Source organism: Bacillus sp. SRL337, from assembly GCF_984799155.1.
The window spans coordinates 3,623,661-3,681,331 of the sequence record NZ_OZ481793.1; the positions used below are offsets into that span (position 1 = coordinate 3,623,661).

At 43.4% G+C, this 57,671-nt stretch carries 49 protein-coding genes, 1 riboswitch and 1 other annotated feature; of the genes, 14 read left to right on the plus strand and 35 right to left on the minus strand.

From position 1 onward, the window contains the following. Positions 1 to 954: 954 nt before the first annotated feature. Together AC4E8A_RS18305 and AC4E8A_RS18310 are read right to left on the minus strand one after the other, a co-directional pair. Complete coding sequence (locus AC4E8A_RS18305; protein WP_490195117.1) at positions 955 to 1,281, minus strand: ArsR/SmtB family transcription factor; 327 nt, start codon at positions 1,279 to 1,281, stop codon at positions 955 to 957. Then, entirely contained in the window at positions 1,282 to 1,701 is a 420-nt protein-coding gene (locus tag AC4E8A_RS18310; protein ID WP_490195119.1) for an SRPBCC family protein, read from the minus strand. A 581-nt stretch (positions 1,702 to 2,282) separates the two neighbouring features. Here AC4E8A_RS18310 and AC4E8A_RS18315 point away from each other — a divergent pair. After that, the gene (locus AC4E8A_RS18315) at positions 2,283 to 2,465 is read left to right on the plus strand and encodes a hypothetical protein (protein WP_490195121.1); all 183 of its coding nucleotides are present in this window, start codon (positions 2,283 to 2,285) and stop codon (positions 2,463 to 2,465) included. A gap of 116 nt (positions 2,466 to 2,581) precedes the next feature. Here AC4E8A_RS18315 and AC4E8A_RS18320 read toward each other — a convergent pair whose 3' ends face one another. Both AC4E8A_RS18320 and AC4E8A_RS18325 read right to left on the minus strand, forming a co-directional pair. Then, a complete protein-coding gene (locus tag AC4E8A_RS18320; RefSeq protein WP_490198931.1) occupies positions 2,582 to 3,322 on the minus strand; it encodes an ABC transporter permease in 741 nt (246 codons plus the stop codon). Beyond that, positions 3,322 to 4,230 carry an ABC transporter ATP-binding protein gene (locus tag AC4E8A_RS18325; RefSeq protein ID WP_490195123.1) on the minus strand — a complete coding sequence of 303 codons (909 nt, stop codon included), beginning with the start codon at positions 4,228 to 4,230 and terminating at the stop codon, positions 3,322 to 3,324. The genes AC4E8A_RS18320 and AC4E8A_RS18325 overlap by 1 nt, the downstream gene beginning before the upstream one ends. 316 nt (positions 4,231 to 4,546) lie before the next feature. On the opposite strand from AC4E8A_RS18325, the gene AC4E8A_RS18330 reads away from it, so the two are divergent. Both AC4E8A_RS18330 and AC4E8A_RS18335 read left to right on the plus strand, forming a co-directional pair. Further along, the gene (locus AC4E8A_RS18330) at positions 4,547 to 5,533 is read left to right on the plus strand and encodes a glycoside hydrolase family 43 protein (RefSeq protein WP_490198932.1); all 987 of its coding nucleotides are present in this window, start codon (positions 4,547 to 4,549) and stop codon (positions 5,531 to 5,533) included. 830 nt (positions 5,534 to 6,363) lie between these two features. After that, a complete protein-coding gene (locus tag AC4E8A_RS18335) occupies positions 6,364 to 7,842 on the plus strand; it encodes an esterase/lipase family protein (RefSeq protein ID WP_490195124.1) in 1,479 nt (492 codons plus the stop codon). 278 nt (positions 7,843 to 8,120) lie between these two features. On the opposite strand, the gene AC4E8A_RS18340 is transcribed toward AC4E8A_RS18335, so the two are convergent. Beyond that, positions 8,121 to 8,294 carry a Spo0E family sporulation regulatory protein-aspartic acid phosphatase gene (locus AC4E8A_RS18340; RefSeq protein WP_490195126.1) on the minus strand — a complete coding sequence of 58 codons (174 nt, stop codon included), beginning with the start codon at positions 8,292 to 8,294 and terminating at the stop codon, positions 8,121 to 8,123. Between the two features lie 146 nt (positions 8,295 to 8,440). Between AC4E8A_RS18340 and AC4E8A_RS18345 the strand changes: the two genes are divergently transcribed. Continuing rightward, complete coding sequence (locus tag AC4E8A_RS18345) at positions 8,441 to 9,334, plus strand: LysR family transcriptional regulator (protein ID WP_490195128.1); 894 nt, start codon at positions 8,441 to 8,443, stop codon at positions 9,332 to 9,334. Positions 9,335 to 9,414: 80 nt separating this feature from the next. Here the strand turns inward: AC4E8A_RS18345 and AC4E8A_RS18350 are convergent, their stop codons facing one another. From AC4E8A_RS18350 to AC4E8A_RS18390, 9 genes are all read right to left on the minus strand, one after another. Next, complete coding sequence (locus AC4E8A_RS18350) at positions 9,415 to 10,725, minus strand: GntP family permease (RefSeq protein WP_490195130.1); 1,311 nt, start codon at positions 10,723 to 10,725, stop codon at positions 9,415 to 9,417. A gap of 22 nt (positions 10,726 to 10,747) precedes the next feature. After that, positions 10,748 to 11,767 (minus strand): LacI family DNA-binding transcriptional regulator, encoded by a 1,020-nt coding sequence (locus AC4E8A_RS18355; protein WP_490195132.1) that lies wholly within the window; start codon positions 11,765 to 11,767, stop codon positions 10,748 to 10,750. Positions 11,768 to 11,827: 60 nt separating this feature from the next. Next, positions 11,828 to 13,102, minus strand: a complete 1,275-nt coding sequence (hisD, locus tag AC4E8A_RS18360) for a histidinol dehydrogenase (RefSeq protein ID WP_490195134.1) — start codon at positions 13,100 to 13,102, stop codon at positions 11,828 to 11,830. A 45-nt stretch (positions 13,103 to 13,147) separates the two neighbouring features. Further along, positions 13,148 to 13,909, minus strand: coding sequence for an SDR family NAD(P)-dependent oxidoreductase (locus tag AC4E8A_RS18365; RefSeq protein ID WP_490195136.1), 762 nt, complete (start codon positions 13,907 to 13,909; stop codon positions 13,148 to 13,150). Then, a complete protein-coding gene (locus tag AC4E8A_RS18370; RefSeq protein ID WP_490195138.1) occupies positions 13,893 to 14,858 on the minus strand; it encodes a 3-hydroxyacyl-CoA dehydrogenase family protein in 966 nt (321 codons plus the stop codon). Before AC4E8A_RS18370 ends, AC4E8A_RS18365 begins: the two co-directional genes overlap by 17 nt. A gap of 401 nt (positions 14,859 to 15,259) precedes the next feature. Further along, positions 15,260 to 16,108, minus strand: a complete 849-nt coding sequence (gene dat, locus AC4E8A_RS18375; protein WP_490195140.1) for a D-amino-acid transaminase — start codon at positions 16,106 to 16,108, stop codon at positions 15,260 to 15,262. 22 nt (positions 16,109 to 16,130) lie between these two features. After that, positions 16,131 to 17,543, minus strand: coding sequence for a dipeptidase PepV (gene pepV / locus AC4E8A_RS18380; RefSeq protein ID WP_490195142.1), 1,413 nt, complete (start codon positions 17,541 to 17,543; stop codon positions 16,131 to 16,133). 158 nt (positions 17,544 to 17,701) lie between these two features. Next, positions 17,702 to 18,859 (minus strand): ABC transporter permease, encoded by a 1,158-nt coding sequence (locus AC4E8A_RS18385; protein ID WP_490195144.1) that lies wholly within the window; start codon positions 18,857 to 18,859, stop codon positions 17,702 to 17,704. Then, positions 18,852 to 19,562 carry an ABC transporter ATP-binding protein gene (locus AC4E8A_RS18390; protein ID WP_490195146.1) on the minus strand — a complete coding sequence of 237 codons (711 nt, stop codon included), beginning with the start codon at positions 19,560 to 19,562 and terminating at the stop codon, positions 18,852 to 18,854. Before AC4E8A_RS18390 ends, AC4E8A_RS18385 begins: the two co-directional genes overlap by 8 nt. Before the next feature lie 300 nt (positions 19,563 to 19,862). On the opposite strand from AC4E8A_RS18390, the gene AC4E8A_RS18395 reads away from it, so the two are divergent. Next, complete coding sequence (locus AC4E8A_RS18395) at positions 19,863 to 20,084, plus strand: DeoR family transcriptional regulator (RefSeq protein ID WP_119546235.1); 222 nt, start codon at positions 19,863 to 19,865, stop codon at positions 20,082 to 20,084. A gap of 159 nt (positions 20,085 to 20,243) precedes the next feature. Here AC4E8A_RS18395 and AC4E8A_RS18400 read toward each other — a convergent pair whose 3' ends face one another. Both AC4E8A_RS18400 and AC4E8A_RS18405 read right to left on the minus strand, forming a co-directional pair. Further along, positions 20,244 to 20,963: a pseudouridine synthase gene (locus AC4E8A_RS18400; RefSeq protein ID WP_490195148.1), complete on the minus strand. Its 720-nt coding sequence runs from the start codon at positions 20,961 to 20,963 to the stop codon at positions 20,244 to 20,246. A 402-nt stretch (positions 20,964 to 21,365) separates the two neighbouring features. Beyond that, positions 21,366 to 22,988, minus strand: coding sequence for a putative polysaccharide biosynthesis protein (locus AC4E8A_RS18405; RefSeq protein WP_490195150.1), 1,623 nt, complete (start codon positions 22,986 to 22,988; stop codon positions 21,366 to 21,368). Between the two features lie 200 nt (positions 22,989 to 23,188). On the opposite strand from AC4E8A_RS18405, the gene AC4E8A_RS18410 reads away from it, so the two are divergent. Further along, positions 23,189 to 24,418, plus strand: a complete 1,230-nt coding sequence (locus AC4E8A_RS18410) for a BaiN/RdsA family NAD(P)/FAD-dependent oxidoreductase (RefSeq protein ID WP_490198933.1) — start codon at positions 23,189 to 23,191, stop codon at positions 24,416 to 24,418. Between the two features lie 119 nt (positions 24,419 to 24,537). Here the strand turns inward: AC4E8A_RS18410 and AC4E8A_RS18415 are convergent, their stop codons facing one another. Continuing rightward, positions 24,538 to 24,723 (minus strand): sporulation protein Cse60, encoded by a 186-nt coding sequence (locus AC4E8A_RS18415; RefSeq protein WP_490195151.1) that lies wholly within the window; start codon positions 24,721 to 24,723, stop codon positions 24,538 to 24,540. A 611-nt stretch (positions 24,724 to 25,334) separates the two neighbouring features. Between AC4E8A_RS18415 and proS the strand changes: the two genes are divergently transcribed. Next, complete coding sequence (gene proS / locus AC4E8A_RS18420) at positions 25,335 to 26,765, plus strand: proline--tRNA ligase (RefSeq protein ID WP_490195153.1); 1,431 nt, start codon at positions 25,335 to 25,337, stop codon at positions 26,763 to 26,765. A gap of 1,113 nt (positions 26,766 to 27,878) precedes the next feature. On the opposite strand, the gene AC4E8A_RS18425 is transcribed toward proS, so the two are convergent. Both AC4E8A_RS18425 and AC4E8A_RS18430 read right to left on the minus strand, forming a co-directional pair. Next, entirely contained in the window at positions 27,879 to 29,069 is a 1,191-nt protein-coding gene (locus AC4E8A_RS18425; protein ID WP_490195155.1) for an iron-containing alcohol dehydrogenase family protein, read from the minus strand. A 29-nt stretch (positions 29,070 to 29,098) separates the two neighbouring features. Further along, a complete protein-coding gene (locus AC4E8A_RS18430; protein WP_490195157.1) occupies positions 29,099 to 30,436 on the minus strand; it encodes an aldehyde dehydrogenase family protein in 1,338 nt (445 codons plus the stop codon). A 177-nt stretch (positions 30,437 to 30,613) separates the two neighbouring features. Between AC4E8A_RS18430 and AC4E8A_RS18435 the strand changes: the two genes are divergently transcribed. Both AC4E8A_RS18435 and AC4E8A_RS18440 read left to right on the plus strand, forming a co-directional pair. Further along, complete coding sequence (locus tag AC4E8A_RS18435) at positions 30,614 to 31,795, plus strand: TetR/AcrR family transcriptional regulator (protein WP_490195160.1); 1,182 nt, start codon at positions 30,614 to 30,616, stop codon at positions 31,793 to 31,795. A 144-nt stretch (positions 31,796 to 31,939) separates the two neighbouring features. After that, positions 31,940 to 32,089, plus strand: a complete 150-nt coding sequence (locus AC4E8A_RS18440) for a hypothetical protein (protein WP_490195162.1) — start codon at positions 31,940 to 31,942, stop codon at positions 32,087 to 32,089. A 141-nt stretch (positions 32,090 to 32,230) separates the two neighbouring features. Here AC4E8A_RS18440 and AC4E8A_RS18445 read toward each other — a convergent pair whose 3' ends face one another. The 6 genes from AC4E8A_RS18445 to AC4E8A_RS18470 form a co-directional block, all read right to left on the minus strand. Further along, the gene (locus AC4E8A_RS18445) at positions 32,231 to 32,515 is read right to left on the minus strand and encodes a hypothetical protein (RefSeq protein ID WP_490195164.1); all 285 of its coding nucleotides are present in this window, start codon (positions 32,513 to 32,515) and stop codon (positions 32,231 to 32,233) included. A gap of 116 nt (positions 32,516 to 32,631) precedes the next feature. Continuing rightward, the gene (locus AC4E8A_RS18450; RefSeq protein ID WP_490195166.1) at positions 32,632 to 32,955 is read right to left on the minus strand and encodes a rhodanese-like domain-containing protein; all 324 of its coding nucleotides are present in this window, start codon (positions 32,953 to 32,955) and stop codon (positions 32,632 to 32,634) included. A gap of 102 nt (positions 32,956 to 33,057) precedes the next feature. Beyond that, positions 33,058 to 35,472 (minus strand): leucine--tRNA ligase, encoded by a 2,415-nt coding sequence (leuS, locus tag AC4E8A_RS18455; protein WP_490195168.1) that lies wholly within the window; start codon positions 35,470 to 35,472, stop codon positions 33,058 to 33,060. A 313-nt stretch (positions 35,473 to 35,785) separates the two neighbouring features. Next, positions 35,786 to 36,005: a binding site (T-box leader), on the minus strand. A 162-nt stretch (positions 36,006 to 36,167) separates the two neighbouring features. Then, complete coding sequence (locus AC4E8A_RS18460) at positions 36,168 to 37,355, minus strand: MDR family MFS transporter (RefSeq protein ID WP_490195170.1); 1,188 nt, start codon at positions 37,353 to 37,355, stop codon at positions 36,168 to 36,170. Between the two features lie 118 nt (positions 37,356 to 37,473). Further along, a complete protein-coding gene (locus tag AC4E8A_RS18465; protein WP_490195171.1) occupies positions 37,474 to 37,698 on the minus strand; it encodes a hypothetical protein in 225 nt (74 codons plus the stop codon). A gap of 152 nt (positions 37,699 to 37,850) precedes the next feature. After that, positions 37,851 to 38,912, minus strand: coding sequence for a M20 family metallopeptidase (locus AC4E8A_RS18470; protein WP_490195173.1), 1,062 nt, complete (start codon positions 38,910 to 38,912; stop codon positions 37,851 to 37,853). Positions 38,913 to 39,189: 277 nt separating this feature from the next. Here AC4E8A_RS18470 and AC4E8A_RS18475 point away from each other — a divergent pair, with 277 nt between their 5' ends. After that, positions 39,190 to 41,148: a bifunctional 2',3'-cyclic-nucleotide 2'-phosphodiesterase/3'-nucleotidase gene (locus AC4E8A_RS18475; RefSeq protein WP_490198934.1), complete on the plus strand. Its 1,959-nt coding sequence runs from the start codon at positions 39,190 to 39,192 to the stop codon at positions 41,146 to 41,148. Between the two features lie 356 nt (positions 41,149 to 41,504). Here AC4E8A_RS18475 and AC4E8A_RS18480 read toward each other — a convergent pair whose 3' ends face one another. Both AC4E8A_RS18480 and AC4E8A_RS18485 read right to left on the minus strand, forming a co-directional pair. Then, complete coding sequence (locus tag AC4E8A_RS18480) at positions 41,505 to 41,675, minus strand: glycogen biosynthesis protein GlgD (RefSeq protein WP_490195175.1); 171 nt, start codon at positions 41,673 to 41,675, stop codon at positions 41,505 to 41,507. Further along, positions 41,672 to 41,965: a YtzC family protein gene (locus AC4E8A_RS18485; protein WP_490195177.1), complete on the minus strand. Its 294-nt coding sequence runs from the start codon at positions 41,963 to 41,965 to the stop codon at positions 41,672 to 41,674. Before AC4E8A_RS18485 ends, AC4E8A_RS18480 begins: the two co-directional genes overlap by 4 nt. Before the next feature lie 186 nt (positions 41,966 to 42,151). On the opposite strand from AC4E8A_RS18485, the gene mnmL reads away from it, so the two are divergent. Both mnmL and mnmM read left to right on the plus strand, forming a co-directional pair. Then, the gene (gene mnmL / locus AC4E8A_RS18490) at positions 42,152 to 43,111 is read left to right on the plus strand and encodes a tRNA modification radical SAM protein MnmL/YtqA (protein WP_490198935.1); all 960 of its coding nucleotides are present in this window, start codon (positions 42,152 to 42,154) and stop codon (positions 43,109 to 43,111) included. Beyond that, positions 43,108 to 43,680: a tRNA 5-(aminomethyl)-2-thiouridylate-methyltransferase MnmM gene (mnmM, locus tag AC4E8A_RS18495; protein ID WP_490195179.1), complete on the plus strand. Its 573-nt coding sequence runs from the start codon at positions 43,108 to 43,110 to the stop codon at positions 43,678 to 43,680. Before mnmL ends, mnmM begins: the two co-directional genes overlap by 4 nt. A gap of 47 nt (positions 43,681 to 43,727) precedes the next feature. Here the strand turns inward: mnmM and AC4E8A_RS18500 are convergent, their stop codons facing one another. The 4 genes from AC4E8A_RS18500 to AC4E8A_RS18515 all read right to left on the minus strand — a co-directional run bounded on the left by AC4E8A_RS18500 (position 43,728) and on the right by AC4E8A_RS18515 (position 49,458). After that, a complete protein-coding gene (locus AC4E8A_RS18500; protein WP_490195181.1) occupies positions 43,728 to 44,729 on the minus strand; it encodes an LLM class flavin-dependent oxidoreductase in 1,002 nt (333 codons plus the stop codon). A 126-nt stretch (positions 44,730 to 44,855) separates the two neighbouring features. After that, a complete protein-coding gene (locus AC4E8A_RS18505; protein ID WP_490195183.1) occupies positions 44,856 to 47,264 on the minus strand; it encodes an immune inhibitor A domain-containing protein in 2,409 nt (802 codons plus the stop codon). Positions 47,265 to 47,541: 277 nt separating this feature from the next. Beyond that, on the minus strand, positions 47,542 to 48,615 hold the full coding sequence (locus tag AC4E8A_RS18510; protein WP_490195185.1) for a tetraprenyl-beta-curcumene synthase family protein: 1,074 nt from the start codon (positions 48,613 to 48,615) through the stop codon (positions 47,542 to 47,544). 33 nt (positions 48,616 to 48,648) lie between these two features. Next, entirely contained in the window at positions 48,649 to 49,458 is an 810-nt protein-coding gene (locus AC4E8A_RS18515; protein WP_490195186.1) for an alpha/beta hydrolase, read from the minus strand. 89 nt (positions 49,459 to 49,547) lie between these two features. Between AC4E8A_RS18515 and AC4E8A_RS18520 the strand changes: the two genes are divergently transcribed. Beyond that, positions 49,548 to 50,066 (plus strand): gamma carbonic anhydrase, encoded by a 519-nt coding sequence (locus tag AC4E8A_RS18520; protein ID WP_490195188.1) that lies wholly within the window; start codon positions 49,548 to 49,550, stop codon positions 50,064 to 50,066. Positions 50,067 to 50,677: 611 nt separating this feature from the next. Here AC4E8A_RS18520 and metK read toward each other — a convergent pair. Next, on the minus strand, positions 50,678 to 51,877 hold the full coding sequence (gene metK, locus AC4E8A_RS18525; protein ID WP_490195189.1) for a methionine adenosyltransferase: 1,200 nt from the start codon (positions 51,875 to 51,877) through the stop codon (positions 50,678 to 50,680). A gap of 202 nt (positions 51,878 to 52,079) precedes the next feature. Next, positions 52,080 to 52,201: riboswitch (SAM riboswitch) on the minus strand. Between the two features lie 505 nt (positions 52,202 to 52,706). On the opposite strand from metK, the gene pckA reads away from it, so the two are divergent. Continuing rightward, a complete protein-coding gene (gene pckA / locus AC4E8A_RS18530; RefSeq protein WP_490195191.1) occupies positions 52,707 to 54,296 on the plus strand; it encodes a phosphoenolpyruvate carboxykinase (ATP) in 1,590 nt (529 codons plus the stop codon). Between the two features lie 48 nt (positions 54,297 to 54,344). Here pckA and AC4E8A_RS18535 read toward each other — a convergent pair whose 3' ends face one another. The 3 genes from AC4E8A_RS18535 to AC4E8A_RS18545 all read right to left on the minus strand — a co-directional run bounded on the left by AC4E8A_RS18535 (position 54,345) and on the right by AC4E8A_RS18545 (position 57,255). Continuing rightward, on the minus strand, positions 54,345 to 55,490 hold the full coding sequence (locus AC4E8A_RS18535; protein WP_490195193.1) for an IS4 family transposase: 1,146 nt from the start codon (positions 55,488 to 55,490) through the stop codon (positions 54,345 to 54,347). 723 nt (positions 55,491 to 56,213) lie between these two features. Beyond that, positions 56,214 to 56,456, minus strand: a complete 243-nt coding sequence (locus AC4E8A_RS18540) for a DUF2584 domain-containing protein (RefSeq protein ID WP_490195195.1) — start codon at positions 56,454 to 56,456, stop codon at positions 56,214 to 56,216. Between the two features lie 13 nt (positions 56,457 to 56,469). Continuing rightward, entirely contained in the window at positions 56,470 to 57,255 is a 786-nt protein-coding gene (locus tag AC4E8A_RS18545) for an alpha/beta hydrolase family protein (protein WP_490195197.1), read from the minus strand. Positions 57,256 to 57,671: the final 416 nt, after the last annotated feature.

Genomic DNA, 57,671 nt, shown 5'->3' on the forward strand with positions numbered 1-57,671 from the left:
CGGACTGGACTGGCTCCGTATGAGATATAGGAATCACGAAGAGCGACAGCGATTCGATGATGACTAATCGCAAGGAGGAGTCGGGAAGTCCGCTAGCAGCTGGGCCTTGGAGCTGGATGATACTAAAGCGGAAGCGCCTTGTTCAGCCCCGACAGGCATAAGACGAGCCGGCGGGAAGGCTGCTCTTTGCCTTCCTGACGGATTGGCTTATGACCCCGAGGGGCTAGGCGCTGGAGCTGGATGTTACTAAAGCGCAAGCGCCTTGTTCAGCCCCGACAGGCATAAGACGAGCCGGCGGGAAGGCTGCCCTTTGCCTTCCTGACGGATTGGCTTATGACCCCGAGGGGCTAGGCGCTGGAGCTGGATGATACTAAAGCGGAAGCGCCTTGTTCAGCCCCGACAGGCATAAGACGAGCCGGCGGGAAGGCTGCTCTTTGCCTTCCTGACGGATTGGCTTATGACCCCGAGGGGCTAGGCGCTGGAGCTGGATGATACTAAAGCGCAAGTGCCCCGATCAGCGGCGTACGAACTGGAAGGCTTCCGCATGAGATATAGGAATCACGAAGAGCGACAGCGATTCGATGATGACTAATCGCAAGGAGGAATCGGGAAGTCCGCTAGCAGCTGGGCTTTGGAGCTGGATGATACTAAAGCGGAAGCGCCTTGTTCAGACCCGACAGGCATAAGACGAGCCGGCGGGAAGGCTGCTCTTTGCCTTCCTGACGGATTGGCTTATGACCCCGAGGGGCTAGGCGCTGGAGCTGGATGATACTAAAGAGCAAGTGCCCCGATCAGCGGCGTACGAACTGGAAGGCTTCCGCATGAGATATAGGAAACACAACGAACGTCAGTGAGTTGATGTTGACTAATCGCAAGGAGGAGTCGGGAAGTACGATATGAACTAATAAAGGAAAGGCCCAGGAATACCGATTCCCGGGCCTTTCCTTTTATTTATTATGTTTTCTCATCATCATTCTCCACAACATGCTTCAGCATGGACAATTTGTTGGACCAGAACTGTTCATAGTATGCCAGCCATTCTTTCACTTCTCCAAGGGGTTCCGGATGCAGATGATAAACCTTTTCCCTTCCTGCTTTTTCAGACTTGACCAGTTCTGCCTCCGACAAGATCTTCAGGTGCTTGGCTATAGCTGTGCGGCTTACCGGAAAAAAGGAAGCAATATCTGCAATGGATAATTGGCCATTAGCAAGCAATCTCAGGATTTCCCGGCGGGTCGGTTCGGCTATCGCCTGAAAAACATCATGCTTTGCTGCTCCCATTTATCCTTCAAGCACCTTTCGAAGTTTCTCCTGAACGATGGCAACCCATCCTCCATTCATTCGCTCACGTACCACAGAACTTTTTTCACGTGCTTTCGGAAGTACAGTATCGGCTTCTTTCCAGCCGCTGTGGATAAGCGTGAATTCTGTTTCATCCCCCATTTCTTTTAACAGAAAGGTAACAATCCACCCATCTGTATCCCAGGAAAAAGAAACTTTATGTGGTTTTTCCACTTCCAGCACTTTACAAGGCGATGGCCCGAATGGAGATTGAACGTGAAATTCATGTCCCACCTCAGGTATAAAGTCATTCGGCATAAACCAAGACGAGATCCCCTCCGCTGTTGAAACGGTTTTCCATACTTTTTCAATTGGCGCTTTGAATATAGCTGTTTGTTGGATATCCTGTACTATTTCCATGGTTATACTCCTTTATATATCATTTTAATAACACCTTTTGGTTTCACTTCTGATTATATAACACCACATGGTTTCATGTCTACTATCCATGAAAAACACATTAATCTTTTTACTAATCCTTTCTTGATAAAATGGTCATTATCCAGTGAACCTAATTACTTGGCAATACAAGAATAGAACTAAATATTGCAGATGGCAGAACTTTTTGATCTGCAATTGTAATGGTCTATTTAACCCTTTTCAGTCACTCATTGCAAAGAAATGAAAAGCAGTATGGATCGTGAAATACAAACAACCGAATCTGTTTCGAAGAATCGGAAACTTAATTAGTGTGGTATTCGTCTAACTACCGGAACGTACAATATACGATTGAACTGCATAATAAAAGGCGGTGTATGTTACTAAACAACCATTGAGGAAATGAATGAATGCATTCGGAAATTTGACCTGGGCAATAACCCTGAAGCAGATACTATCCTGTTCTTAGAAGGCTATTTTAAATCACGATAAAATGGTACAAGCTGTTCAAAGGTGAAAGCTTTTTTAAATCATTAATGACTTACGTGAAAGGACAAAACGATATGAATGATATTATTGAAAAATTATATGTTGTTGAATTGAAATATAAATGCATTAAGTTACTATATAACCTGGAGGAGGATGAAGTTTACTCAAAAAAACATGCAGCCAAAGAACTGAGAACCATGATAACATTACTGGAACACATGGATACCGATAGAAAATGGATTTATTCAGAGAGTTGAATCTTCAAATGATTCCAGAGGGAAAAGCAGTCCAATCAGGGATACAAATCGCACATTTGTACTCCAAGATTGAACTGCTTTTTGTCCTGAGTATGAAATTTACAAGTCCCATTAAGTTACTTATCACTCCAGCGGAAAAAGCGTGAAGCCAAAATAGTGGAGATTACACCAATCCCCAAAAGGACAGTTACTTCAAGGCCATATTCGGTAATCGGTGCCTCGTTCCATGTACCACGGAGCATTTGAATGACATAGTATAGAGGCAGAATCTTGGCGACATACTGCAGGATGGTCGGCATCATTTCCAACGGGAAGGTTGCTCCAGACAAAAACAGCATCAAGTTCAAGAACAAGGAGCTGATTGCGGCCGCACTCTGTGTGTTCTTGGCAAGCGAAGTCATAAACAGCGCAAAAGGGAAAAATGCCAGGATACTGATTAATAATGCCACTAAAGTACTGCCGATATAAGCTGGCAGCGTTAAATCATACATGAGCATTCCGAATACCATCAACAGGACAGCTGATATCGCAAAAATGACAGTCCCTTGGAAAGTATGTGCGGCCAGAATCTTCCACGGCTGCAACGGTGTTGATTGATAGCGTCGCAGCACACCCGTTTCACGATACCCTGTCAACACTGTTCCCAAAGTAAAAAACGATGTAGTGACAATATTGACCCCAATCCAAGAAGGGACAAACATTTCGGCAAACATCTGAGCATTCATTTCCTGTCCGACAAACATGGAACCAAACAGCCAGATCATGGCCACTGGGAAAAGAAAGGTCCAAAACACACTGAGACGGTCCCGGAAGAACATCTTCGTCTCTATCGTTGCAAGCTTAGTGATCGCTGTCATCATACTGTCTCCTTTTCTAGATAATGAACAAATAAATCATCAAGGGAACCTTTTTCAAATCTAAAATCGGATAGTGGAATGTCATTATTATGGCAATATGTAAAAATGTGATAGGCCGTCTCCTGCTGATTTTCACTGAATACCTTAAACAACTTTTCCTCCTTTTCAACCCTTATCACTTCCGGAAGCGCCTCTACAAACCCTTCCTCAACCTGATCGCTTTCAAAAGCGATGAAGTGGCCAGCCGGATTATTCAACAGTTCAGCCGGCGTATTGAGGGCTTTCAGTTCACCGCTGTATATCATGGCAACACGGTCACAGAGCTTTTCTGCTTCCTCCATATAATGCGTTGTTACGACAATCGTACATCCCTCGTCCCTTAACATTCTGATCATCGACCACATTTCTCTTCTCGCATGGGGATCCAATCCCATACTCGGCTCATCCAGAAACACAATTTCAGGACTATGCAGTGTAGCCAGCGCAAGGGTCACTCTTTGCTTCCAGCCTCCCGAGAGATCTTCAAAATGGACGTTCAGCTTCTCATCGAGATTCAATCGTTCAATCAAGTAATCTTTCTTTGCAGATTCATTATAGAATGATGAAAAAAGTTCAAGCGCTTCCTTCACTTTCATCTTCCTTTGAATCGAAGTGGCTTGAAATTGGACGCCAATCCGCTTATTTAATTCCCGCAGCTGCTGAACTGGCACAAGGCCCAGAACATCTATTGTCCCATCTGTAGGTTTGCTGATCCCCTCCAGCATTTCAAGTGTGGTCGTTTTTCCGGCACCATTTGGACCGATAATGCCAAAGATTTCTCCTCTTCTTACTGTAAAAGAAATATTTTTCACAGCTTGGACAGAACCGAAGCTTTTGGACAAATTCTCTACTGCTATCACATTTTCCAACCCTGTTTCCCCCTTGATATATTTAAGTCTCCTATAAGTCTATGTTCAAAGTGGTAAGACTTTTAACCAAAAGTTTGAATTCCCTTCCCATTCCCCTCTCCTTGCTGTCTTACCTTTGATTATATCGAATATTCAAAATTGTCCTTGTGTTTTACTACGTTTCAACAAGGAAAAAGTTTCAATTCTACTTTTTTTATTAAAAATTCCATTATTATTGGATTTCAATGCTCCCTTTGTTTTCTCAATATACAAAGTATCCAGACTCCGCTATACTACTCATGTAAGCGGTTAATTTTTTAAAAAAGGGGAGATTATGATGGGAACAAACACTAAACAAAACGAACCTTTAGTTACTCATATTTTCACGGCTGATCCTTCTGCGCATGTATTTGAAGGCAAGCTGTATATCTATCCTTCTCATGACCTTGACCATAATGGACCTTCCAATGATAATGGAGACCAATATGCAATGGAGGATTATCATGTATTATCAATGGAGGATGAAAATGCCCCGTGTGTTGATCACGGACAGGTTCTTCACTTAAATGATATCCCGTGGGCAAGCAAACAGCTTTGGGCACCAGATGCTGCTTATAAAAACAATACCTACTATCTTTACTTTCCGGCAAGGGATAAAGATGGCATATTCAGAATCGGTGTCGCAACAAGCTCTACCCCTGCAGGTCCATTTACACCGGAAGAGGATTACATACCGGGCAGTTACAGTATCGACCCGGCTGTATTGGTTGAAGACGAGAAAGCGTATGTTTATTTCGGAGGGCTTTGGGGTGGCCAGCTGGAAAAATGGCAGACAGGCACATTCCTTCCTGATGTAACTGAAGGGCCGGCTCCCACAGAACCAGCCATCGGTCCAAGAGTAGCTGAATTAAGCGACGATATGCTTACTTTTAAAAGCGACCCGATCGAAATCTCCATTATAGATGAAGATGGAAATCCGATCGTGGCGGGGGATGAAGACAGAAGATATTTTGAAGGCCCTTGGGTCCATACGTATAATGATTTGTACTATCTATCGTATTCAACCGGCACCACTCATAAGATTGTTTACGCGGTAAGCGAAAACCCTCAGGGGCCATTCACATTCAAAGGAACGATCTTAAAGCCGGTAAGCGGCTGGACCACACATCATTCAATCGTTGAATTCAACGACAAGTGGTATTTGTTCTACCATGACTGCTCATTGTCCGGCGGAATCGATCACAAACGATCGGTGAAATTCGTTGAATTAAAATACAATGAAGACGGAACGATCCAAACGATTGATCCCCAAGAAGAGAAATAATTTATAGAGCCGGCCATCCTCTTAGTAACGGTTTCGATTATCGAATATAAAATTGAATACTACACATCAAAAGGAGTGACCAAATCGCATCGATCTGGTCACTCTTTTTTCTTGAAGGTACGGTATTTTTGCCGGTAAAACTCTTCAATTGGTATTGCAAAATACCATTAAACATCAGATGACAGAACCTTTCTTTTCTTCAAAATTTGTGGTGCACCGTCCTATACACTTTCATGCCCAATATTCATATAAAGAAGTGTAGTTATTTATATGAATATTGGGCATGATTTGATTGGAACGGAAGGTGCGTGACCTCCTGCGGGATTAGCGTGACTCGTCTATCTCCAGCGGCCAGCAACTAGCAGATTCGGCGTCTCTTCTTGCGAATTCAGCTTTAAAGCACAGCTGCTAGCGTACTTACCGGCTCTTCCATGCGATAATTCATCATCGAATCGCTCCACTGTTCGTGATTCCTTTATCTCACGCGAGAGTCCTCCAATCTATACGCCTCTTAACGCAACTTCCACCTTTTAGTTCATCGCACGCCACGCGGAGTCACGCACCTGGAGTGAAAATCATTAGACATTGATTTTGGCTCAAATAACCAACCATTTATTTCACTCATTAGAAGTTTACACTTCAAAACTGAACCCGTTACCTTCACCTGCCGGCTTTTTCATTTCTCCTAATAGGATGAATAGCTCATACACGGCATTGCAAATCCCATGTCGTTCTTCTCATTTTCCAAAAAATGCTTCTGAACACGTACTCTTTTCAGATAGGATAAATGGGGAGAACTTCCCCTATTTCAGATGAAATGGAGTGGGAAAATGAAAAGGTTGGGATTGATTTTGTTACTACTGTTTTTGGTTCTTCCAGTCAGTGCCCATGCAGGGAAAATTGGAGGCAAGGATGACCCGGGCGGTGTGCCGGGACAATGGTATGCCGGGGATCCCCCTGGTTATGTCGACCCTGCTAAACCGGTACTTGTCTTTATACACGGAATCAACAGCTCATCCAAGACTTGGTGGGAAGATAATAATATGTATCAAACGGCACTCAATAGCGGCTATGAAACTGCATTCATAGATGTTCATCCTGATAAGGATATGAGGGAAAACGGTGCTATCATTAATAACCGGATCCGCGATATCTATACCTATTTCGGACGGAAAAAGATCGTCATCATCGCTCATAGCAAAGGGGGAATTGATGCTCAAAGTGCATTGGTCCAGTATGGGGCCCACCCTTATGTCTCAAACCTCATCACTCTATCATCCCCGCATTACGGCTCCCAGCTTGCCGATCTTGCCTACAGCGGCTGGGCTGGATGGCTGGCTGCTATATTAGGAAGTAAAAATGATGCGACGTATTCACTCCAGACAGGTTACATGAATAATTACCGGTCACAGATTGATTCAAATACCAATCATACAAAGAATCCGGTTTATACACTAGCCGGTACAAGCTGGGGAGGTTTTGGCTCTTCCCTTTATTGGGGCGGACTCTATTTAAGCTCCTATGGTTCAAATGACGGTGCTGTTACGGTGGCCAACTCCCGCCTCCCTTACAGCAGGGAAGTGCGTGTCAGCAATTGGAACCATACGACCGTCCGCGAAGGCGGTACCTTCCAATACTTCCGCCCGTATTTAACGACATATGCACAGCCGTTTGCCAGCATGGCATCACCTGAAGCGGCCGTTTCTCTTGAGAAGGAGCCGACAGCGATTACAGCCTTACACCGGGGCGGTGAATTTGAAAAAGAAGGCAGAGAGACCTTCCATGTTGAAGAAAATGTAGCAAAGCTTGACCTGGACTTGCTGAGTGACAAGCAAATGAAGGATATCCAGCTAATCAGTCCTTCAGGAACTGTGTTCAATACCTTCGTTGAATCAACAGATCAAGGAATCTTTAAAGGCGGACACCATCACAGCTTTCAGATACAAAACCCGGAAACAGGAAAGTGGACGATCGTCGCGAAAAAGAATAAAGCAGCTTATTTGATGACTGCTGGCTTTCATTCCGAACTCAACACCGAAATCGTCCTTGGGGATAAGACCCTTGAGTTGAAAAACAAAGGGAATAAAGTTAAAGATTTCCACGTGAACGTGAATATCAACAAAGACGGCAAACAGAAGCAACACCCGTCCATATTGATGACCAATCAAGGAAAAGTACCGTTCACTTACAAGGAAGAGGGCGTCTATACCCTTACTCTTGATGTTAACGGCACCACAAAAGCCGGAAATAAATTTGAAAGAACAATCGTAAAATCCATTTACGTAGATCAAAACGGGGATATACATTAAGCAGAATTCTATGGGATGAAGAACACGGCCTGGGGCAAAACTGGGTCGTGTTAGTATTCTAGTTTATTTAATTCACCATTTCTTATTTACATTTTCAGACTGGTTCACATATCAAATATGCCTTTATTTTCTGGTAGATTTCATATTTTTAAAGATATACATACAAAGTGAGTGGTTGGAGGCGTTTAAAACAATACATATACATCACCGCCGATAATTCCTGAATTTGCAGGTATTATGAGCACATTGTCATCCTGTTCATAGGAATCGTACGTCCTTTAATACTCCCACTGTTCTTTTTTCATCTTTTTTCTTTGTACATGATTAATAAGCACATCCAGCTCCTGGCTTATCTTAATAGTTGTCTCACTATCCAGGCCGTGCCGGGCAGCAGACGTGAATAACCTTGTCCTTGTTTCTTCAATCTCTCTATAAATATCATACTCTCCCAAAAGGAATCCCTCCAGAGTAAAATAAACAGAATTTGGTATTTTATACTCCTAAAAAATTATAAAACGTGATAGTATTAATGTAAATTTAATGATGTTAAACATACGTTAAGTTCTGCTTAAATAAACTAAGTGAGGCGTTAGTAACATTGAATCTGGAACAAATTAAGTATGTGCTGGAAATCAGCAAAGCAGGATCTTTTACAAGAGCAGCCGGGCGACTGCACCTATCTCCCTCAGCTTTAAGCCAGTCCATTTCCCAATTAGAAAAGGAGTTAGGTGTGACCATATTTCTACGTTCCAGAAAAGGGACGGTACCGACATCAGAAGGAAAAAAAATTATCAAAAGAGGAAATGAAATTATTTCCAGCCTCGAGAATTTGTTTGAGGAACTTTCTCTGAATAAAGAAGAAAAATACCTTAAGATAGGATGCTCACCTTCCATAACCTACGTTGTGTATGATGCGTTTTTGCTTTTTAACAAGGATCTTAGCCATGTGAAAGTAGAAATCATTGAGTTGGACCAAGATGAAATTCTACAAAAACTTATTCATGGAGAAATCGACCTTGCCTTCTCCCCTTTCAGTGAAGAAGAACTAAACGGCATCCATATCAGTGACTTTATTGACTATAAGTTAATCTATACAGGATACGCCTGCGTTTGTGCAGGAAAGGACTCCCCCCTTTATTTGAAGGAGTTTGTAACGTTAGAGGATTTGAAAGAAGAAAAGATGGTCATGTACAGCTCCAAACGTTCCAATGAATTTAACAATCAATACCTGCCCAACGCTTCCCTTCTTTTCACCACCAATAATATTGAAGTATTAAAAAGTGCTCTTTTGGATGGTCATGCCTCATCACTGGTATACAACTTCACATTTAAAAACCACCCTGATGTAAAAAAAGGGAATCTGGCAATTATTCCTTTCATGAATCCCGGGAAAATCCTCAACTATTTTTGGATCATCTCCAATAAAAATAAAGGGCTGTCATTTGAAGGAGAAGAATTCCTGAAGAAGATTATCCGTCTTCTGAATGAATAACATACGTTCGTTGTCTACAAACCAAAAAAGGCTGCCCCTAATCAGTTAGAGGCAGCCTTCTACTATGTTCAGCTTTTTAATTAAAATAGGGAGAAGAGTACAACAGCTAAAATGACTCCCAGTATAGGAACGATAACAGTCAAAGCACCAAATGCTGGATAGGCATCCTTATGTTCTTCACCTGCAATGGCACGAATGGTCGTCACCACATATCCCCCATGAGGAAGTGAATCAATCGACCCTGAAGAGATAGCAACGACACGATGCAATTCTTCAGGTACTACACCCATATCAATATAGTGAGGTGCCAGAAGCGGCAGGGCAATAGATTGACCTCCAGAGGCAGAACCTGTTAAGCCGGCAATAACTGATACAGCAAGCGCTCCTCCAATTAGGGGGCTCCCAGGAATATTCGTCATGAAATCGACAGCTGAAGCGAATGCCGGGGTTGCTTTTGCCACTCCACCAAAACCCACAACCGCCGACGTGTTGGCAATCGCTATCAGGGCACCCACAGTTCCCTCTGTAGCAGCTTCCCAAACATTTTTAAAATATTGGCGGTTCAGTACATAGGTCATAATACATCCACCCAACAATGCGACAATCAAAGCTGATTGTGCTAATGAATCATGAAACAGAAAGGAAATGACAAGTACAACAAGCAATGGTACCATACTTAGAAATGGATTGGGCAGGTCGGTCCGCACGAATGCCGGATCATTTTCTCGTGCATCAAACTTTTCTCCATTTCTTACAGCTTTGTTGATCATTTTCTTTAACCACCAGTACCCAAACACAATCATAAAGACGGCAACGATAAAACTTACTTCCCAGCCCGCGTAGGGAGAGGTTCCCAAGAATTGGATCGGAATCCAGTTTTGGATTTCAGGCGACCCGGCAGATGTCATGGTAAATGTCGTAGATCCGAACGCTAGAGCAGCTGGTATAAACCGCCTTGGCAGATTAGCTTCCTTAAAAAGACTTAACGCCATCGGATAGACAGAGAAGGCAACGACAAATAAACTGACTCCTCCATACGTTAATACCGCACATGCTATGACTACTGCCAAAGCAGCCTGTTTCATACCAATCTTTTGAATAATCCATTTTGACACACTGTCCGCTGCCCCGCTATCTTCCATTAACTTGCCGAATATGGCTCCAAACAGGAACATCAGATACCAGGAGGTAATAAAGCCTGCAAACCCTTCCATATAGTTTGACAGAAAACTGGCTTCTCCTTCATCAGCCAGTTGAGGGAAAATCGGTAAATTACTGAATAGTGCAACAACCAAAGCTGAAAGGGGGGCAGATAATAGCAAATTCATTCCTTTCATTGTCAAAATGATTAAAAGTGCTATCCCCCCAAGTAGTCCGATCATACTTAACATACGTTCCCCCTGTTCCCAAAAATCAACTTCTCTTCTTTAGGCTTCGATCCAATACAGAGCCCCTTTCGACGAGACAGCCTTCTATTTTCTGAATCTCCGGGACATCTTTTATCTTGTTGATGTTATCCATTAAGAGATTGACAGTGTAATCAACCATCTCATCAACAGGCTGATGCCAGGTAGTTAATGAATAGGATGACCAGTCTGACATTGAGACATTATCGAAACCGATGACCGATATATCCTCCGGTATCCTATAGCCGGATTTTTTCAGGAAGTCAATTGCCCCGAATGCTGAAATATCATTGGCACAGAATATGGCATCAAGATTTTTGTCTTGATTCATTAACCTTTCGGCTGCTTGATAGCCTCCATCATAGGTATAGTGGCCATTCTCAATCAAGAATCTTGAGATTCCATGACTTGCTAATGCCTGCCGAAATCCATGCTGACGCTCAACAGTAGTGGAGGTATTGATCGGTCCAGAGATAAATGCTGGATTTTTGTGTCCTTTGTTTAGTAAGTACTCCCCGATCTTTCTGCCTGCAGTGTTGTTATCACATACAACTGCATTGCTTAAGGAGTCATGAGCATATCGATTGAAAAGCACTACGGATATGCCATTTTTAGTGAATTTCTCCACAGTTGAAGAGGTAAGGAGGGCATCTGTGATGATGACGCCTTCCACACTATATTCAAACAACTGATAAATCTCATTTTCAGATATTTCATTGTTCTGAGAGTTAATGAACATCACTTGATATCCTTCTTTTGCAAGTTGATGATGAAATTTTTTCAAGACCTCAGGATAGAAAGGATTTTGGATATCCCTCATAACAATTCCGATGATCCTTGACTGATTTGTGATCAGTCCCCTTGCAATCGCATTTGGCTGGTACCCAAGCTGTTCGGCAGTATCAAGGATGAGTTTCTTCTTTTTTGGTGAAATACTGGAATTTTTACTAAAAGCCCTGGAAACGCTCGATTGGGAAACACCGGCCAAGCGAGCGACATCCATTGCTGTTACTTTTTTATTTTTCAATACTGTTTCCTCCTGCCTATTGTCTAGACAGATTATATCAAATATCCTGCTGTTTTCGTCTTACTTCTTGTAACGTCTTACACGCAGGTCAGCTTGGGCCTGGTGCCCTTTAAACCCTTCCAAGTCACATAAACGGGAAGCATATTCTCCGATTTTCACGCTTGCTTCAGGGGAAACACGCTGATAAGTGCAGGTTTTCAAAAATTTCCCTACCCAAAGTCCACCTGTATAACGGGCTGCTTTCTTTGTCGGCAGAGTATGATTGGTGCCGATGACTTTATCACCGTACGCTACATTTGTTTCTGGCCCAAGGAAAAGAGCTCCATAATTCGTCATGTTTTCCAGGAAGTACTTTGGATCTTCAGTCAATACTTCCACATGCTCGTATGCCAGCTTATCTGCCTCAGAAAGGGCTTCTTCAATGTTCTCTACAAGGATGATAGATCCATAGTCATTCCAGGAAACACTTGCTACATCTGCTGTTGGAAGCGTCTGCAGCTGACGTTCAATTTCTGTTTCTGTCTCCCTTGCTAATTTTTCCGAAGTGGTAATAAGAGCTGACGGTGAGTTTGGACCATGCTCAGCTTGGCCAAGAAGATCGGTAGCAATCATTTCTGCATCAGCTGTTTCATCGGCGATCACAAGCGTTTCAGTTGGACCAGCAAATAAGTCAATGCCAACTCGTCCATACAATTGGCGCTTCGCTTCAGCAACAAATGCATTCCCCGGTCCTACAAGCATATCTACAGGCTCAATTGTTTCAGTCCCGATTGCCATCGCACCCATCGCTTGAATACCGCCAAGAATATAGATTTCATCTGCTCCCGCTAAGTACATAGCAGTAACGGTTGCTGCAGGGATTTCCCCTTTGATCGGCGGTGTGCAGGCAACCACCCTTTTCACTCCGGCAACCTTTGCTGTCAGGACACTCATATGAGAGGAAGCAACCATTGGGTAACGGCCTCCAGGAATATAGCAGCCAACACTGTTCACCGGAATATTCTTATGCCCCAGAAATACTCCTGGCATCGTTTCTACTTCAATATCACGGATGGACTCTTTTTGATGCTGAGCAAAATTTCGGATCTGCTCCTGCGCAAACTTGATGTCATGAACGACTTGTTCAGGAACAGATTGTACAATCTCCTGGATTTGTTCGTCAGTCAATCGGAAGCTTTCCGGGGACCACTTATCGAATTTTTCTGAATGGGCACGAACTTCTTTATCCCCGTTTTCTTCTATGGATGTAAGAACATTGCTTACTGCTTCTCTTACTTTTACATCTGCTTCTTGAACCTCTTGGTCGTTCTTTCCTTTTTTAATATAGATCGCCATGTTATTAATTCACTCCATTAAAGTTTTTTGAATACGTATGCAAAATTAAATAGCCGTCCAGCCGCCATCTACTTTAATTGTTTCACCTGTAATAAATTTGGCCATATGGGAAGAAAGAAAAAGAGTGGCTGCCGTTACATCCTCTGGGTCAGACAATGTTCCTAAGGGAATCCTGCTGTACACGTCCTTCTCAAATTCCTTATCTTCAAACATTTTTTCAGTAAGGCCGGTTTTTATAAAAGTGGGAGCGACTGCATTCACATTGATTTTATGTGCTGCCCACTCTACCGCCAGCGCCTTCGTCAACTGGACCATTCCGCCTTTGCTTGCACAATAGGCAGCACGTTTCCAGTACCCGACAAAAGCCATCTGGGAAGCAATATTGATGATTCTTCCTGATTTCTTCGGAATCATGTATTCAGCAGCTTTTTGGCTGCAGAAAAATGCCGACTTTAAATTTGTATCCAATGTCAGGTTCCAATCTTCTTCTGTAACTTCCATAGCTGGCTTCGGCCGGTTCACTCCGGCATTGTTTACTAAAATATCAAGGGTCCCCATATGCCCGACTGCTGTCTCAATCAACCTCTGAATCTCAGATACTTGCAATAGGTCAGCGGAAACATAAGAACAGTTTGGGTTATATTGCTGGAGTTCTTCAGTTGTTTGTTGTAAATCTTTCTCTTGTCTCCCGGCAACCACCACTTTGGAGCCCTGCTTGGCATAAGCCAATGCAATATCCTTTCCGATTCCTTTGCTCCCCCCTGTGACCAGGACCGATTTGTTCTCAAGATCAGGAAATGATGTCATATGGATTCCCCCTCTTTTCAGCACCAAGGTCTCTTTTTAAGAACCGTATGAGCTCTTGTTCCCTCTTCTGGTTCACTTCTTCCGAAAACGCTTTATCCCATTTATAGTACCCTTCCTCTGTTTTATCTCCCAGTTTCTTGTTATCTACCAAACTTCTGAGAGTCGGGAATGAAGAGTCAGCATTAGTCAGGGATGGAAAAAGATAATCAGAAATGGCAGAAAAGACATCCAGCCCTCCCATATCAGCCGTCATAATCGGTCCCGTTACAGGAAGTCTGCGCCCGATCCCGTACGTAACGGCTGCATCAATATCTTCCTTGCTTGCAATCCCTTCCTCCAATAAATATTGTGCTTCACGGAACAAAGCATATTGCAGGCGGTTCCCAACAAAACCTGGAATCGATTTTTTCACTTCAATGGGTTTTTTTCTCATTTTATTGATTAAGGTAAACGTTCTTTCCAGTGTTCGTTCATTTGTTTGTTCTCCCTTAACCACCTCAACCAAAGGGATAAGATGGGCCGGATTCCAAAAATGAGTCACGATTGTCCGTTCCGGATGAGCTGTATTGGATGCAATCTCTGTGGGATCAAGGCCTGAGGTGTTGCTTGCCAAAATCACTTCCGGGCTGCAAAGTCCATCCAATTTAGTGAAAATTTCTTTTTTTAAGTGGATATTTTCTGGAATTGCTTCAATGATAAAGGTTGCTTCTTTAACAGCTTCTTCTATCGAGGTGGTGACGGTCATTCGGTCTTTAATAGTTGTTACCTCTTCAGAAAGAATCAAACCATTTTCGACCAGAAGCTCGAGCTTCTTCAAAAGCTTGGTGTATCCCTGGTCTATGTCTTCTTCGTTCACTCCCTGCATAACAACGTCAAAGCCGAACCACGCCGCATTCAAAGCAATCGAGTGACCCATTGTTCCACATCCAAGAACAGTTACTTTCTCCAATCATTCACCAACTTTCAGAAATATCATATTTTTGAATACGTATTCATATTATAATGTAAGCGCTATTTTTTCAACAAAAATCTTTCATATTTTTATTTTTTTTCAAATTGAATATCATTTCACCATCCACTTTAACCCATAAAAACAGAAACAGCGGTCACTTAGAACAAAGCAACCTTTTTTCTAAGTGACCACCACCATTTTGGTGCATTCCCTGCTGAAAAGCCCATTCCGCCAGCCACGTGAAAATTTGGTTGATTCCTTACTAAATGGTTTATATCAACCTTTTGATTAAATGACTCCAGGAATTCAATAGTCCAAATGAGCAATCTGTGAATGTGTGAATGTGTGAATACAAAAATAAACAGCCCTGGAAAAGGCTGTTTATTTTATCTATCTATTCAATTGCACTGCAGAGCAATTTTCTCTTCAAATCGGGCTTGCAGTTTTTTGGTTACTTCGCCAGGCTCAGGAGATTCAAACTCTTTCCCAACGACCTTTACAATCGGCATCACTTCTGAAGTGGTGCTGGCAAGGAAAATTTCATCGGCTGCGAGAAGCTCCTCCACTGTAAACTCTTCTTCTTTGAAAGGAATGTTTTGCTCTTTGCATATATCCAGGATGACTCTGCGGGTAATCCCGTTCAGAATCAGGTTGGTTGCGGGATGCGTCTTGATGGTACCACCCTTGACGATGAACATGTTCGAGGATGATCCTTCCGTCACCGTGTCTCCCCTATGAAGAATTGCTTCAAAACAGCCAGATTCAGCCGCTTCCTGTTTCGCCATGATGTTCCCAAGAAGATTCAGGCTTTTGATGTCACATCTCAGCCAGCGCATATCTTCCACCAGCTTGGCATGGACGCCATTTTCCAGTTTGTCTTTCGGCCTTTCCACTTCTTTTGTATAAGCAGTAAAAGCAGGCACAACATCCTTTGCAGGATAATGGTGCTGTCTCGCAGCCACCCCGCGGGAAAACTGAAGATAAATCGTTCCATCCTTAATATTATTTCTTTGGACCAATGAAGCTAAAAGATTTTTCAGCTCTTCCAAAGTATAGCCAAGTGTCATACCAATTTTGGCGGCACTTTCAAACAACCTTGTCAGGTGCTCATCAGCTGTAAAAAACGTCCCATTGTACACACGGACGACTTCGTAAATACCATCTCCGAATTGATATCCTCTGTCTTCAATATCCACTTTCGCTTTATCTCGTTCTAGGATCTGACCATTGAGAATAACGTATTCCAATTTCTTCTCTCCCTTTTCGAAACTATTTTTTTGCAAGCTCTGCAATTGCCTGTGCATAAATGGCGGTTGCTTTGAGCAGGTCTTCCACAAACATATGTTCATCTTTTTGATGGGCGACGTCCTCTCGTCCCGGGAACAATGGGCCAAATGCCACTCCTGACTCCAGGGAACGGGCATACGTTCCGCCGCCGATACTTACTAATTCACCTTTATCACCCGTTTGGTCTTCATAAACCTTTTGCAGGGTTTTCACTAATACATGATCTTTATCCACGTGATGCGGCTTGGAATCAGAGAAGTTTTCAATCGAGAAGCCTTGCTGAGACACAAGCTTTTCCACTTTTGCTTTTGCATCGTCCAGTTTGAACGTAACCGGATATCTCATATTCAAACCAAGTGAACCGCCATCTTGTTGATCATACCTAAGTTTTCCTACATTGATAGTCAGCGGCCCAGTGATATCATCTTCATAATTGATTCCGAGATTCTTCCCTCTGGAATCACCGCAGAAATACTCTTTAATAAAGGTAAAATACTTCTTGGATGCTGAGTCGATTTTAGCTGTGCTCAAGAAATCAGCAAGGATCAATCCTGCATTCTTACCATTGTCCGGTTCCATCCCGTGAGATGAGACACCTTCAAGTTCAAGGAAGAGATCACCATTTTCCATGTAGTAGTTTCCTGTAAGGCTTTGGACTTTCATATATTGTTCATAGTCCTGCACAAGTGTCGAATGATCAGATGACACTGACAGCTTCGCTTTCGCAAAATCAGGAACCATATTATAACGCCTGCCGGATTCAAAGTTCTGCACTGTAATTCCTGAATCTTTTCCAGTAGAATCTGCCGCTAGGATAAGATCATAATCCGCGATGCCTTTTTCAGCATATATAATTGGAAAATCAGCATCCGGCGCAAAGCCCATCGTCGGCATCTCTTCTACATTGAAATAATGCTCGACACAGCGCCAGTCACTTTCTTCATCCGTACCGATGATCATTCGGACACGCTTATCCAAAGGGATGTCTAATTCCTTCACGATTTTCATGGCATAATAAGCAGCGATCGTCGGGCCTTTATCATCCATGGCACCTCTGGCAAAAATCTTGCCATCCTTGATTACACCGCTAAACGGATCAACGCTCCACCCATCTCCTTCCGGAACGACATCAACGTGACAAAGTATTCCGAGCAGCTCTTCTCCCTGTCCGAATTCCAAATGTCCTGCGAGGTGGTCCACATTTTTAGCTGTAAAGCCGTCTTTTTCGCCTAAATTCAATAGATATGTAAGTGCTTCTTTGACCCCTTCACCTAGTGGAGCTTCTTCTGTTGTATTTTCTTCGTCAAGAATACTCTTGATTTGCAGGAACGTTTGCAGGTCTGCGAGTAAATCATCTTTTCGTTTTTCTACTTCTTGCATCCAGTTAATATTCATTCATGAGTCTCCTTTATCAAAATGTTTGACTACTCTCTATTCTAAACGTTATCTGCCGCCATGCAAATCCTTGCGTGTTTTTTAGGTCCTATATCTGGGTGCCATTTATAAATTCCCAATTTTGTATCCGGTATCTGGATTTTCAAAAACGGCAGCACTTAAAAGACGCCATAATAACTCAGCACCGAAAAGGCGAGCACGATGAAAAATGGAATGAAGGCAAGTGTCCTGGTTGCTCTTTGTGCTTTGAGCCTATCAGTTTCGTCACTATACTTACTGCCAATGGGATGATTAGCGAACAATTTGTGCCACACCCATTCATTCCAGGCAAGGATGGACAACGCCACCAACCCCGCGGCACCAAGCTTCAGCCACAATGGCGGGAGGACAACCTGTGAGAATGAAAGAGTTCCGATCGATTGAAAGTAAGTCGCACTATAGGTGATATTCCTGATCAGGACTTTTGAATATAATTCAAGATAACCAAAGAATGGAGTTCTTTTTTTGAAAAGGGTCTGTGATTTCCTGAACAGTCTCGGCTTGCTTCTCTCTGATGCCACCGGTTCCTTCTCCACCTGATATGAAAACATAAAGATCATCGCAATCCACTTTACTTTCAGCATCCCTTCAATTCTCAAATCCCTTTGCATGGATTTTTTACTATATATCCTTCTGCGGTTCATGACAATAGAAATGCCAATCAAAAGAATGCCGGCAGCAGCAAGCAGAACATACTGGGCCGAGTCGATCAATTGATAGGCGGCTCCCCAAAGCTGCAACTGCAAAACAATTGCGAGTAAAAAAAGCAGGGGCCTCTTCCAACTTTTCTGAAATCCTGCGAGAACTCCTTTTACGGCAATATGGCTCCACTTCGATGAAAGCAGGAATAACAGATACACCAAGAACTCTGAAGTGCCTGCTTTGTAGTGATTCAGCCAAAAGGGGGCCAGAAGGAGACCGATGCATGCCGTCATCAGCAGTGTCATACTATACGTGCTGATGACACCCCATTTTTTCAACCCGAGGAACAGCCTTTGATCTTTAAGCAGAAAAATTTGATCGGCCCCCAATAGATAGGTCCTGAAATACCCTGCCAAAATATAGACAAAAGGAATCAGGAAAAATATTTCAAACGGCATCTGCGCAGCCCAGTAGGGAATCTCATGCCACCACGAACGGTAAATCATTGAGCCGATGATAACTGATGGAACAATAAGATAAAGCATGATGGTCCAGTCTGCAATTGATTTGATTACCTTGTATTGGAATAAAAAGCAGTCCCTGAATCTTCGCAGGAAAAGCGAAAAACTACTCACTATCTTCCCTCTCTTCATCCGGAATGCAATCATAAAGGCTGCCGCCTTCCGCTCCGCATTCCTTTAAAACTTCCTCAAGATTACCAGCAGCAATCAATGATCCCTTGTTGATGACGACAAAATCATCGCAAATCCTTTGAGCTGTATCCAGGACATGAGTACACATCAGGATGCCGGCTCCTCTTGCCTTTTCTTCTTCCAGTGACTTCAGCATAAGTTTTGTCGCATTCGGGTCAAGCCCGATAAATGGTTCGTCTATGATGAGCAGCTGCGGCTCAGTCAATAAAGCCAGCGCAATCATCCCCTTTTGCTGCATCCCTTTTGAAAAAGTGGTCGGAAATTGATGAGCATGCTCAAATAGCCGATACTTTCTCAAGAGTTCCTCGCCTTTCTGCTTATAGACATCTTGAGGGATTTTTTCCACTGTGCCGACAAACTCAATATGTTCCCAAAGCGTCAGTTCATCATAATAAATCGGTCTTTCCGGGATATAGGAATAGGAAATCCCTTCAGAGATATCCGATTTTCCTTCCATGAATGGAAGCAAGCCCAGCATTCCCTTGATCGTCGTACTTTTCCCAGCTCCATTGGAACCAATCATCCCAAGAATCTTACCTGACTTTATTGAAAATGAAATCGAGTGTATCAAAGGTGTCCCTGTTTCATATCCGCCTTTACTAATATCTACGTTTAGAATGTTCATCACTTTTCCCTCCTCTAGTAAATACGGTTTATCAGAAAAAAAGGTTCTGATTTTTTTAATTTTTTTCTGTCATCTACATATAATCAATGTATCAGGCTATTTAAGAAACATTTAATTTTTTGTAAATTTGGACATTTTTCTAGAAATCACGGCTTAAGAGGAGTACAATAAAAGTGTTCCGGCATCTATGAAAACCAAATGAAAAGGAGCTGTCTCAAACGGAATATATTCCTTGATGAGTAGAAACTCTGAAGCTGTATGCAGGCTTGCCTTTGGGAAAAAAGATGAGGGAGTGGTTCTTTGAAACCTTCAACAAATCGAATGCTGACACGAATAAAATCCATCTACATTTATATTAAAAATAATGGCACTGTGACCACACAGGACCTTGTAGATGAGTTCAGTATTACTCCGCGCACCATTCAAAGAGATCTGAATGTTTTGGCTTACAATGACTTAGTAGAGAGTCCTTGCCGGGGCCAGTGGACAACGACGGAAAAGAAGGTTAAGATGACCTCCTAGCTACATAGCTGAAACTGGAAATGTTATTATAAAACAAAAAAAGAGCTGGTGCCTTGTGCACAAGCTCTTTTTCTGCAGATTAGCGAATTCAAGATCAATTGGCCTTTAAGTGAGCATCTCCAGCCCAAAAGTACCACAGACACTTCCATAAGACATTCCTTAATCTATCTTATAATCCTTCAATCCCTCCACTTCTTCATCCGTCAGTTCCCGATATTCCCCAAGTTCAAGTGTGTCATCAAGAGGAAGCGGTCCCATTGATATTCTTTTAAGATAGATGACCCTTTTGCCAACCGATTCAAACATTCTTTTCACCTGGTGGAATTTGCCTTCGGATATAGTTAAATTGATTTCGGAACGCAGACCTGAAGAGATGATCTCCAGTTCCCCCGGTTTGGTTTCATAGCCGTCATCCAATGTAACACCTTCTGCAAAAGCCTTCACATCTTCTTCTGTCACTTCTCCATCTATCACTGCAAAATAGGTTTTCGGGACATGTTTTTTTGGGGAAAGAAGCTGATGAGAAAGCTGGCCGTCGTTTGTGATCAGCAACAACCCTTCTGTATCCTTATCAAGCCTTCCTACAGGAAATGGATTAAATATTTGGTCTTCCATTTCAAGAAGGTCTATGACGGTTTCCCCTTCAGCATCCTCTGTAGCAGACAGGACTCCGGGCGGTTTATTCATCATCAGGTAAACAAATTCTCTATATACCACTTCTTCCCCATGGACGGTAACCATGTCTTTTTCAGGGTCGACCTGGAACTTGGGGTCTTTGACCGTTTCCCCATTAACCAGGGTCCCTCCGCCTTTTAGATGCTTTTTCACTTCTTTTCTGCTCCCAAATCCCATATTGGATAGCAATTTATCGATTCTCAATTCTTGGTCACTTCCCATTCATTTAAGTGTCGGCCTATCCCCTTCTATAGTGCATAGGCTGTAGTGAGTATATTAACTGCGGGGTGTGCCCATATATAACCTAGACAATAGGGACAGGGCGGATATTTCTTTCCACAGCCGCCGTTCCCGTAAATACCCGGGTATGGCGGAAGTTTTGGCGGCGAATACAGTTCTTTCGATACCAAATCAAGATCATGCAGAAAGGCAGATACAGCTCTTTGACCGCAGGGTGGAACGTTTGGAACGACAGGTGGATCGGTTTTAAAGGAAACTGGGTTAAGAACCCGTTCACATTAACATAAAAAAGGAAGAGGTGACTTTACTATTAAAGTTCATCTCTTCCTATTGTACCTTTACTATTGGTTTCTATAAAAGGAATTACTACTGGCCCAGCTTCAACTTCCTTCTGACCTTGGCGGCGCGCTCACCGAACAATCGGTCGGCAAGCCTTGACCTGAAGCTCAAGTAGAAATAAATGCCCGCCCCGGCCAAACCGCAAATCGCCACAAGCAGAATCGCTTGCATCTTAGCTGAAGGATCAAGAAACTGAGACAGGATTCCATACAGAATAACGACAACCACAGCCATAACCAGGTTAAACATCACAATCAGCAAGGCTCTCCTGAATACTGTTTTGTATTGATAGTTCCCATATATCTTTATAACGATAAGATTGATGACTGTTGCGGCAAGGTATCCAAGTGTTGTAGCAAGGATGGCACCTTGGGTTTCCATCAATTTGATCAACGGTATATTCAATGCCAATTTGATCAATAAGCCGACAAGCAGGCTGAGAATCGTGTATTTTTGCTTATCGATCCCCTGCAGGATTGCTGCGGTAACGGCAAATAGCGCAAATAAAATCGCGACAGGGGCATACGTCCTCAATACCTCAGTCCCCAAATCACTATGGCTGTAGAACAATGTATAGGTCGGCTCAGCCAGTAAAGAGATTCCCAAAGCTGCGGGAACCGTCAGGAACAGCAGAATCTGAAAAGTCTGGTCCAGCTGACGGTTCATCTTCCCATAGTCGTCCTGGGTGAACGCTGATGTGATTAAAGGTAACAGAGACATTGAAAAGGCAGTGGCAAGAGAAACCGGGATGATGACCAGCTTGTGTGCCGCAAAAGTTAATATTCCAAAAGCTGTGTCCGCATTATCGGCATTTCCAATCGTCCCCATCGCCCTGTTGAAGGTGACCTGATCGACCAGTTGAAACAACGGATTCGCAATCCCAACAAATATAAAAGGAATCGAATAGGCAATGATTTCTTTATAGATTTCCACCAATGAGATATCAATCGTTCCTTTATCTTCTTCCAGCATCTTGTCAAAGTGGTGTTTTCGCTTAAACCAGTACCAGATCAGGGAGGCGAGGCTTGCTACCCCACCGATGAATGCCCCGAACGTGGCCACACTGATGGCAGTCGTCATGTCGCCCTTGATGACATAAAGAACGACATACACACCGACCAGCAAGAAGACGATCCGGACAATCTGCTCGATGACCTGCGAAACGGCCGTCGGGCCCATCGAATTATGCCCTTGGAAAAATCCCCTGATCAAACTCATGAACGGGATGATGATCAAGGCAAAGCTGACGGCTCTGATGACCGTCGTAACCTGTGCAACTGTAATGATTTGTTCATCACTTGGAATCGTGATTTTCGCAAAGAACGGTGCAAAGGCATACATAATCAGAAATGAAACGATGCCGGTAAGGGTCATCAAAACCAAACCGGATTTGAACAATTTCCTTCCGACGCTGTATTCCTGCAGTGAATTATATTTTGAAATAAACTTTGACACCGCAAGCGGCACACCCGCTGTGGCGATCGTCAAAAAAATCGTGTAAGGGATATATCCATATGAGTACAAGGAAGTCGGTGCAACTTCATTGCCAAGCAAAGCGTAGAACGGTATAACAAAAAAAAGACCGAGAAACTTTGAAATAAATACGCCGAGCGTTAAAATAAACGTACCTCTAATTAAAGTCGATGACATAAAAATTCCCTTCCGAAACTTCTAATTTCACACTATAGGTAGTTTACTATTCAGACATCTGAAACACAACTAGAAAGCTATTGGGGAATCGTTTGTAATCTATGGCAAATACCATTAAAATTAGCGTGACAGCGTGAAAGTTGGTGGAACTATTGAAGAAATATGATGTAATTGTAATCGGAGGCGGACCATCTGGACTGATGGCATCCATCGCTGCCGGAGAAAACGGCGGAAAAGTCCTCCTGGTTGATAAAGGAAACAAACTGGGGAGAAAGCTTGCGATTTCAGGCGGCGGCCGCTGTAACGTCACAAACAGACTGCCCATTGATGAAATCATCAAACACATCCCTGGAAATGGGCGCTTCCTCTACAGCGCCTTTTCGGAATTCAATAATGAAGATATCATCGCCTTCTTTGAAAACCTCGGGATCGAGCTGAAGGAAGAGGATCACGGCAGGATGTTCCCTGTTTCAAACAAGGCACAATCCGTCGTCGATGCCCTTCTCAACCGTATGGCTGAACTGGGGGTGGACGTTCGGAAAAATTCCCCAGTCCAGGAAGTCATTTATGAGGATGGGCGCACTGCAGGTGTCACACTGGAAAGCGGTGAAACCTTTACTGCAGGATCGGTCATCATCGCAGTAGGTGGAAAATCGGTCCCCCATACAGGTTCAACAGGGGACGGATATGTTTGGGCTGAAGCCGCCGGACATACGATCACTGATTTGTTCCCTACGGAAGTGCCTTTGACTTCTGATGAACCTTTCATCAAGGAACGGGAACTACAGGGATTGTCTCTTCGCGGCGTTGAGCTGAGTGTGTTGAATCCAAAAGGAAAATCTTTGATCACCCACAAGATGGACATGATTTTTACCCATCTTGGTATTTCAGGGCCTGCCGTGCTGCGGTGCAGCCAGTATGTCGTCAAAGCAATGAAAAAATGGAACCTGACACATGTGACCATGCACATCGACAGCATTCCCGAAAAAAACGAGGAAATGCTGTTTCAAGAATTGAATTCGCTCATCAAAAAGGAAGAAGAGAAAAAAGCCGTCAAAAATAGCCTGAAGGGCTTTTTGCCTGAACGATATCTCATGTTCTTGCTGGAACGAGCTGAAATCGATCCCGACCAAAAGGGAATCACCCTCTCAGGGGAAAAAATCAGGGAACTTGCGCGTCTTGCCAAAGGTTTCACATTCACTGTAAATGGAACACTCTCCATCGAGAAAGCGTTCGTAACGGGCGGCGGAGTTTCTATTAAAGAAATTCATCCCAAGACGATGGCTTCAAAAAAAATGGACGGGCTGTTCTTCTGCGGCGAAGTCCTCGATATTCATGGCTACACAGGCGGATACAACATCACCTCCGCCCTTGTCACAGGAAGGCTCGCTGGTGCAAACGCTGCATTAAGTGCATTGGAACAATACTGATGAAAAGACCGGTCAAAGCTTTTTGCATTGACCGGTCTTTCTCGTGTCTGAAACGCTTTAGCGCTTTAAAGCAGCCGGGGACAGTCCCCGGCTGCTTTAAAGCGCTAAAGTAACACCCATCACTTTTTATAAACAATCATCGCCGAGAAGCAATAAATCTGTTCATCATCATCGTCTTCAGGCATGGCCGCCACATGATATTTGATATCGACGATACTGCTCTCATCCACTGACTTAAGAAAACTATTCATATCCTTCTCCAAATCCTTTTCATGCTCATAATCAAACACCTTTACCTGGATCATGATCAATTCTCCCTTTTCACATATTCTATTAGCATTCTAGCCAGTTTTTCTAATTTTCAGTCACGCCGTGGTTCCAGGCACAAGGTGCTTCCTTTGTATCTGGAACAGAATAGAAAAATATGAATTGACTTTTTCTTCCGGGCAAAATATAATACTTAAAAATACTGAAACATTGAAGAAGGATTAGTAGAATGATCCGGTCACTGACAAGAGAGGGAGCTCCCGGCTGCAAGGCTCCTATTGGCTGCCATTCGAACCTGCCTCCTGAGTTCTGTAGCGCATACAGCGGTTCAAACCGTTATCATGATACGAGTGTAAAGCTTTGCTTTGAAACAGGGTGGTACCGCCAGTTTTTCTGGTCCCTGACATAGCAGGGCTTTTTTTGTTTTAATTATCTTCAAGCTTACCAAGAGGAAATGTTCAAATGTGTTAATGATCATCATGCTGTTAGTCCGTTTTTCCAACTTCATTGATTGTTTGGGGAGGAAGGTGTGCTGCCTCCTGCTGAATCAGCGGGACAAGTGAGAACCCGCAGGCACTGGCCCCGCGGAGCCGGACACCTGGAGCGGTAATCAACAACCATTTTCACAAGAAAATCGGAGGTGTAAGGAATGGGAAAAGAGTTTGTAAAAAACATCACTGGCATGGATGAAGATTTCGCCCAGTGGTATACCGATGTCGTAACAAAAGCCGAATTGATTGATTATTCCAGTGTCCGGGGATCAATGATCATCCGCCCATACGGATATGCCCTTTGGGAAAACATTAAAGATGAACTGGATAAAAGAATCAAAGAAACAGGACATGAAAATGTCTATATGCCCCTTTTCATTCCTGAAAGCCTGCTGCAAAGAGAGAAGGACCATATCGAAGGATTTGCTCCGGAAGTGGCCTGGGTCACCCACGGCGGCGATGAAGAATTACAGGAACGCCTTTGTGTCCGCCCAACATCAGAAGTTCTTTTCGGTGAGCACTATAAAAATATCATCCACTCTTACCGCGACTTGCCTAAGCTATATAACCAATGGGCAAATGTAGTGAGATGGGAAAAAACAACGAGACCTTTCCTCCGCACCCTTGAATTCCTTTGGCAGGAAGGCCACACCTGCCACGAAACAGACGAGGACGCTCATGAAGAGACGGTTAAAATGCTTGAGGTCTATGCGGAGCTTTGCGAAAACATCCTTGCCATACCGGTGATCAAAGGGAAAAAAACGGAAAAAGAAAAATTTGCAGGCGCCAAATATACTTACACAATCGAGAGCCTTATGCATGACGGAAAAGCCCTGCAATCCGGCACGTCCCATCACTTAGGTGACGGATTTGCCAAGGCATTCGGAATCCAGTTCTCTGACAGGGAAGGCAATCTCCAATATGTGCAGCAGACTTCATGGGGTTTCACAACGCGCATTATCGGTGCCATGATCATGGTCCACGGCGATGACAGAGGATTGGTCATCCCTCCAAAAGCGGCGCCAACACAATTGATGATTGTCCCAATCGCCCAACATAAGGATGGCGTGCTCGATTTTGCGTATGACCTTAAGGACAGATTAGCTGATTCCTTCCGCGTCGGTATCGATGCGAGCGATAAAAAGCCCGGCTGGAAATTCAATGAGTATGAAATGAAAGGAATCCCTCTTCGTTTAGAAGCTGGCCCTCGTGATATTGAGCAGAACCAGGTCATCATAGTGCGCCGGGATACTGGCGAGAAAGTGACTGTTGCCATTGATGAACTGGAGAGCAAAATTGCTCAGCTCCTTAATGACGTGCAGCACAATCTGTTCGACAAAGCCTTAAAGCACCGCGAAGAAAAAACAAGTGTTGCGGTCAATTTTGAAGAGTTTGCTGAAAAACTGAACACCAACAAAGGATTCATCAAAGCCATGTGGTGCGGAGATCAGTCGTGTGAAGACAAAATCAAAGAAGAAACAGGCGCAACCTCCCGCTGCATTCCTTTTGAAGAAGAGAGCGTTTCAGAAGAATGTGTTTGCTGCGGAAAAGAAGCCAAACAGCTTGTATATTGGGCACGTGCGTATTAAGAGAAGAAAAAGGTCATAGGCCGGCTCTTCTTTTGCTGCTGGAGGGATTAAGACTGCCTTTTGCCTGTCTCTCATTTTTTAAAAGGAATTGTTCCTGAACCAGGTTGCTGGCGTGTTTGTCCTTCTTACCATGTTAAAGAACTGTTGCTGCCAGTTTCATAATTCCTTAAAATAAGCAAAATCGCCAGGGAATCTGTTCTTGATTCATTATATATATCACTTTATTGCTGGTTATTGCGGCATCCTGAGATGATTAGCGGGTTTAACTGGAGAAATTTCAAGGAAAATATTTCATTTTGTCAGTAGAGTAGAGCAGTAAACTTCATGACAAAAAAATTCTCCCAAAGTACCGCTTTAACTCGTTCGGTTGAGTGGGAGAAAATGCATATTTGCTGGTGGTTTTGCGGGTAAAATACAAAGACTTTTGCAGGCTGTTTTGAAGTGTAATATGTATGAAAAATTGCACAAAAAAGAGGAGCTGCCAACGACCTTGCAGCTCCTCACTTCTATTATGCATTATTTAAGTAAGCCCCAGATCGGTTGAACAGCGGGTTTCCCGTTAAACTTTGCATTCTTCAGCAATGAGACCAGGTTCTCTGCTAATTGAGGTTTATAGAGGGAAAAATTCCCCTTAATTAGCAAATAGTATTGAAAACAGCTTAAATAGAGGGAGAAATTCCTCTTATTTGACTCAAAAAACGTGAAGATAGGCAGCTTTGCTTTGTAAAAAGGGAAAAACTCCCCTTATTTTCCGCAAAAACCACGTCTACTCTACATCTAACGGTAAAATCTCCCTTTATTTTTCTCCCACTGGTTATTCCCCTTCATCTTCCCATCTATTGTATCTGGCACTAACGCATCCGCGGACAAATTTGCAACAAAAAATGCAGACCAGTTTGCAACACCACATAAATTTATGCGGTAGTGCAAATTGGCCTGCAAATCAGTATGCAGCAATAAGCGAAAAACCACCGAAACCATTAATATGCTGATAAAAAAGCCGATACAAAATGCTATGCAAATTGTACCGCAAATTACCTTTCAATTTATTGGTTTCTCCCTCTGTACTGAAAGGGTTAAGTACCGCTTTGGGAGGGTTTTTTGCATTTTATATTAATTTTTTGCCGGTAATACCTTGTTATAAATAGTCATGATGTCTTCTTTAACTGCTTTTCTTGGGTTATAGTGAACCGTCCCATGATCATTCATGGCATCCTCTGCCAGCTCTTCCACTTTATCTTCTGTAAAGTCAACTGCAAGGTAGCTGAACGTTTCTGGAATATCAATAGAACGCAAGAAATCACGAACAAGTTGCACTAAGGATTTTGCAGCCTTCCTATCACTCACTGCTGCCAGGCTTGAATCAAACATGCGGGCAATATCTGCGTATTTCTTTGGATTTGCCGGTATATTATGCTCAATAATATGCGGCAAAATTATAGCATTTGCCAGGCCATGTGGTACATGGTACCTTGCTGACATAGGATGGGATAAGGAGTGCACCATTCCAAGTCCTGCAATCGTGAATGACATTCCCGCAAGTGTGCTCGCCAGATGTACTTGTGCACGGGCTTCAATGTTATCAGCATTTGCATAGGTCTGCGGAAGGTTTTCCCAAATCATACGAATAGCTTGCAAGGCAAGTGCATCGGTGAATGGGTTCGCAGGCAGTGAGACATATGATTCGATAGCATGGACAAGGGCATCTGCACCTGTTGCTGCAACATGCTGTCTTGGAAGTCCAAGAGTTAACATTGGATCGACAAACACTGTTTTAGGAATAAGATAAGATGAGGCCAGTACTAGTTTTCTGCCTGCGTCAGTATCTGTTATAACACTTACACGAGTTACTTCAGACCCAGTTCCAATAGTAGTCCCAATTGCAAATAATGGAGGAATTATGTCCTCGATCGGTTTCCGGCCAAGGCTGTAGTCCAAAACAAATCCAGGATGTGTAACACCGACAGCCAATGCTTTTGCATAGTCGATCGCACTTCCGCCCCCGATAGTGACAATCATATCCGCCTTTTCTTGGTTATACTTCTCGACTCCTGCCATAACAGAATTTGCAGGCGGATTCGGTTGTACATCTGAAAATACATAATATTCAATTCCTGCATCTGTTAAAGGACTCACGACTTTATCTACTACACCAGAATCAATCAGGCCTTTATCGGTAACGATAAAAGCTTTTTTCCCATTGGCATTTTTGATGCTGTCAGCCAATTCCTGTTCGACGATGTTAAGTCCGAATTTCAAATCTACGTTTAGATTTAAATTGAATGGTTTATTCATTAAGCCCATTGTCATACGCTCCTTGTTAGTCAGTTAGATTATTTAGCTGCCTGGATTAAAACGCCTTTTTCATGGGAGAATTCCCTGAATCCATAAACACCATGATAAGAGCCGATTCCGCTTGTATTCACTCCGCCAAACGGCAGGTTAGTGTCTGTAAAGTGAACCACTACATCATTAATAGATGCATTTCCAGAGGTCGTATTCTCAAGAACATGGTCAATGACCTCTTGATTCTCACTAAATACATATAATGCAAGCGGCTTATCACGATCGATGATATAGTCAATGACATCCTCTAAAGAATCGTAATTAAGCAGCGGCAGAATCGGTGCAAAGATCTCTTCCTGCATAATCTTCATATCCGGAGTCACATTTTTCAGGACAGTCGGTGAAATGGTACGGTCTTCTTCATCGAATTGACCGCCGAATACAACCTCTGCACCTTTGTCTAAGGCATCATCAAAGAGAGCTTTAACACGGTCGAAATTACGGTTATTTACAATTTGCGTGAATTTTGACCGGTCAGCTGTTCCGTCTTCTTTTAGAAAGCCGGCTTGAACCACCTTTTGGAGCATTCCTGTAAACATCTCTTGCTGTTCCGCTTTGATAAATAAATAATCAGGAGCAACACATGTCTGCCCGGCATTCACAAATTTACCAACAGCGATTTTTTTTGCTGCATCGAGTAGATCATATCCTTCATCAATGATGGTTGGACTTTTTCCGCCAAGCTCTAAAGTCACAGAGGATAGGTGTTTAGCAGCAGCTGTCATAACGATTTTGCCTACATTTGTACTGCCTGTGAAGAAAATATGATCGAAAGGCTGGTCAAGAAGCTCTGTTGCTACATCAACCTCTCCCTCAAAGATCGCCACCTCTTTTTCTTCAAATGCTTCCCGGATTACCTTTGCAGCAATATTGCTTGTTTTCATGGTGAAATCAGACAATTTCACCATTGCTGTATTACCAGCTGCAATCGCGGTAGCCAGAGGAACCATGGTCAGCATAAAAGGATAATTCCAAGGTCCGAGAATCAGACAAACCCCGCGGGGTTCATACATCAGGATTCCTTTAGCGTCAGCACTTAAAGACGATCCCACTTCTTTTGGAGCCATCCATTTATCAAGATTTTCTATGTTATCCTTAATGGATTTGATTGTTCCAAAGATTTCTGCTCTTTGAACTTCTGTATAAGGCTTACGCACGTCCTGCTGAACGGCTTCGATAATTTCTTCCTGATGTGCCTCGACAACTTCCAGGAAGCGGGTCAATTTCGCTTTCCTTTGTTGGGCTGTTGTCGCCCGCATCTCTTTCTGATGCCTTTTTTGAAGGGCAAATACTCGTTGAATATCCATTCTTGTTTGAGTATCCATCTTTGTCCTCTCCCCTTTAACTGAAATAATAGGAAATGGAGATTGCTAAATCCATTTCACAAACTTATTATAAGATTGAAGATTTCTTGTAAAAAGACAATCGCAGAGGATATATACGTTACCGTACATATCCTTGAAAGATGTTTAAAAAGTAACTGAAAACTGGGGGGAGCACCCGTGTCACAAAATCACGATCGACACTCTGAGATCGTTACAGCTAAAATAAGAGATTCATTTATATCTTTGCTCAAGGAAAAAGATATTCTTACTATAACCATGAAGGAAATTGCTGAACATGCCGATGTCAGCAGGGGAACACTCTATTTTCATTACGACGATAAGTTCGATATGTTTCAGGAGATTGTCACGGAAAAAGCTGAAGGATTAAGAAAAGCAATCTATAATTGGCTGAAGAAGGAAGAATTCATTGACTTACAGCATATGAACTTGAAGGTCCATCCCACGTTATCCTATGTTGCAGAAAATAAATTGTTTTTTAGAGCCATGATGAACCGCAATAAACGGCCATATATAAACTTTCATGATTTTTTCTTACAAATTTTCAGTAAAGATGTCCTGTTATATCCGCTGAATCAATATTATTCCCCTATGGAACAGGATCTCTTTAAGCACTACCGGGTCCTATACACATATTCTATTATCTTGTATTGGATGAAGGAAGGAATGGAACGTTCTCCAGAACTGATCAGTAAGCAGGTTTGGGATTTGATTTCCCAAAAAAGGTTTTATTGGCTTTTTGGGAGTCGAGTAGAGGATTCCAGTAAAGATGAGCACCATTTGGACCGCCGCATTATCCGGACAAGGCAGGCGTTGCAGGAGGCGATGGGTGAACTGATTTTGGAGAAAAAGGATTACTCTGTTATAACCATTTCTGATATTGCCAGAAGAGGGAATATTCGGCGTGCCACTTTTTATGACCACTACTCGAGTAAGGAAGAACTACTAAGCGCTATGATTGAGAATTCTTGTTTATCGCTGATAGAAATTTTTACGGTAGATATGAACCCTGAAGAATTGACACTCGAAAAGTCCGAAGAAATACTTGTTACCCTTTTTTCCTATCTGTCTGAACATACTTCCATCGTGCATTTTATTAATGCTGATTTTGGAATCCCTGATCCCATTCCTGAAATGCTTCAGCATTTAAGCCGGTTTTATCTTAAACAACCAATGAATATCCATGCAGGAAAAGAAATATATGCCTACTATGTATCAGGTATGATAATCGGCTTGATCCTTTATCGATTGAATGAAGGAAGTACACAGTCACCACAATTTCTTGCAAAGGAATTTATTAAGTTTTTGGATCTCAAGAAATATAAAATAATTCTTTTGTGAGCTTGGCCGTTTCTTTGAGCGTCAGCATAAGGAATCGTTGATGCGGACGGACAGCGCTTGGTCGTTCAATAATATATCCATCCCTTTCCATCTGAAAATTATTATAAAATGATCTAATGTCGAACAAGGGAGGGAAATTCCTTGATGGAAACCTTGAAAAATCACAAAAAAACAATAGTACTTCTGCTTATTATCTTGCTCATCATTGCGGGTCTGCTTGATATCAAATATGAAGGGCTATTCTTTCAACTATTGCCTCACTCGGCCCAGTCATTTTCAGGTGACATTTTTTAATAAGCCTTTGTGCAGGGAGGTAAGCAAGGGTAAGTTGTGGCCTGGCCTTTTTCCAAAGCTATTAAGTGTAATTCGTTGGATGGGTGACGATCTGATGGAAATGAAAAAGGATGACCTTGATCGGGCATCCTTTTCCAACATTCATCCAATCAGCTGGTTAGCAAGCTCAATCAATATTTCACGAGTAGCATATTCGATGGAGAAGTAATCACTTATGACACTAACGAAGGAATTACTATCAGCAAATTCCTGATCAAGATCAGCGGCCCCGATCAGAATCGCCTCCCTGCCATTGGCAGCCCTGAAATCTGCCGAGATAAATCGAAGTTTAACGGCGGTTTCACCCAGCTTATCGGCGGTTTTAATACTTTTATCGGCGAACATTAAAGCTTTATCGGCGCTTTTTAGACCTTTATCGGCGGTCATGCGATTTTATCGACCAAACGACAAAATCCGACAACGCCAACCACAACGAAATCCACAGGCAATGCCTTCTTTCCAATCCATGAAAAAAGCACGCCTAATAGCGTGCTTCAACAAACTTACATGCATTTATCCTTTGGCTGGGTATCGCCTTCCCACTCCAGCATACCGCCTTCCATGTTGACGACTTTGTATCCACGGTCATGCATGAACTGGCTGACGTTGCCGCTGCGGTTACCTGACCGGCAGATCAGGATGTATTCTTTGTCCTTATCAAACTTGTCCAAAGACTCAGGGATATCCCCCATTTTAATATGTTTCGCCTGAGGGATCATGCCTTCTGCCACTTCTTCATCTTCACGGACATCGACAAGATCAAGGTCAGCCCCTTCATCAAGCATCTTCTTTAATTCTTCTGGAGTTATTGTTTTATAATCCCGCATTTATGTAACCACCTTTCAGCTTTATTTTTTCATTATATCAAAGCTCTATACAAGCGAAAAATAAGAAGGCCGGCACCACTGGGGGCACCGGCAGGTCAAAAATTAGTTTGCTACGATATTAACAAGTTTGCCAGGGACGGCAATAACTTTCCTTACCGTCTTGCCTTCGATGAATTCTTGCACTTTCGAATCTTCAAGGGCGATTTTTTCAAGTTCATCTCTGCTGATGTCGCGTGGTACCGTCAGTTTCGCACGAACTTTACCATTTACCTGGAAGACAATTTCGATTTCGTTGCTGACAAGTTTAGATTCATCATATTTCGGCCACTCTGCATAAGCAAGTGTTCCTTCATGGCCAAGCTTGCTCCAAAGCTCTTCAGTGATATGCGGAGTGACCGGTGCAAGCATCTTCACGAATCCTTCAACATATTCCTTCGGAAGGACATCCGCTTTATAAGCATCATTTATGAAGACCATCATTTGCGAAATCCCTGTGTTGAAACGAAGCCCTTCAAAGTCTTCTGTCACTTTCTTCACAGTTTGATGATACGTTTTCTCAAGATCCTTATTCGCTTCGTCTTTCACTTTCTCACTGATGTTTCCATTCTCATCAACAAGAAGTCTCCAGACACGGTCAAGGAAGCGGCGGGAACCGTCAAGACCGTTTTCGCTCCATGCGACAGATGCTTCAAGCGGTCCCATAAACATTTCGTACATACGAAGCGTATCCGCACCATGCGTAGATACGATTTCGTCAGGGTTAACAACGTTACCTTTTGACTTACTCATCTTCTCGTTGTTTTCACCAAGAATCATCCCCTGGTTGAACAATCTCTGGAAAGGCTCTTTCGTTGGTACTACCCCGATATCATACAAGAATTTGTGCCAGAAACGTGCATAAAGCAAGTGAAGTACCGCATGCTCTGCACCACCGATGTACATATCAACCGGAAGCCAGTGATTAAGGTTTTCTTCGCTTGCGATCGCCTCATCATTATGAGGGTCAATGTAACGAAGGTAGTACCAGCAGCTTCCTGCCCATTGCGGCATTGTATTTGTCTCGCGGCGTCCTTTTTTGCCTGTTTCAGGATCAGTGACGTTCACCCACTCGCTGATATTGGCAAGAGGGGATTCACCTGTTCCAGAAGGCTTGATTTCAGTCGTTTTTGGAAGAGTCAAAGGCAGTTCTTCAACCGGGACAGTCGTTGTTGTGCCATCTTCCCAATGGATGACCGGAATCGGCTCGCCCCAGTAGCGTTGGCGGCTGAACAACCAGTCTCTTAAACGATAAGTCGTCTTCTTCTCACCGACTCCTTCTTTTTCAAGCCATTCGATTGCTTTTGTAATCGCTTGTTCTTTCCCAAGTCCGTTAAGGAAATCAGAATTTACATGCTCACCATCGCCAGTGTAGGCTTCTTTTTGAACATCTCCGCCCGCAACCACTTCTTTGATTGAAAGACCGAATTTTTCCGCAAATTCATAATCTCTTTCATCATGTGCTGGAACAGCCATGATGGCACCTGTCCCGTAGCTCATCAAAACATAGTCAGCGATCCAGATTGGCATCTTCTCGCCATTTATCGGGTTGATCGCATAGGCACCAGTGAAGACACCTGATTTATCTTTCGCAAGGTCTGTACGCTCAAGGTCACTTTTTGCTTTGACTTTATCAATATAAGAAGAAACAGCATCCTTTTGCTCACTTGTTGTGATTTCGTCTACAAGCGGATGTTCAGGAGCCAGTACCGCATAAGTTGCACCGAAAAGGGTATCCGGGCGGGTTGTGAAGGCTGTGAAGTTTTTATTAGTGCCATCAATGGCGAAGTTCACTTCCGCACCTTCAGAACGGCCGATCCAGTTGCGCTGCATGTCTTTGATGCTTTCCGGCCAGTCAACTTCTTCAAGGTCTTCAAGAAGGCGGTCTGCATAAGCCGTGATTTTCAGCATCCACTGTCTCATCGGACGGCGCTCCACCGGATGCCCGCCGCGCTCACTTTTACCATCGATTACTTCTTCGTTTGCAAGAACCGTACCTAATGCAGGGCACCAGTTCACTGCTACCTCATCGACATAGGCAAGGCCTTTTTCATAAAGCTTTGTGAAAATCCATTGAGTCCACTTGTAGTAATGTGGATCTGTCGTATTGACTTCACGGTCCCAATCATAAGAAAATCCAAGCGATTTGATCTGGCGGCGGAAGGTATTGATGTTTTTCTCCGTGAATTCTGCCGGGTCATTTCCTGTATCGAGCGCATATTGCTCAGCAGGAAGGCCAAATGCATCCCATCCCATTGGATGAAGTACATTATAGCCCTGCATTCTTTTCATTCGGGAAAGGATATCTGTTGCTGTATATCCTTCAGGGTGCCCTACGTGAAGGCCGGCACCTGATGGATAAGGAAACATATCCAGTGCATAGAATTTAGGTCTTTCCTTTTCCGTTTCGGTTTTGAATGTTTTGTGTTCTTCCCAATAATGCTGCCACTTTTGTTCAATGTCTTTGTGGTTAAAGCTCATATTGTGAACCTCCCTTTTTCATATAAAATTGATTTTTTAAAATAATTGCTTTCATAAAAGGGTTCGTTGATCTGCGTTGCAGGCCGCTCGACTCCGCGGGGCGGGCGGTGAGCCTCCTGGGCTTTGCCTGTGAGGTTACGGTTCCGGTGGGTCCGTAACCTTGGTCTCACCTGTCCGCTACTCCCGCAGGAGGTCGTGCGTCCTTACACTCCAATCAACTATACATAAAAACCCAATTGACACTACTGTTAAAAAGCAATAATTTTTAAAACTTAAAAATAAAAAAATCCCGCCCCAATTATTAATAAATAATAATTGGGACGAGAGGTCTTTGATAATCTCCCGCGGTACCACCCACATTAGTGTACACGCACTCACTTGATTCCATCCTTAACGCGGAAAACGGCAGGCATTACTTAGGTTCACACCCGCAACTCAAAGGCGAGTTCATGATGGTTTCCGGTTGACTTTCACCTGCCGTCAACTCTCTAAAGCGGACCCTCATCACTACTGTTCCTTATCAACGTTTAATTCTATAAACTATTGTATTCACTATTTTATGCAAAAGTATACAGAGTTGCAAGCCTAAATAGTCATTTTTCCTCACCTTTTTTCGGTGCCTCACACAAATCAGCCTTTTTGTACCACGCACCGAGAAAAAAAGACCATCCTCCCGAAGAAGATAGTCCAACATTTTAAGAGATTGATACACTTACAGATTCTTTTTTCTTTAACGACCGGTCATAGACGGCTGTGAAAACCATCGCCACTGCAAATAGCCCAATCAAGGAAGTGAATAACGTGGAGATGCCGAACATATCCACCATGATCCCACCGAGCAGCGGACCGACCATCCTTCCGCCAGTTGCCGTACTGTTGACGATTCCCTGGTAGAATCCTTCTCTTCCTTTCGGTGCCAAGCTGTTTGCAATTGCTGGCACCGCCGGCCAGATCAGCATTTCCCCGATTGTCAAGATGATCATCGCTATCGCAAACATTTGGAAAGCATCAGCGACAGCCGCAACACCGAACGAAATCATAAAGATGACAATTCCGATCTGGATCTGGAGCTTCAGATTATTCTCAAACCGGCGAATCATTCTTGAAAGCAGCGGCTGTGCAAGCACGATTAACGCTCCATTGATTGTCCACAACAGGCTGTATTGTTTTAAGCTGATATTGATTTCCTGAGTATAGCTTGCGATGGTTGACTGCCACTGCACATAACCGATCCAGCACAGAATATAAGCAGAACAAATCAAGATTAAAGCGGTGAATTTCGATTTATTTTTAATGAAAGTACCTTCTTGGATTAGCGAAGTCTGTTTCGCTGCATTGACGGAGATATTCTTGTAGCCGAAAAATGCAATCAGAAAGAAAACCACATACATAATTAGGTTTGCAAGAAAGATATATTGAAAGGAATAGGAAGCAACAAGCCCGCCAAGAGCAGCGCCGACTGCCACACCGACATTCTGTGCAACATAAATCGCATTGAAGGATTTCCGTCCGCCTTCTGGCCATACTGATCCTGCCATTGCATACACAGAAGGAAAAACGATTCCAGAACCAAAACCGACTATCGCAAGAAAAATGACGTAATGAGGCCATCCATGATAAAAGTTCATCCCGACAAGGGCGACCAACGTAATGATAATCCCTGTTAAAATTGACCTGTAACCTCCGATTTTATCAAAGAGGCTTCCTCCATACAGATTTCCGATGACACTTGCCCCTGCATTCAGCATCAAGACCAATCCAGCGACGGATAGTGATTTGCCAAGATGCGAATTAATGTAAATTGTGTTCAACGGCCATAAAAATGATGATGCCGTTACATTCACCATCATACCAGCGATTAACAGCCACAATGATTTTGGCATAATGAGCGCTTCCTTTCCCTATAGATATTTCGATTCCCAAAATGATTATAGGGGTTTTCAACCTCCCGCGCAATACGATTTCAAATAGAGAGATAATTACAAAAACAGCAGAATTTATCTATACACTGGTGAGTAAGTTCGTCCTCTCATTTTTGAAGGCAATGTACCCTCTCACTTCCGGTTTAATGCCGCGCTTTGAACATTCTGACAGCACCATTTTCTCTATCTCCACCCATCCATGTCCCCACTTCGACATTCTGGCGGCATCGATTTCGTTGCCGCTCCATTCCGTACACCCGTCCAGATAAACTGGCGGCATCGGTTCTCCCTTTGTTTTCTGCAACTTATACCCACCCAGACCGCTTATGTGAACATATCTTATGACCAACCCGACCTGCACCCTATTTCATCTTTCGAGTCTCTCAGAGAGGAATCTTCAATTAATGAATGATTTCGACCCAAATAAAAAAAGACAGCCGAAGCTGCCTAATCATATTAAATACGTTTAGCAAAATCAACCAGCATACTGTGATACAAATAGAGCGAGTCGATCTCTACATTTTCTTTGTTCCCATGCCAGTTTTCACCTACCGGGCCAAATTCAATGGCTGGAATGCCAAGCTGGGCGAAGAATTGTGTATCGGCTGAGCCATGCTGACCGAAAAACACAGCTTCTTCCCCGGTATGTTCCTCGACAGCGGCTTTTATTTTCTGCACATAGTAATCATCAATATCAGTTCGGACTGGCTTACTGAACATAGAAACAAAAACAGAACTTTCGACTGCATTTTCGATTTCCTGGACGATCCGGTCCTTCGTCTGTTCCGGCAAATACCGTATATCATATTTCAGCATGCATTTTTCCGGGACCTTATTATAAACGTCACCGCCTTCAATGATAGCAAGGTTTAAGGAAGGCATTGGATAATAGTCAGAACTCTCCTGCATGAATGGAAGTTCTTTTATTTTGTTATGGACTTCAAATGCTTTCTCAATGGCATTTTCACCTTCCCATGGCCTGCTGCCATGAGCCGGCACGCCATCCACTTCAACATTCAGCCGTAAAACGCCTTTTGCCTGCAAAGCAACGCCAAGCTGTGTTGGTTCAGAACAAATGACAAAATCTCCTGTATAGCCTTCTTCAACCAGATACCCTGTACAGTTAAACCCTCCGATTTCTTCATCCGAAACAATTTGAAGCTGAATTTTTGTATTAAGGTCCTTATCCTTTAGCGCAACCATCGCTTCCATCATGCAGACGACGCCTGCTTTCATATCTGCCGAACCACGGGCGTATATCTTTTCATTTTTCTCGCGTGGAATGAACTGGTCATCATGACCGCTTACAACATCAATGTGCCCATTAAAGATAACTTTTTTTTCTCCGCTTCCAATTTCTGAAACAAGCATCTTGTAGCCATTATTCTCAATGATATTCACCGGCAGCCCATTTTCCTCAAGCCATTGGCCGCAGAATTCAATGGCCTTGTTGCTTCCTTCCTTTGTCGAACTGTTAATCAGTAGCAACTCTTTCAATAGTTCTTTCAATGATTCCATTCTTCTCCTCCTTCTATTAGCCTGAATAGTTTTCTTTTACCACGAAGAGGAACTATTGAACCTTGATTAGCACTGATTTAATAGGAAAGCGGTTCCATAGCACTATCCTTTCACAATGATTAAATGGACATGCAAGAAAACTCGCAACTTTTAGACCATTCCCGCAATTATACAAACACCTATAATAATAGATGGAATTAATCTATTAACTAGGGGGATGGACAACTTGAACAAGAACTTCCGCAAAAAGGTTGGAAGAACAGCTGCCGCAACTGCCATGGCATTAACCGTACTCGCATCACCAATTTCCTTGGAAAGTGCGATGGCTCATAAGCCTGACCATAAGGGGAAACCTGCTAAACCAGGAAAACATGAAGTAGAATTAAGGATTCTGGGGACAACCGATATTCATACCCACCTCTATAACTACGATTACTATAAGGATGCACCTACGGACGAATTCGGTCTTGCCAAAACAGCATCACTGATTAAGCAGGCGAGAGCTGAAAAAGAAAACACTTTATTGTTTGATAACGGAGATTTGATCCAGGGAAACCCGCTTGGAGATTATAAAGCGAAGGTGGATGTTTTAAAAGATGGTGAAACTCATCCTGTCTTCCAGGCTATGGAGCTTTTGGACTATGATGCTGCCACACTGGGCAACCATGAATTCAACTATGGGCTGGATTATCTTGATGAAGTACTTGATGATGCGCCATTCCCTTATGTCAATTCAAACATCTATAAAGAAGACGGGGACAACGATCCATCAAATGATGAAAACTATGTAAAGCCCTATCAAATCCTCAAGAAAAAAGTAGTCGATACTTCCGGTAGAACCAAAGTCATTAAAGTCGGTGTCATCGGTGCTGTCACTCCTCAAATCGTCCAGTGGGACAAGGCTAATCTCGATGGCCAAGTGATCACGAAAGATATCGTGGATTCGGTTGAAAAAAATATACCCAAGATGAAAAAGGATGGTGCTGATCTGATTGTTGTCCTCTCGCATTCCGGTATCGGCGATGAGCAGAGGGTGGAAATGGAAGAAAATGCTGCTTATGACCTGACCAAAGTGGAAGGTGTAGATGCAATCATCTCCGGACACAACCACTTGAATTTCCCAGGAGATTTCGGAAGCCTTCCTGGAGTTGATTTGGAAAATGGAACAATCAATGATATACCTGTGGTCATGCCTGGCAGCTGGGGCAACCAGCTTGGTGTAATGGACCTTACGATAGAAAAAGTGAAGGGCAAATGGAAAGTCAAGAATTCAGTAACCAATTTGAGAGCCATTTATGATAAAGCATCCAAACAGCCACTAGTTGATGCTGACCAGGAAATCCTGGATGCTGTAAAAGAAGCTCATGAAGGAACTGTCAATTATGTAAACCAGCCTGTTGGAACAACAACGGCTGACATCCACAGCTATTTTTCCCTGGTACAGGATGACCCTTCCGTGCAGATCGTGACCAATGCGCAGAAATGGTACATTGAAAAACAGCTGGCCGGGACAGCGGATGCCGACCTTCCCATTCTGTCTGCGGGAGCTCCTTTTAAAGCAGGCGGAAGAAATGGAGCCAGCTACTACACATATATACCTGCAGGCGAAATTGCCATCAAGAATGTAGCTGATTTATATCTATATCCAAATACTGTCGCTACGGTAAAAATCACGGGGGCAGATGTAAAAGAATGGCTTGAAATGTCAGCGGGACAATTCAAGCAGATCGACGAAAGTGCAAGCGAAGAACAATCTTTGGTAAACAACAGTTTCCCTACTTACAACTATGACGTCATTGATGGAGTCACATATGAAATCGATGTAACCCAACCAGCTAAATATGATAATGATGGCAACGTCGTAAATGAAACTGCAAACCGTATCAAGAATCTTCAATACTATGGCCAGCCAATCGATCTTGACCAGGAATTCCTGGTTGTCACGAATAATTACCGTGCAAGCGGAACATTCCCTGGGGTTAAAAACAGTACCCAGACAGAAATCTATCCAGATGAAAACCGTCAAGCCATCATTGATTATATTCGTGAACTGGGCTCAATCGACCCGACTGCTGATGGCAACTGGAATTTCGCACCTGTCAGCACCAAAGTAAATGTCACTTTCGAAACCTCCATGGATGCGCAAAAAGCACTTCCTGCCGACGGCACGATTGAATTTGTTTCTGAGGCTTCAGATGGGTATGGGAAATATAATGTGGAATTTCCCATTAATTGACTGGACATAACCTTTCAACCATGGAATGCCCGATGAATAGGGTGTTTTGTATGCCCTATGTGAACAGCACCCAGGGTACAACTAACTGAATGATAGAATTGACTTTTATAAGGAGAGGGCCGGTGTATCCGGTCCTCTTCGTTTTCTGAACATAGATTTATAAATTGAATCCAGAGGTTTTCACTTTTCATCAGGTCAATTTTGCCCCTTCAATGAAATATAAATATTCTCTTCCACTATACTCATGAAGGAATCAAGCCCTTCCTCAACCTCATTCTTTGGTTTTTCTGAGTTTGGTGTTCCTTCCTTAATAATAAAAAAGTGCCCTCCATCAAGAGAGACACCTTCTACCTCTATTACTTGTTCTCCAATTCCCGGTTTTTGGACTTCACTGGCTGTGCCTGCTTTTCATACCTCTTCTTTGCTTTCTTCACCGGATTGTACTCTTCGCCAAACTCTGTATCCAGGTTACTTTCTGCGTTCCTGGTTTTCTGCTCAGGATCATTTTGTTTAGAACGTTTCTTCAATGCAATCTCCCTCCAACTGAATCAGGGTCATGGTCTAACAGGACCATTTCATTTTGGAATTGCTGCAGCTGCAGACGCATTCTGTGCAGCTGGTCACGCTGCTGCGAGTTGGCACTGTTCGCCAGATGCCTGATATCATTGACTGCTTCTTCCACTTTCTGCATCGCGTCCGTGTATTCCTGGTCATGGTAATGTTCCTGTTTTGTGCCTGATTTATATTGTTCCTGTGCATAACGGAGTGCATCTTCACATTTCTGCAAGCACTCATCCACAGATTGTCTGGTTGCCATAATTAATCCCTCCATAACTTCAAAAATGAAGCTGTGCTTCTGTGTTTAGTGTTTGTTATAAAAAAGGAATCATCAGTAGAAATTTTTTCCTGAGGGAACTGTAACCCTGCTGTAATTGGATATACTGCCCTTTCATGATAAAATTGCTTCTATCATCATACAGAGAGACTTAAGGAGGTGTTTGTCATTAATAAGACGAACCCGTTTCCGTATGCCGCTGATGTAAAGCGGTATCATACATGGAATTATCATCTGAAAGAAACGTTTGGACATAAAGTATTTAAAGTGGCTCTGGATGGAGGGTTTGACTGCCCAAATCGTGACGGCACAGTTGCCTATGGAGGATGTACCTTCTGTTCTGCAGCTGGTTCCGGTGATTTTGCCGGCAGCCGAATCGATTCTCTCGAGAAGCAGTTTAAAGATATAAAAGAAAAAATGCATCTTAAATGGAAAAGCGGCAAATACATGGCTTACTTTCAGGCATTCACCAACACCCATGCTCCTGTAAAAGAGCTCCGGGAGAAATATGAAACCGTGCTTAAACAGGAAGGTGTCGTCGGAATTTCGATTGCAACACGGCCAGACTGCCTGCCGGACGATGTAGTTGAATATCTTGCAGAACTGAATGAACGGACCTACCTTTGGGTAGAGCTTGGACTGCAGACGGTGCATGAAAAAACCGCCAGCCTGATCAATAGGGCTCATGACTATCAATGCTATGAAGAAGGTGTAAACAAGCTTAGGAAGCATGGCATACGTGTTTGTTCCCATATTATCAACGGACTTCCACAGGAAGATTACAGAATGATGATGGAAACAGCGGAAGAAGTCGCCAAGCTGGATGTACAAGGCATCAAAATTCACCTTCTTCATCTCCTGAAAGGGACCCCTATGGTGAAACAGTATGAAAAGGGACAGCTTGAATTCCTTTCATTTGAGGAATATGTTAGCTTGGTCTGTGACCAACTGGAAATCCTTCCTCCCAAGATGATTGTCCACCGGATTACCGGTGATGGGCCGATTGACTTGATGATTGGACCAATGTGGAGTGTGAATAAGTGGAATGTTTTGAATGCCATCGACGCTGAACTGCAGCGCAGAGACAGTTGGCAGGGGAAATTTTTTAAAGCGGAGGTGAAAGTATGAAGCTTGAAAAAGTACTCCCATTTGCACGCAATCTTTTATCCAATGCTGTAAAGCCTGGGGATGTCACCATCGATGCTACTCTCGGCAACGGGCATGATACGCTTTTTCTGGCCCAGCTTGTAGGAGAGAATGGGCGGGTATATGGCTTTGACATTCAGGAAGAGGCATTATTCAATACAAGGGAACGACTTCAGACTCATGAATTGCAGGACCGCGTGACACTATTTAAACAAGGGCATGAAACAGTCGGCAATGTCATCCCCCCCGTTCATTACGGAAAAGTGACAGGTGCCGTATTTAACCTCGGATATCTGCCTGGCGGGGATAAGACGATTGTGACCAGGCCAAAAACGACAATAAAAGCAATAGAAGCCCTTTTGGATATGATGGCACCCGAGGGCATCATCGTTCTTGTTATTTACCATGGACACCGCGAAGGCGCAGTCGAACGGGACTATATCCTGAGATATGCAGAAAGGCTCGATCAAAACTATGTCCATGTTCTTCGATATCAATTCATGAATGGCATCAACAATCCGCCGTTCATCTTAGCTTTGGAAAAAAGATAAGGGATGCCCATTTTTGGGTCATCCCTTTTTCATATGATTTGAGGGTATTACCATAATTCATCTGCCACCAGCTTAAAAGACCTCAGCTTATCTTCGAAATCATAGGTAATGGTGACAAGCATGATTTCGTCCGTTTCATACTGTTCACTCAGCTCCAACAGCCTTGCCTTCACGTTTTGGGGATTTCCAACCACCATTCGTTTTCGGTTTTCCAAGACCCTTGCTCTTTCAAAAGGACTGTATGGATAAGCTGCTGCCTTTTCAGGACTTGGTGTCCCATTCGCCCTCATCCCCTGTTCCATCATAATCATCGACAGGTCAATACTTGATGCCACCCTCTCAGCTTCTTCAGCTGTTTCAGCACAAATGACGAATACGGCTGCCATATTTTTCGGTTTATTAAGGAACCTGGATGGAATGAAATTTTCACGATAATTCCTGGTATACTGTGGTCCTCCCTCCCCATTAATAAACTGCGCAAATGTATAAGGAAGCCCCTTTTCAGCAGCCAGCATGGCACTGGATGGGCTGGAACCCAGCATCCAGACATCCGGTCTGGTCCTGATAAGCGGAGAAGCTTGCAGGCCTTCAAAAGGATTCGCTTCCGGAAGCTCATCCGTAAGATAGCCAAGCAAGTCATCTATCTGTTCAGGATACTGGTTCACATCCCGGTAATTTCCGTTATTCAACGCAAGGGATGCTCTCGGCATTCCACCAGGGGCTCTCCCGATTCCTAAATCAATACGTCCTGGGTTTAAGCCTTGCAGCACACGAAAGTTTTCTGCCACTTTATAGGCACTGTAATGAGGAAGCATTACACCGCCGGATCCAATCCGGATGTTCTCTGTGTTGGCAGCCAGGTGGGCAATCAGGACTTCCGGTGAAGAGCCCGCAAGCGTATTTGTGTCGTGATGCTCGGAAACCCAGAAGCGCGAAAAGCCCAATTGTTCCACATACCTCGCGAGTTTGACAGTATTCTGCAGAGCTGTTTCCGGACTCATCCCTTCAGCTATCGGGGATTGATCTAATACACTCAATTTCAAAGACACTCCATCAACAACTCCTTCCATTCTTTTACTTGTGCCTATTATTATCAATTTGAAGGCGTTAAATGTCCAACAACATGCCTAAAGGGCGAAAGCCGATATGGCCTCCACCCTTTAATAGTTACTTTTTTATTTTTTGTAAAGCAGGACTTTACCTACAGTTCCATCTTTACTTTGTCCCACGACACGGAAATTCAATCCGTAATTAGGTACGTTACGCCCAGCATCCACCATATCTTTATTGCTGTAGTCTGCACTGTCATTGAACAGCGGGTTGCGTTTTGTATGGTTGTCTTTCATTGTCAAGCCAAGCAGTTCTTTATAATCCAGGAACATCTTTTCTGACTTATCAAGGCTGAAAGCTGCATCATGGATTTGATAACGGGTAGATCCAACCGACCCATCGCTCCAGAAGTTTGTATGCTGATCCGCATCAACAACTCCAAGGAAACCTTCGCCCGGATGTGCCCCAGTCCAGTTATCCCCATAAAGGTTATCCACATACCAGACCACAAGGCCGTCATCATAAGTCATCAGGCTGTCACCGCGGCGGATGTTCGCAAGACCTTCATCCACGCCATTGTGGCTGCGCCATTCCAGTAAATAGTAGTGCTCTGAACGGTTGATGCCGTCATTTTGTTCGAAGCCGTTCAAATTGAACTTGGCATCCCCCTCACCATCATCGAATAGAACTTCCTCCCCATTTACAACAATTGATAAGTCATCTGCATATAGACCAGGGTTCGATACAGCACTATCTGTTACATATTCGATGGCCACTTCCACTTCCTGTCCGGCATATGCAGAAAGATCAAAGGAAGCATCGATCCAGCCGTCAGATGAACCCGTAATACCATTCCCGAGGTTAGCATCATTTGGATTCGTGTTCCTGGTAATATCACTTCCAACTGGCTCTCCGTCCACTGTTACATAAGCATAATCCCAATCTTCTTCAATATCGTACCAAGTCTTAAAATTAAATTTCGCTGTTGTTGCATTTGTCAAATCGACCTTGGCGGAAAGAACGTTATGCAAGTCCTCGCCGCTTCCAGAAAAGTAAGCATCCTCACCGCTAGCAGGTGTAGTGATGACGGTTTCTTTCTGTGGAAGATTTACTTTCACAACATCATTATTTGTACCTTTAGTTGCTGCTTCATCAAGAAGGACTTCCAATCCTTTTCCGTCAACCTCATTAAGGTTCACTTCTGTACCAGACAGCCAGTTACCTTTTGTTCCTTCATTATCTACTACTGCTGAATTTTGCAGCATTTCCTTCGCATAAGGGCTGAAACCAGTCGGTTGAGCACCGCCGATATCACCTGCCCAGCTTCCGCTTGCCATGATGGACCAGTATGCTACAGCTTCTCCAGTACCTGTGTACTGTGTATCATACTCATCGGGGAGACCTAAGTCATGGCCAAATTCATGCGCCATTACCCCAACGGCACCGTCTTCCGGCTCGATTGTGTAGTCATAGGCATACATTGAATCCTGACCCCAATAATCAACCTCAGGTGAAGGAGATCCAGCTATTGGGAAAATACTGCCAAGATCCCAGCGGTGAGACCAAATAGCATCTCCTCCAAGAGATCCTCCGCCTGCTTCTTCACCAACCCCGGAGTGAATCACCATTAGGTGGTCAACAAGTCCATCCGGTTCTAAATAGTTTCCGTCACCATCAAGGTCATAACGATCCCACTGGTCATAATCCCCTAGATTCACACTTGGATCAGCAGCTGCCGCTTCCAAAGCCTCTTTAACAAGTCCACGGGCATTCACATCGCTTCCGTCCGGCTGCGGGTCGTTTGCCCCGTAGGCTGCCGCAGGTTTGCTTGCTGTATACCAGCCTGCTACCTCGCCTTCAACAGAATAGCTTCCGCCCGACTGTTGTTCATAATATTGTTTCATCGATACATACGTTTTGCCATCAGGGCCAGTCCAGCCGCCATGACCGAACAGCATGTCCTGGTAATGGTCACGTGAATAGGCATCTTCCCCATCATAATACATATCCGTCTCATCTGGTGTAATGGTATTATGAGGCTTGTCCGGATAATCAACCAAAAGCACCAAAACCTTATCCGTACGTTTTTCGCCATCGTATTCTTCCTCTTCAACTCCATCTGGAGAATTTTTCTTTGCTTTACCAAGTTTATTTCCTTTTCCATTTGTAAAACTGTTCTTTTTCATTTCTTTTTGCAGCTTCGCTTTACTTTCTGCTGCTTCATCTTCCAATTCTCCACCTGCTTGTTTTGCTGCTGCATCGGCTTTCTCAGCAAGGAATTTCTTTAAAGCCTTCTCAGCCTCTGCTGGAGTGGCATTCTTTGCAATCTTCCCATCCTTTTTCAACATCTCGATTAAACGCTCATCGTTGGCAATTCCTAAATCAATTGGGCTGCTGGTATGCTGATGAACTTCCTTGGATGGCTTTGCCAGAACATTTTCAGGTACGATGCCAGCTGCAGATGCCGAAACCGCAAATGCACCGATACTCATGGCAGCTGTCATCGCTAGAGATAACATTTTACGTGATTTCAAACGTATTTCCTCCCTTATGTAAATGAAATGTGACATTTGATTAACAATTGTAAATATACTTTATTTTTCAGAAAAATACATCTATTCAGATAAAAAAGGAATCTATTTACCTATGATTTTTTTTATAGACTCGTTCTAAAGCTGTTTCGAAACACGAAAGATAGTAAAAAGTGACTATATGTAACTATCAATCCAATATTGAGTTACCAACCCTTTTGTATCCAAAAATCCCCGCAATAAAAAAAGATGACCAACTTTCATTGGTCATCTGATTGCATCAGGAACTCTTTTTCCAGCCCTGCAGCTTTCGATATAACTTACCGTTAAAATAAAAAAACTTCGTCACCCATCCCGACGCATTCAGGAACTCTTTTGAAAAGGAATAGACCTTCTGCTGCTTCCACGCCTTTTCATCGGATAGATATACGCCGATGAGTCCCTTATTAATCAGTCTATGGAAATCAGCATGAGGCAGCTGGCTCGTATTTTCGTCAGCCTTTTCCAAGAAGTGCAGCAATCTCCGCTTCAGTTCATCTTCATTTTCATAATAGGAGCAGAAGTTCAAGTCCCCGCCTTCAATATCTTCCTCTTGATCAATAAAGTAGTCCAATAGGATATGTAAGCCTTGAATATAAGGAAAATATCCGTTACGGATGGAATCGGCCTGGACACTTTCAAAATCTTCCCTCAGTCCATAAGAAACGAGGCAGAAAATGCCCAGAGTAGAGCCGGAGCAGGCCGAAAACTCATACCAGTCCATTTCAGGAAGGGAATCTTTATACTGATAGAACCACCTTTTCAACCTGTCCGTGCGCTCTTCTTTCTTAACATGTTTATGTATTTGCAAATCACAATAATAATCACATAGCTCATGCAGATACGGTCTAATGGCAGCATAACCCGGCACTTCCGATAATACAGTCTGGCAAGTCTGCACAAGCCCTGCCAGGTAACCGCCATCATCCTTATCTGTCCTGTTGCGGTAATACTCTCTCAGCGGCGCCCCGACTGACAGTGCATCTTTCATAGATTCATGAAGGGCAGAAAAATCTGCTGGATCCAGCGATGTACTCCGGTCACAAAGATTATCAAGGTAATCGCTGATCGTCTGGTATGCCACAATGAATTTAATCGCCTTATCTTTCTCCTCTAAGGCAAGCAGCGCTAAAATAGAGCCTCCTTCGCAATGGAAGGTCTTGTGATGGATGCTTGCCAGGGCCTGGGTCCTCAGTTCTTCGTTAGGGATCGAATCAGCTTTTTGCGTCCAATAGGCCAGCTCGCTATGCACAATAGGGAAGACCTTTCGATAAACCTGACTCATCAATGAAAATGGATGAGTGGGAATGGACATATACTTCACCTCACAATAAATTCTAACAAGGAATTAATCCCGAACCACATATCCAAGTGCTTTTAACCTCGTATCTACGAAGTTCTTTGCATATTCGAATACTTCTTCACGTTCAGGTTCATTGAAAATTTCATGATAAAACTTGGGCCATTCTTTATAATGCATTTCAGAAAGTGATAGTTCATTGAACCATTTTTTCACCAGGGTCTTATCTACAATCTTATCATCTCCGCCCTGCATGACCAACAAAGGAACATCGGGCATTTTCTGGATATTGGCGAAAGCCTGCTTAATTGCGTGTTCGAGCTCCCTGTACCAGCGGACTGATACCTTTGTCACATATAACGAATCATTGCTGTCAATTTCCCTTACTTCTTCGTTTCGGGTCGCCTGGTCAATCGACAGTCCTGATGAGAATTTCACATGAGGAGCCACCTTATTTAAAATATGCGAAAAGAGTTCCAGCGTTTTTGGAATTGAATTCACCAGCCCTAAACAAGGAGAAGAAAGGATCAAACCGGCAATATTGATATGAGACTCCTGCATCAATCTGGCTGCAACAAGGCCGCCCATACTGTGTCCAATGACAAACACAGGCAAGTCGAATTGATAGGCCGCCTGAACCCAGTCCTTCACTTCAATGATATACTCATCAAACGAGTCGATATGGCCTCTTTGCGCCCTGGAAGTCATTCCTTGTCCCGGAAGATCTCCCATAATGACGTGATAGCCTGATGTCCGCCACATTTCAATGAGCCACCCATAACGGCCATGATGCTCCATTGCACCATGAATAATGACAATGACCGCCTTCGCTTCCTGTTCAGTTTCCCATTTCCACATGGCTATTCCTCCTTAATGAGTCTTTCAATATTATGATAAACTTAAATTATTAAGAATAATTATAACTGTCTTTGGAAAGGAGAAGCAAAATGATTTATGAATATAATGGTAAAAAACCAAAAATAGCCGACAATGCCTATATTGCGGATTATGTAACAATCACCGGTGATGTCGAGATTGGCGAAGAATCCTCTGTCTGGTTCAACACATCCATACGAGGGGACGTAGCCCCAACCATCATCGGGAATAAAGTCAATATCCAGGATAATTCCGTCCTGCACCAAAGCCCGAATAACCCTTTGATCTTGGAAGACGAAGTCACCGTTGGCCACAGTGTCATCCTGCACAGCTGCAGAATCAGGAGAAAAGCTTTGATAGGTATGGGATCAACCATCCTGGATAATGCCGAAATCGGGGAAGGAGCATTCATCGGCGCGGGCAGCCTCGTCCCTCCCGGTAAAGTGATTCCTCCCAACAGCATGGCTTTCGGCAGGCCTGCAAAAGTGATCAGGGAGCTGAACGACCATGACATCAGTGAGATGAAAAGAATCTCAAGAGAGTATGCAGAGAAAGGCCAGTACTATAAATCATTAAAACCCCTTACGTAATAGATTCTACTGTTTTTTACCCATTATCCCTTCCAGATATTCTTTCTATGGATGGAAAGTAGGAATAGACTGGAAATGGTCCTCTCCTTTTTATTTGGAGGGGGTTTTTAATGGGGGAATTCAAGTTTTGAGATCGTCTTGGTAGGTCCAGATTTGCATAGAATAGTTTTTTGGGGGATATGAATCGTTAATAGGGCATCCGATGTCTGTTTTGGGCTTTTGTAGCTTTTTGAGCACTCTAATTTCCAATCTCGCTCCTTTTTGGTTTTATGAAGCGATCATGAGTCACTCTAATTTCCAATCTTGCTACTTTTTAGTCTTATGAAGCGGTCATGCGACACCCTAACCGGAAGTCACCTTCTTTTTACCCTTATGAACCAGAACATTGGTATGGAAGATGCGTTAACCTTCAATTCACGCACAAATTCTTTTTCTTTTCGGATGCAAATTAAGTAAAAACCTTACCTACAATTAAAGTGTTTTTTGAGGTAGGGGGAAATAAATGATGCCTTTTTTGTATGTAGAACACTGATCCACCTCCCAATTCAGCCCTTTCTTTCAGTACCAAAAAACCCGAAGCAATAGGCTCCGGGTGTAAATGAAATAGGAAATTATGCTTGTGCCTGCTGTTTAAGAATATCAGCTTTGTCAGTACGCTCCCAAGGAAGATCAAGGTCGTTTCTGCCGAAATGGCCGTAAGCAGCTGTCTGTTTGTAAATTGGACGACGAAGGTCAAGCATCTTGATGATTCCTGCAGGACGAAGATCAAAATTGTTACTTACCGCTTCAATCAAAGCATCCTCGGAAACAGTGCCTGTACCGAAAGTATCGATAGAGATAGATACAGGTCGTGCTACACCGATTGCGTAGGCAAGCTGAACTTCACACTTATCCGCAAGGCCGGCAGCTACGATATTTTTCGCAACATAACGTGCAGCATAGGCAGCAGAACGGTCAACTTTCGTTGCATCTTTACCAGAGAATGCACCGCCGCCGTGACGAGCATATCCGCCGTAAGTATCAACGATGATTTTACGGCCGGTAAGACCTGCATCCCCTTGAGGTCCTCCGATTACGAAGCGTCCTGTCGGGTTGATGAAATATTTTGTTCCTTCATCGATGAGTTCTTTCGGTACAACTGGGTCAATGACATATTCTTTAAGGTTTCTTTGGATACGCTCCAGGGAAACCTCTGGATGATGCTGAGTGGAGATGACGATTGTGTCGATGCGGACAGGCTTGTCATTTTCATCGTACTCAACCGTTACTTGAGTTTTTCCGTCTGGACGAAGGTAAGGAAGAACATCGTCTTTTCTCACTTCAGTCAGTTTACGGGAAATTTTATGAGCTAATGAGATTGGAAGAGGCATAAGCTCTTTTGTTTCATTACAAGCAAAACCGAACATCAGGCCTTGGTCACCAGCGCCGATTGCGTCGATTTCTTCATCGCTCATTTGTCCTTCACGTGCTTCAAGGGCCTGGTCAACACCCATCGCGATATCTGCAGACTGCTCATCAATGGAAGTCAGTACTGCGCACGTTTCAGCATCGAAACCATATTTCGCGCGTGTATAGCCAATTCCTCTGATTGTTTCACGGACAATTTTAGGAATATCTACGTAAGTACTTGTTGTAATTTCTCCAGCAACTAAAACCAGACCAGTTGTAACAGACGTTTCACATGCTACACGTGCATTCGGATCATTAGTTAGAATTGCATCTAGGATTGAATCGGAAATTTGGTCACAAATTTTATCTGGATGTCCTTCCGTTACGGACTCAGATGTAAACAGACGACGTTTTTTTGACATCGGTGTTCCTCCCTTTTAGAAAAAAATAATTTTACAGAACAGGTTTCAGGGCTGTTCTCCAATTGCAATCACGGTACTCATTCCCTTAGTAGTATGAAGTAAACATCAGCATTTTATCAAAAGATTCCAGCTGAGATCATTCCAATAAAAAAAACCTTCCCATCTAAATAGAGGAAAGGTTGTGATTAATCCGCGCCTTTCACTCTTATTGATCAAGGGAACACCTTGCATCAGATTAGCACCTTTGCTTTTAGGTATTGCTTTTCCTAAAAGCAGGTTGCTGGGTTTCATTGGGGCTGTCCCTCCACCAGCTCGGAATAAGAGTATCCGTTCAATGGTCAATATTAACTTACATTAGCGAAACGTGTCAACAAAATAATTTAATACCAAATATTCTGGCTAATCATGTAAAAATTCAATTATTCCTTACAGTATGCGGGTTTCACTGCCAAAGTGAGTAAATCGTTAAAAAATGTGAGCTTATCCACTTAAATTCACGCGAAACTTCCTATATAATAGAAGAACCATTTTGAAAACGGTAACATTTATGCATTCTCGTAATAGCATAACTTAATAAAATTATTCCTCTTTCTGAAGAATAGAGGTTCTGTTCCTTGATTTAAAGACTAATCCATTAATGCAGCCATGATCTTTTCAAAAGGACAAATGTAACAATTTTTTTAAAAAAGATTAATTAGTATAGACTAATCGTTTAATTGTGTTATACTATTTTTGAGAAACAAAGGGGTATCTAAATAAGAGCTCTCCTTTTAGTAGGGGATGATTAAGAGGAGAGCGATAAATAAAGTACAAAGGAAGGTTAGTTACTATGACTTCAGTTAGCCTGTCTAATAAACTAAATGAATTACTAAATGGAAAAAATATCAAGGTGCAATTATCCGTGCCTCAATTAGTTGAGAAGGTTTTGAATCGGAACGAAGGAATCCTGACTAACACAGGTGCTGTCCGTGCAGAGACAGGCAAATATACTGGCCGCTCTCCTCAGGATAAATTCACTGTTGAAGAACCATCTACAAAAGATAAAATCGAGTGGGGTCCGGTTAACCAGCCGATTTCCGCAGAAAGCTTTGATAATCTTTATAATAAAGTGATTGAGTACTTACAAGAAAAAGAGGAAATTTTTGAGTTCAAAGGATTTGCAGGAGCAGATCCCAAATACCGCATGCCGATCAGGATCGTGAATGAGTATGCATGGCATAACCTTTTTGCCCATCAGCTTTTTATCCGTCCGTCCGCCGAGGATTTGAAAAGTCATCAAGCTGAGTTCACGGTTATTTCCGCTCCTACTTTTAAAGCGGATCCAGAAGTTGATGGAACAAACTCTGAAACTTTCATTATTGTATCCTTCGAAAAAAGAACGGTGTTAATCGGGGGTACGGAATATGCCGGTGAAATGAAGAAGTCGATTTTCTCTGTCATGAACTTCATGCTTCCTGAAAATGATATCCTTTCCATGCACTGCTCTGCAAATGTTGGACAGGAAGGCGATGTTGCATTATTCTTCGGTCTTTCCGGAACAGGTAAGACCACCCTTTCCGCTGATCCGAACCGCCGGTTGATCGGTGATGACGAGCACGGATGGTCACCAAACGGTGTCTTCAACATCGAAGGCGGATGCTATGCCAAAACAATCGATCTTACTCGTGAAAAAGAACCACAGATTTTTGATGCGATCCGATTCGGTTCTGTCCTTGAAAATGTCATGATGGATGAAAATACGCGCATACCTGATTATGAAGACAGCACATTGACTGAAAACACACGTGCTGCCTATCCGCTTCAGGCCATCGACAATATTGTTGACCCAAGTGTTGCAGGACACCCTAATACGATCATCTTCCTTACTGCGGATGCATTTGGAGTACTTCCTCCAATCAGCAAACTGACAAAGGAACAAGCGATGTACCACTTCTTGAGCGGATATACATCCAAATTGGCAGGTACAGAGAGAGGAATCACATCACCTCAAGCGACATTCTCAACTTGCTTTGGATCTCCTTTCCTTCCGCTTCCTGCAACCGTTTATGCAGAAATGCTTGGAAAGAAAATCGATGAGCATAACGCCCAAGTGTACCTTGTAAACACTGGCTGGACTAGCGGCGAATATGGAGTAGGCAGCAGAATGAAGCTTTCTTACACACGTGCGATGGTTCAAGCAGCGCTGGAAGGTGAACTGGCAAACGTTGAAACAACTGCAGACGACATCTTCGGCCTGCAAATCCCGGTCCATGTACCAGGTGTTCCTGATGAAGTGCTTCAGCCTCGCAAGACATGGTCTGATGAAGATGCTTATAGCGAAAAAGCCAAAGAACTTGCCGGTAAGTTCAAAAATAACTTCAACCAGTTTTCAAATGTCCCTGAAGAAATCAAAACCAAGGGCGGACCGACGAACGCTTAATTAGATAAGCGGCTCTCAGCAGGTCAATATCCCACGGGTGTTGATTAGCTATATTTTTCCAGATGATTGAAACAGACTTCCCCTTCTTCCCAACCGTGATTTGATTGCGCAACTTACCTCTACAGGTAGGGTGCGTGCCAGGTAACGGCGAGTAAATTCAATGAAAGTGTAATCATACAAGATGGCCCACTCTTCTTTTGTATCATTATAAATACTGCGTAATATAAAATAACTGATAAGAGTGCCAAATACTTGGCTATAAACAGCGTTGGGGGAAAATCCAAACAGGTTGGAAAGGTCCAGATTTCCTTTTACCCAACGGAAAAATAACTCGATTTGCCAACGAAGCTTATAGATATAAGCAATGTCTTCTGGAGACATCATCATAAGGTTCGTCGCCACTCTTATTTGGTTCCCCTCGTTGTCCGTGAATGTAACTAGTCTGAAGCGATCCTCTGTCTTTCGGGAACCTTTTCCAATAAAGGCTGTCATGTCTTTTTTAATACGGCCTTCAGTTTCAAGTGATACACTGTGTTCCTTCTCTTCCGAGAGGGAGAAGAACTTAGCCACTCTAATGACAAAGTACTGTTCACGGTCATGTAAACACTGAAAGTCACTTGTTCTTGCATATCCTCTGTCAGCGGTGATGATGGAGAGTGGCTCTGGATCTTCATAGAGTTTGGGTGCCACCATGACATCGTGATGCCGTCCAGTTGTCTGGACTACTTGAGTAGGCTGACCTTCCTCCACATCGTATTTTGTATGAAGACGAATAGCGTGGCGGGTACGGGTGTAACCCGCCCAACACATGTCTGGGTGTTGGAAAGTGATCGTGGTGGAGTCAACGGCAAATAGCTTATAGGGTTTAAATAGGGCGCGACGGACTCTTCGTCCTAAGCGCTTAACGATACGGGAGAATAATTCTTGTAGAATTTGATAAGGAACTCTTTGGGCTTTTTTGGCGAGGGTAGAATGATCAACGGAAGGTAAACTTTCTTCCTTTGGCAATTTGGTCTCGGCATCTCGAAATCCTTCCCATTTTTTCGCAGAAGAAATAACAAAAAAATGTATCAAATCGTGGGCAGATAACTTCCTAGCTTTGTCTTCATAGCCCCATTTCTCACAAAGATTTGCCACTTCTTCATCCGTAATAATGGTTTGAAGGATTTCAGAAAGTTTGTTAAAGTTAGTCAATGAAACCACTCCCTTTTTGTGTTGTTAGCGGTAACAATCATTTTAAAAGAGAGTGGTTTTTTTTGTCTAATGAAACCGTTTATTTTACATATTATGGTTAATCAACACCCGTGGTCAATATCCACCCATAAACCAAAGGCGGGCCCCCTCAACTGGCCCGCCTTTCTTATTGTTAGGAAATTATAAATGCCATGGGTGTGGATAATAATGATTCGTTTCTGTATCCAGCACCTAGCGGACTACAGTCACCTTCCTTGCAAGTCGTCAACATCAACTATTCGTTCGTTGTGTTTTCTTTATCTCAAGCAGAAGCCCTCCAATCTGTACGGAGCTGAACGGCCGCCTTCGCTTTTGTTCTTCCAGCTCCACCACTTAGCCCCTCGGGTCTTTAGCCAACCCGTCAAAAAGGGTAAAGAGCAACCTTTCCGCCGGTTTGTCTTATGCCTGTCGGGGCTGATCAGACGCTTTCGCTTTTGATCTTCCAGCTCCAGCCCCTAGCCCCTCGGGTCTTTAGCCAACCCGTCAAAAAGGGTAAAGAGCAACCTTTCCGCCGGTTCGTCTTATGCCTGTCGGGGCTGATCAGGCGCTTTCGCTTTTGATCTTCCAGCTCCAGCGCCTAGCCCCTCGGGTCATTAGCCAACCCGTCAAAAAGGGTAAAGAGCAACCTTTCCGCCGGTTCGTCTTATGCCTGTCGGGGCTGATCAGGCGCTTTCGCTTTTGATCTTAATTCGTGCTATTCAGTGATTTTAATTGATAGGTAATGACGGTTTCTCCGCTTTCCCATTGCAGTCTTGTAATCTCACCAATACCGTTCGTATCACCATCCTTCGTCCTTTTTACCTCGACAGGGATCTCCATCGGATATAACCTGTATCCTTGTTTCACAAGTTGAAACGTATTGTCCTCTAAACGTTCTTCCCTGCCTTTTGTGACAATCATTGTATTTAATTCCAGACCCATTCCCACTAAATACACTCCCTTAACTATGTTTTTTCATCCAGCTGCACACTGTGACGACTATTTCCCTGTTGATGGCTGGAGGAAAGTAATGTGTATACTCCTCAAAATAATAGGTATCTACCTTTTTGTCCAGCTCTTTTAATCTTTTTTCTAGCCGGTTGGCATGCTCAATGGAAACATTATGATCTCTGGCTCCATGAACAATTAGGACAGGTGCCATTATCTCTTCCAGCCTGTATAACGGCGTCCTCCACTTATATCTCAGCGGATATTTCCCAGGAGTCCCGCCAATCACCCTCTTCATCATCCGGCGAAGGTCTTTCCGTTCTGAATAAGTCAACACCATGTCCGACACACCACCCCAGGTGACAACGGAAGCCGCTTCTTTCTTTTCAATGCCCGTGAGCAGCGCCATCACTCCGCCCCGCGAAAAACCAAAAACATGAACCTTTCCGCCAGATACCCGCGGATGATCTTTCAATAGTTCAAAAGCTGAAAAGGCATCGTGACGGTCGTCACCTGCAAAATCCTCATTCCCTTCCCCGCCTTGGTTGCCGCGGTAAAAGGGAGCGAATACGATGAACCCTTCCGAAGCGAACTGCGCAATACGGGCCGGACGGACCTGGCCGACATTTTTGATTCCCCCTCTTAAATAGAGGAAGCCTGGATAAGTTCGGTCATCTTTCGGCTGGGCCAGCATCCCCTTCACACGGAGGCCGTCTGCATAGTATGTAATTGAATATAATTCCACCAAAGGGTTAGGGGATGGAAAAATCTCCTTCTCAAGGATCGTCCCACTCTTCATATTCTCATCCTTTCTTGATTATAAGGCTGTTGTGTTCCTTGCGAAAAAATCCCAAGAGCTGTATTTTCTCCCCTTTCTCGAAAAGCAAGAAAGAAATAAACTGTTCTGTTGTTTTGAAAGAAAACCTGGTTTGATTATTATGGTAAAAAATCAAATCAAGCGGTCTTCTAATTAAAGATGGTTGTTTTCTTTGATCAGACAAGAGGCTGCAAGTATTGAGCGGATGTTGATGATGTCCTGCAGAATTTTCAGGCAACCCCGTTTGAACAACAGCCGACTAGCGTTTTCCGGTCGCCTCTTTTGAATCCAGCCCCAAGGCCAGACAGAGCGGAAATTATTCAATGCAGATTCTTTTCGTAAACTTTGCTATTTTATATGAATGTCGAAAAACACCGCCATCATTGATCATATATATA

Excerpts from the sequence above, each read along its gene's own strand:
- AC4E8A_RS18305 (WP_490195117.1), bottom strand. The coding sequence starts at position 1,281 with ATGGGAGCAGCAAAGCATGATGTTTTTCAGGCGATAGCCGAACCGACC.
- AC4E8A_RS18310 (WP_490195119.1), bottom strand. The coding sequence starts at position 1,701 with ATGGAAATAGTACAGGATATCCAACAAACAGCTATATTCAAAGCGCCA.
- AC4E8A_RS18315 (WP_490195121.1), top strand. The coding sequence starts at position 2,283 with ATGAATGATATTATTGAAAAATTATATGTTGTTGAATTGAAATATAAA.
- AC4E8A_RS18320 (WP_490198931.1), bottom strand. The coding sequence starts at position 3,322 with ATGACAGCGATCACTAAGCTTGCAACGATAGAGACGAAGATGTTCTTC.
- AC4E8A_RS18330 (WP_490198932.1), top strand. The coding sequence starts at position 4,547 with ATGGGAACAAACACTAAACAAAACGAACCTTTAGTTACTCATATTTTC.
- AC4E8A_RS18335 (WP_490195124.1), top strand. The coding sequence starts at position 6,364 with ATGAAAAGGTTGGGATTGATTTTGTTACTACTGTTTTTGGTTCTTCCA.
- AC4E8A_RS18350 (WP_490195130.1), bottom strand. The coding sequence starts at position 10,725 with ATGTTAAGTATGATCGGACTACTTGGGGGGATAGCACTTTTAATCATT.
- hisD (WP_490195134.1), bottom strand. The coding sequence starts at position 13,102 with ATGGCGATCTATATTAAAAAAGGAAAGAACGACCAAGAGGTTCAAGAA.
- AC4E8A_RS18365 (WP_490195136.1), bottom strand. The coding sequence starts at position 13,909 with ATGACATCATTTCCTGATCTTGAGAACAAATCGGTCCTGGTCACAGGG.
- pepV (WP_490195142.1), bottom strand. The coding sequence starts at position 17,543 with ATGAATATTAACTGGATGCAAGAAGTAGAAAAACGAAAAGATGATTTA.
- AC4E8A_RS18390 (WP_490195146.1), bottom strand. The coding sequence starts at position 19,562 with ATGAACATTCTAAACGTAGATATTAGTAAAGGCGGATATGAAACAGGG.
- AC4E8A_RS18405 (WP_490195150.1), bottom strand. The coding sequence starts at position 22,988 with ATGTCATCGACTTTAATTAGAGGTACGTTTATTTTAACGCTCGGCGTA.
- AC4E8A_RS18410 (WP_490198933.1), top strand. The coding sequence starts at position 23,189 with ATGGCATCCATCGCTGCCGGAGAAAACGGCGGAAAAGTCCTCCTGGTT.
- AC4E8A_RS18415 (WP_490195151.1), bottom strand. The coding sequence starts at position 24,723 with ATGATCCAGGTAAAGGTGTTTGATTATGAGCATGAAAAGGATTTGGAG.
- proS (WP_490195153.1), top strand. The coding sequence starts at position 25,335 with ATGGGAAAAGAGTTTGTAAAAAACATCACTGGCATGGATGAAGATTTC.
- AC4E8A_RS18425 (WP_490195155.1), bottom strand. The coding sequence starts at position 29,069 with ATGGGCTTAATGAATAAACCATTCAATTTAAATCTAAACGTAGATTTG.
- AC4E8A_RS18430 (WP_490195157.1), bottom strand. The coding sequence starts at position 30,436 with ATGGATACTCAAACAAGAATGGATATTCAACGAGTATTTGCCCTTCAA.
- AC4E8A_RS18440 (WP_490195162.1), top strand. The coding sequence starts at position 31,940 with ATGGAAACCTTGAAAAATCACAAAAAAACAATAGTACTTCTGCTTATT.
- AC4E8A_RS18445 (WP_490195164.1), bottom strand. The coding sequence starts at position 32,515 with ATGACCGCCGATAAAGGTCTAAAAAGCGCCGATAAAGCTTTAATGTTC.
- AC4E8A_RS18450 (WP_490195166.1), bottom strand. The coding sequence starts at position 32,955 with ATGCGGGATTATAAAACAATAACTCCAGAAGAATTAAAGAAGATGCTT.
- leuS (WP_490195168.1), bottom strand. The coding sequence starts at position 35,472 with ATGAGCTTTAACCACAAAGACATTGAACAAAAGTGGCAGCATTATTGG.
- AC4E8A_RS18460 (WP_490195170.1), bottom strand. The coding sequence starts at position 37,355 with ATGCCAAAATCATTGTGGCTGTTAATCGCTGGTATGATGGTGAATGTA.
- AC4E8A_RS18470 (WP_490195173.1), bottom strand. The coding sequence starts at position 38,912 with ATGGAATCATTGAAAGAACTATTGAAAGAGTTGCTACTGATTAACAGT.
- AC4E8A_RS18475 (WP_490198934.1), top strand. The coding sequence starts at position 39,190 with ATGGCATTAACCGTACTCGCATCACCAATTTCCTTGGAAAGTGCGATG.
- AC4E8A_RS18485 (WP_490195177.1), bottom strand. The coding sequence starts at position 41,965 with ATGGCAACCAGACAATCTGTGGATGAGTGCTTGCAGAAATGTGAAGAT.
- mnmM (WP_490195179.1), top strand. The coding sequence starts at position 43,108 with ATGAAGCTTGAAAAAGTACTCCCATTTGCACGCAATCTTTTATCCAAT.
- AC4E8A_RS18510 (WP_490195185.1), bottom strand. The coding sequence starts at position 48,615 with ATGTCCATTCCCACTCATCCATTTTCATTGATGAGTCAGGTTTATCGA.
- AC4E8A_RS18515 (WP_490195186.1), bottom strand. The coding sequence starts at position 49,458 with ATGTGGAAATGGGAAACTGAACAGGAAGCGAAGGCGGTCATTGTCATT.
- AC4E8A_RS18520 (WP_490195188.1), top strand. The coding sequence starts at position 49,548 with ATGATTTATGAATATAATGGTAAAAAACCAAAAATAGCCGACAATGCC.
- metK (WP_490195189.1), bottom strand. The coding sequence starts at position 51,877 with ATGTCAAAAAAACGTCGTCTGTTTACATCTGAGTCCGTAACGGAAGGA.
- pckA (WP_490195191.1), top strand. The coding sequence starts at position 52,707 with ATGACTTCAGTTAGCCTGTCTAATAAACTAAATGAATTACTAAATGGA.
- AC4E8A_RS18545 (WP_490195197.1), bottom strand. The coding sequence starts at position 57,255 with ATGAAGAGTGGGACGATCCTTGAGAAGGAGATTTTTCCATCCCCTAAC.